Source organism: Caballeronia hypogeia (genome assembly GCF_001544875.2).
Classification (GTDB): Bacteria; Pseudomonadota; Gammaproteobacteria; order Burkholderiales; family Burkholderiaceae; genus Caballeronia; species Caballeronia hypogeia.
In genome coordinates, this window is sequence record NZ_FCOA02000003.1 from 511022 (window position 1) to 568692 (window position 57671).

The 57671-nt window shown below is 63.7% G+C and carries 54 protein-coding genes (2 of these 54 running past the window's edge); 34 read left to right on the forward strand and 20 right to left on the reverse strand.

Features of this window, described 5'->3' with window-relative positions:
- The 5 genes from AWB79_RS08425 to AWB79_RS40025 all read left to right on the forward strand — a co-directional run.
- Positions 1-268: the final stretch of a hypothetical protein gene (locus AWB79_RS08425; protein ID WP_061166910.1), read on the forward strand. It extends 1067 nt beyond the left edge of the window; the window shows 268 of its 1335 coding nt (coding positions 1068-1335); the start codon falls outside the window, past its left edge; the stop codon is at positions 266-268.
- Between the two features lie 109 nt (positions 269-377).
- Positions 378-1475, forward strand: coding sequence for a TIGR03118 family protein (locus AWB79_RS08430; RefSeq protein WP_061166911.1), 1098 nt, complete (start codon positions 378-380; stop codon positions 1473-1475).
- Positions 1476-1639: 164 nt separating this feature from the next.
- Positions 1640-2353 carry a pseudouridine synthase gene (locus AWB79_RS08435; protein ID WP_061166912.1) on the forward strand — a complete coding sequence of 238 codons (714 nt, stop codon included), beginning with the start codon at positions 1640-1642 and terminating at the stop codon, positions 2351-2353.
- Between the two features lie 80 nt (positions 2354-2433).
- Positions 2434-3291, forward strand: coding sequence for an alpha/beta hydrolase (locus AWB79_RS08440; protein WP_061166913.1), 858 nt, complete (start codon positions 2434-2436; stop codon positions 3289-3291).
- 123 nt (positions 3292-3414) lie between these two features.
- The gene (locus AWB79_RS40025; protein ID WP_198398990.1) at positions 3415-3591 is read left to right on the forward strand and encodes a hypothetical protein; all 177 of its coding nucleotides are present in this window, start codon (positions 3415-3417) and stop codon (positions 3589-3591) included.
- Here AWB79_RS40025 and AWB79_RS08445 read toward each other — a convergent pair.
- On the reverse strand, positions 3588-4706 hold the full coding sequence (locus AWB79_RS08445; RefSeq protein ID WP_061166914.1) for an NAD-dependent epimerase/dehydratase family protein: 1119 nt from the start codon (positions 4704-4706) through the stop codon (positions 3588-3590). The genes AWB79_RS40025 and AWB79_RS08445 overlap by 4 nt on opposite strands.
- Before the next feature lie 82 nt (positions 4707-4788).
- On the opposite strand from AWB79_RS08445, the gene AWB79_RS08450 reads away from it, so the two are divergent.
- The 3 genes from AWB79_RS08450 (at position 4789) to AWB79_RS08460 (ending at position 7694) form a co-directional block, all read left to right on the forward strand.
- Complete coding sequence (locus AWB79_RS08450; RefSeq protein WP_061166915.1) at positions 4789-5820, forward strand: CDP-6-deoxy-delta-3,4-glucoseen reductase; 1032 nt, start codon at positions 4789-4791, stop codon at positions 5818-5820.
- Positions 5821-6087: 267 nt separating this feature from the next.
- Complete coding sequence (locus tag AWB79_RS08455) at positions 6088-7272, forward strand: acetylornithine transaminase (RefSeq protein ID WP_061166916.1); 1185 nt, start codon at positions 6088-6090, stop codon at positions 7270-7272.
- Positions 7269-7694: a GNAT family acetyltransferase gene (locus AWB79_RS08460; RefSeq protein ID WP_061166917.1), complete on the forward strand. Its 426-nt coding sequence runs from the start codon at positions 7269-7271 to the stop codon at positions 7692-7694. Before AWB79_RS08455 ends, AWB79_RS08460 begins: the two co-directional genes overlap by 4 nt.
- Positions 7695-7749: 55 nt before the next feature.
- Here AWB79_RS08460 and AWB79_RS08465 read toward each other — a convergent pair whose 3' ends face one another.
- The 7 genes from AWB79_RS08465 to AWB79_RS08495 form a co-directional block, all read right to left on the reverse strand.
- A complete protein-coding gene (locus tag AWB79_RS08465) occupies positions 7750-8454 on the reverse strand; it encodes an ABC transporter ATP-binding protein (protein WP_096031145.1) in 705 nt (234 codons plus the stop codon).
- Positions 8455-8472: 18 nt separating this feature from the next.
- Positions 8473-9249, reverse strand: coding sequence for an ABC transporter ATP-binding protein (locus tag AWB79_RS08470; RefSeq protein ID WP_061166919.1), 777 nt, complete (start codon positions 9247-9249; stop codon positions 8473-8475).
- Between the two features lie 17 nt (positions 9250-9266).
- The gene (locus AWB79_RS08475) at positions 9267-10436 is read right to left on the reverse strand and encodes an ABC transporter permease subunit (RefSeq protein ID WP_061166920.1); all 1170 of its coding nucleotides are present in this window, start codon (positions 10434-10436) and stop codon (positions 9267-9269) included.
- A 24-nt stretch (positions 10437-10460) separates the two neighbouring features.
- The gene (locus AWB79_RS08480) at positions 10461-11411 is read right to left on the reverse strand and encodes a branched-chain amino acid ABC transporter permease (protein WP_061166921.1); all 951 of its coding nucleotides are present in this window, start codon (positions 11409-11411) and stop codon (positions 10461-10463) included.
- A gap of 213 nt (positions 11412-11624) precedes the next feature.
- Positions 11625-12848, reverse strand: a complete 1224-nt coding sequence (locus tag AWB79_RS08485; protein WP_061166922.1) for a branched-chain amino acid ABC transporter substrate-binding protein — start codon at positions 12846-12848, stop codon at positions 11625-11627.
- A 430-nt stretch (positions 12849-13278) separates the two neighbouring features.
- A complete protein-coding gene (ispH, locus tag AWB79_RS08490) occupies positions 13279-14241 on the reverse strand; it encodes a 4-hydroxy-3-methylbut-2-enyl diphosphate reductase (RefSeq protein WP_061166923.1) in 963 nt (320 codons plus the stop codon).
- 2 nt (positions 14242-14243) lie between these two features.
- Positions 14244-14699 carry an FKBP-type peptidyl-prolyl cis-trans isomerase gene (locus AWB79_RS08495; RefSeq protein WP_061166924.1) on the reverse strand — a complete coding sequence of 152 codons (456 nt, stop codon included), beginning with the start codon at positions 14697-14699 and terminating at the stop codon, positions 14244-14246.
- A gap of 204 nt (positions 14700-14903) precedes the next feature.
- Between AWB79_RS08495 and radC the strand changes: the two genes are divergently transcribed.
- The 4 genes from radC (at position 14904) to nadB (ending at position 18093) form a co-directional block, all read left to right on the forward strand.
- On the forward strand, positions 14904-15650 hold the full coding sequence (radC, locus tag AWB79_RS08500) for a RadC family protein (protein WP_061166925.1): 747 nt from the start codon (positions 14904-14906) through the stop codon (positions 15648-15650).
- A gap of 245 nt (positions 15651-15895) precedes the next feature.
- Complete coding sequence (rpmB, locus tag AWB79_RS08505) at positions 15896-16129, forward strand: 50S ribosomal protein L28 (protein ID WP_008351171.1); 234 nt, start codon at positions 15896-15898, stop codon at positions 16127-16129.
- A gap of 11 nt (positions 16130-16140) precedes the next feature.
- Positions 16141-16308, forward strand: coding sequence for a 50S ribosomal protein L33 (gene rpmG, locus AWB79_RS08510; protein WP_007180630.1), 168 nt, complete (start codon positions 16141-16143; stop codon positions 16306-16308).
- 186 nt (positions 16309-16494) lie between these two features.
- On the forward strand, positions 16495-18093 hold the full coding sequence (nadB, locus tag AWB79_RS08515) for an L-aspartate oxidase (protein ID WP_061166926.1): 1599 nt from the start codon (positions 16495-16497) through the stop codon (positions 18091-18093).
- Here nadB and nadC read toward each other — a convergent pair.
- The 6 genes from nadC to purN form a co-directional block, all read right to left on the reverse strand.
- Positions 18090-18953 (reverse strand): carboxylating nicotinate-nucleotide diphosphorylase, encoded by an 864-nt coding sequence (nadC, locus tag AWB79_RS08520; protein WP_061166927.1) that lies wholly within the window; start codon positions 18951-18953, stop codon positions 18090-18092. The genes nadB and nadC overlap by 4 nt on opposite strands.
- Positions 18953-20080, reverse strand: a complete 1128-nt coding sequence (gene nadA, locus AWB79_RS08525) for a quinolinate synthase NadA (RefSeq protein WP_061166928.1) — start codon at positions 20078-20080, stop codon at positions 18953-18955. The genes nadC and nadA overlap by 1 nt, the downstream gene beginning before the upstream one ends.
- 127 nt (positions 20081-20207) lie before the next feature.
- Entirely contained in the window at positions 20208-21404 is a 1197-nt protein-coding gene (locus AWB79_RS08530) for a DesA family fatty acid desaturase (RefSeq protein WP_061166929.1), read from the reverse strand.
- 239 nt (positions 21405-21643) lie between these two features.
- The gene (locus AWB79_RS08535) at positions 21644-23008 is read right to left on the reverse strand and encodes a mechanosensitive ion channel family protein (protein WP_061166930.1); all 1365 of its coding nucleotides are present in this window, start codon (positions 23006-23008) and stop codon (positions 21644-21646) included.
- A 12-nt stretch (positions 23009-23020) separates the two neighbouring features.
- A complete protein-coding gene (locus AWB79_RS08540) occupies positions 23021-24334 on the reverse strand; it encodes an RsmB/NOP family class I SAM-dependent RNA methyltransferase (RefSeq protein ID WP_061166931.1) in 1314 nt (437 codons plus the stop codon).
- Complete coding sequence (purN, locus tag AWB79_RS08545) at positions 24331-24981, reverse strand: phosphoribosylglycinamide formyltransferase (RefSeq protein WP_061166932.1); 651 nt, start codon at positions 24979-24981, stop codon at positions 24331-24333. Before purN ends, AWB79_RS08540 begins: the two co-directional genes overlap by 4 nt.
- 149 nt (positions 24982-25130) lie before the next feature.
- Between purN and AWB79_RS08550 the strand changes: the two genes are divergently transcribed.
- The 6 genes from AWB79_RS08550 to dut all read left to right on the forward strand — a co-directional run bounded on the left by AWB79_RS08550 (position 25131) and on the right by dut (position 32311).
- A complete protein-coding gene (locus AWB79_RS08550; protein ID WP_061166933.1) occupies positions 25131-26126 on the forward strand; it encodes a bifunctional riboflavin kinase/FAD synthetase in 996 nt (331 codons plus the stop codon).
- Between the two features lie 105 nt (positions 26127-26231).
- Positions 26232-29063, forward strand: a complete 2832-nt coding sequence (gene ileS / locus AWB79_RS08555) for an isoleucine--tRNA ligase (protein WP_061166934.1) — start codon at positions 26232-26234, stop codon at positions 29061-29063.
- The gene (lspA, locus tag AWB79_RS08560; protein ID WP_061166935.1) at positions 29063-29581 is read left to right on the forward strand and encodes a signal peptidase II; all 519 of its coding nucleotides are present in this window, start codon (positions 29063-29065) and stop codon (positions 29579-29581) included. Before ileS ends, lspA begins: the two co-directional genes overlap by 1 nt.
- Positions 29578-30846 carry a bifunctional phosphopantothenoylcysteine decarboxylase/phosphopantothenate--cysteine ligase CoaBC gene (gene coaBC, locus AWB79_RS08565; RefSeq protein WP_061166936.1) on the forward strand — a complete coding sequence of 423 codons (1269 nt, stop codon included), beginning with the start codon at positions 29578-29580 and terminating at the stop codon, positions 30844-30846. The genes lspA and coaBC overlap by 4 nt, the downstream gene beginning before the upstream one ends.
- Positions 30843-31868, forward strand: coding sequence for an LLM class flavin-dependent oxidoreductase (locus AWB79_RS08570; RefSeq protein ID WP_061166937.1), 1026 nt, complete (start codon positions 30843-30845; stop codon positions 31866-31868). The genes coaBC and AWB79_RS08570 overlap by 4 nt, the downstream gene beginning before the upstream one ends.
- Positions 31865-32311, forward strand: a complete 447-nt coding sequence (gene dut, locus AWB79_RS08575) for a dUTP diphosphatase (RefSeq protein ID WP_061166938.1) — start codon at positions 31865-31867, stop codon at positions 32309-32311. Before AWB79_RS08570 ends, dut begins: the two co-directional genes overlap by 4 nt.
- 79 nt (positions 32312-32390) lie before the next feature.
- On the opposite strand, the gene clpA is transcribed toward dut, so the two are convergent.
- Both clpA and clpS read right to left on the reverse strand, forming a co-directional pair.
- Positions 32391-34694: an ATP-dependent Clp protease ATP-binding subunit ClpA gene (gene clpA / locus AWB79_RS08580; RefSeq protein ID WP_061166939.1), complete on the reverse strand. Its 2304-nt coding sequence runs from the start codon at positions 34692-34694 to the stop codon at positions 32391-32393.
- A complete protein-coding gene (gene clpS, locus AWB79_RS08585; RefSeq protein ID WP_014190611.1) occupies positions 34691-35005 on the reverse strand; it encodes an ATP-dependent Clp protease adapter ClpS in 315 nt (104 codons plus the stop codon). The genes clpA and clpS overlap by 4 nt, the downstream gene beginning before the upstream one ends.
- Before the next feature lie 524 nt (positions 35006-35529).
- Here clpS and AWB79_RS08590 point away from each other — a divergent pair.
- Positions 35530-35736, forward strand: coding sequence for a cold-shock protein (locus AWB79_RS08590; protein WP_041730164.1), 207 nt, complete (start codon positions 35530-35532; stop codon positions 35734-35736).
- A 169-nt stretch (positions 35737-35905) separates the two neighbouring features.
- Here the strand turns inward: AWB79_RS08590 and icd are convergent, their stop codons facing one another.
- On the reverse strand, positions 35906-37162 hold the full coding sequence (gene icd, locus AWB79_RS08595; RefSeq protein WP_061166940.1) for an NADP-dependent isocitrate dehydrogenase: 1257 nt from the start codon (positions 37160-37162) through the stop codon (positions 35906-35908).
- A 181-nt stretch (positions 37163-37343) separates the two neighbouring features.
- On the opposite strand from icd, the gene AWB79_RS08600 reads away from it, so the two are divergent.
- The 10 genes from AWB79_RS08600 (at position 37344) to AWB79_RS08640 (ending at position 48378) form a co-directional block, all read left to right on the forward strand.
- Positions 37344-37919, forward strand: a complete 576-nt coding sequence (locus tag AWB79_RS08600) for a pseudouridine synthase (protein ID WP_061166941.1) — start codon at positions 37344-37346, stop codon at positions 37917-37919.
- Positions 37920-38317: 398 nt separating this feature from the next.
- A complete protein-coding gene (locus AWB79_RS38095) occupies positions 38318-38524 on the forward strand; it encodes a hypothetical protein (RefSeq protein WP_074169340.1) in 207 nt (68 codons plus the stop codon).
- Between the two features lie 224 nt (positions 38525-38748).
- The gene (locus AWB79_RS08605; protein ID WP_074169342.1) at positions 38749-39243 is read left to right on the forward strand and encodes a DUF192 domain-containing protein; all 495 of its coding nucleotides are present in this window, start codon (positions 38749-38751) and stop codon (positions 39241-39243) included.
- 203 nt (positions 39244-39446) lie between these two features.
- Positions 39447-41552 (forward strand): elongation factor G, encoded by a 2106-nt coding sequence (gene fusA, locus AWB79_RS08610; protein ID WP_061166943.1) that lies wholly within the window; start codon positions 39447-39449, stop codon positions 41550-41552.
- An 87-nt stretch (positions 41553-41639) separates the two neighbouring features.
- A complete protein-coding gene (locus AWB79_RS08615; protein ID WP_061123812.1) occupies positions 41640-42122 on the forward strand; it encodes a cupin domain-containing protein in 483 nt (160 codons plus the stop codon).
- Between the two features lie 142 nt (positions 42123-42264).
- Positions 42265-43926, forward strand: coding sequence for an ABC transporter substrate-binding protein (locus AWB79_RS08620; protein WP_061166944.1), 1662 nt, complete (start codon positions 42265-42267; stop codon positions 43924-43926).
- A gap of 12 nt (positions 43927-43938) precedes the next feature.
- Positions 43939-44946, forward strand: a complete 1008-nt coding sequence (locus AWB79_RS08625) for an ABC transporter permease (protein ID WP_061166945.1) — start codon at positions 43939-43941, stop codon at positions 44944-44946.
- Complete coding sequence (locus AWB79_RS08630) at positions 44943-45800, forward strand: ABC transporter permease (RefSeq protein WP_061166946.1); 858 nt, start codon at positions 44943-44945, stop codon at positions 45798-45800. Before AWB79_RS08625 ends, AWB79_RS08630 begins: the two co-directional genes overlap by 4 nt.
- Positions 45797-47866 carry an ABC transporter ATP-binding protein gene (locus tag AWB79_RS08635; RefSeq protein ID WP_061166947.1) on the forward strand — a complete coding sequence of 690 codons (2070 nt, stop codon included), beginning with the start codon at positions 45797-45799 and terminating at the stop codon, positions 47864-47866. The genes AWB79_RS08630 and AWB79_RS08635 overlap by 4 nt, the downstream gene beginning before the upstream one ends.
- Before the next feature lie 92 nt (positions 47867-47958).
- Positions 47959-48378, forward strand: coding sequence for a hypothetical protein (locus tag AWB79_RS08640; RefSeq protein ID WP_061166948.1), 420 nt, complete (start codon positions 47959-47961; stop codon positions 48376-48378).
- A 13-nt stretch (positions 48379-48391) separates the two neighbouring features.
- Here AWB79_RS08640 and AWB79_RS08645 read toward each other — a convergent pair whose 3' ends face one another.
- On the reverse strand, positions 48392-49240 hold the full coding sequence (locus tag AWB79_RS08645; protein WP_061166949.1) for an aldo/keto reductase: 849 nt from the start codon (positions 49238-49240) through the stop codon (positions 48392-48394).
- Between the two features lie 223 nt (positions 49241-49463).
- Positions 49464-49715, reverse strand: coding sequence for a hypothetical protein (locus AWB79_RS39385; RefSeq protein ID WP_157695714.1), 252 nt, complete (start codon positions 49713-49715; stop codon positions 49464-49466).
- Between the two features lie 609 nt (positions 49716-50324).
- On the opposite strand from AWB79_RS39385, the gene AWB79_RS08650 reads away from it, so the two are divergent.
- Entirely contained in the window at positions 50325-51320 is a 996-nt protein-coding gene (locus AWB79_RS08650) for a LysR family transcriptional regulator (protein ID WP_061166950.1), read from the forward strand.
- An 81-nt stretch (positions 51321-51401) separates the two neighbouring features.
- On the opposite strand, the gene AWB79_RS08655 is transcribed toward AWB79_RS08650, so the two are convergent.
- Entirely contained in the window at positions 51402-51908 is a 507-nt protein-coding gene (locus AWB79_RS08655; protein ID WP_061166951.1) for a plasmid fertility inhibition factor family protein, read from the reverse strand.
- 221 nt (positions 51909-52129) lie between these two features.
- Here AWB79_RS08655 and AWB79_RS08660 point away from each other — a divergent pair, with 221 nt between their 5' ends.
- The 4 genes in view from AWB79_RS08660 to pdeM are tightly spaced (each overlapping or abutting the next) and all read left to right on the forward strand, a layout consistent with a single transcriptional unit that may run on beyond the window.
- A complete protein-coding gene (locus tag AWB79_RS08660) occupies positions 52130-53179 on the forward strand; it encodes a ligase-associated DNA damage response exonuclease (protein ID WP_061166952.1) in 1050 nt (349 codons plus the stop codon).
- Complete coding sequence (locus tag AWB79_RS08665) at positions 53176-54831, forward strand: ATP-dependent DNA ligase (RefSeq protein ID WP_061166953.1); 1656 nt, start codon at positions 53176-53178, stop codon at positions 54829-54831. The genes AWB79_RS08660 and AWB79_RS08665 overlap by 4 nt, the downstream gene beginning before the upstream one ends.
- Positions 54828-57431 carry a ligase-associated DNA damage response DEXH box helicase gene (locus tag AWB79_RS08670; RefSeq protein WP_061166954.1) on the forward strand — a complete coding sequence of 868 codons (2604 nt, stop codon included), beginning with the start codon at positions 54828-54830 and terminating at the stop codon, positions 57429-57431. Before AWB79_RS08665 ends, AWB79_RS08670 begins: the two co-directional genes overlap by 4 nt.
- A protein-coding gene (pdeM, locus tag AWB79_RS08675) for a ligase-associated DNA damage response endonuclease PdeM (protein ID WP_061166955.1) crosses the window boundary here: on the forward strand, positions 57432-57671 show its beginning. It continues 444 nt past the right edge of the window; the window shows 240 of its 684 coding nt (coding positions 1-240); its start codon is at positions 57432-57434; the stop codon falls past the right edge of the window.

Here is a 57671-nt window from a genome sequence, read left to right on the forward strand (position 1 = left end):
CCGCGCGGTTGCGCTCGACCCGAAGAATGCGCAGGCACAGGCCAGCCTGCGACACGCCCTCGCCGTCCAGGCGCAGAGCAATGCCGAATACTTCCGGCAAGCCGGCGCGATCCCGAAGCCCGTCGTCCCGGCTATGACCTTCGACGGCCGCTGGAGCGCGGCCCCGAAGCACGCCGGGTCATCGAGCGCACAGAACGACGCGGCGCGCGGTACGTTCTTCGGCTGGGGCGTGCCCACGACATCGAAGGGACGAGGCGACGCGCACTGACGGCCTGCGCAACGAACGCGCCGCGGAAGAACGGAATAAGGCTCCACGCGCATTCGTTTAAAGGTGACGAACGAACTGACGGCACGCCGCTGCCGAAGGAGTCACCATCATGCAAACCAGATTGTGGAGCCGCGTCCTCGCGTGCGCCGCCGTGGTCGCGACCTTGACGGGCATCGCCTCGTGCGGCGGTTCGAGCGACAACAACATGCCTTCGGCGACGCGCTTCAAGATGACGGTCGTCGTCTCCGATGGCGCCGTCGCCGCGCCGCACACCGACGCCAATCTCAAGAACGGCTGGGGCGTCGCGTTCAATCCGAACGGCTTCGCCTGGGTCGCCGACAACGGCACGCAGAAGGCCACGCTCTACGATGGCAACGGCGTCGTTCAGTCGCTCGTCGTGGCGATTCCGCCGACCGCGAACGGCACGGCGGATCCGACCGGGATCGTCTTCAATAAAGGACCGGATCTCGTGGTCGCCCGCAACGGAAAGTCGGGCGTCGCGGCGTTCGTCTTCGCGGGCGAAGGCGGCTCGATCACCGCGTGGGCGCCGGCCGTCGACACGAACAATGCATTCACCGTCGTCGATTCGAGCGCGTCGGGCGCCGTCTACAAGGGACTCGCGATCGCGGCGACCGCGTCGGGCGCGCATCGCCTGTACGCGACCGACTTCCACAACAACAAGGTCGATGTCTTCGACGGCAGCTTCACGAAAATCGCCGTGCCCGGCGGCTTCAGGGACACGCAGATTCCCGTGGGCTTCGCGCCTTTCGGCATTCAGGCGATCGGCTCGAAAATCTTCGTCACTTATGCGAAGCAGGACAGCGACGCCCACGACGACGTGGCCGGCGCGGGCCTGGGTTTCATCGACGTGTTCGACATCGACGGCAACCTGATGCAGCGTTTCGCCGCGAACGGCGCGCTCAACGCGCCGTGGGGCATGGCGCAGGCGCCAGCGAACTTCGGCACCTTCAGCAACGACATCCTCGTCGGCAATTTCGGCGACGGCACCATCAACGCGTTCGATCCGAACAGCGGCGCGCTCGTCGGCCAGTTGGCTAACACGAACGGCATGCCTCTCGTGCAGCAGGGGCTGTGGGGCATCGCGTTCGGCAACGACCTGGACGCGCAGCCCTCGAACACGCTGTTCTTCGCCGCCGGGCCGAACGACGAGGCCAATGGCGTATACGGGCGCATCGACATGCAATGAAACGCGCGCGCTTTTTCCCTGGGCGATGACGCCGGCACACGGACGCGCATCGCCATTCCGGGCGTCGTCCGCATCGCGGGCGGCGCTTTTTTGCCGTCGGCGACGGATGGATGCGGGCCGAAAGCGCGCCTTGCTAGAATGCGCGCTTCAACTCAGCTCATCCGATGGACCTCGAAACCCTCCTCTTCTCCCAAGGCTTCGGGTCGCGCCGCCAGTGCCGCGGCATCGTGGCCGAGGGCCGCGTGCGTATCGGTGGCGCCGTGCATGACGATCCGCGCGCCAGTCTCCCCGTCGCGGCCGGTCTCGAATTCGAAGTCGACGATCACGCCTGGACATATCGCGAAAAGGCCTATATTGCCCTCAACAAGCCCGCGGGCTACGAGTGCTCGCGCGATCCGCAGCATCATCTGAGCATCTTCCATCTGTTGCCGCCGCAACTGGCCGAGCGCGGCGTGCAGGCCGTCGGCCGGCTCGATCAGGACACGACCGGCCTCTTGCTGCTCTCCGACGACGGCGCGTTCGTGCACGCGTTCACGTCGCCGAAGCGCAAGGTGCCGAAGGTGTATCTCGCGACCGTGCGTCACGCGCTCGACGACGAGCAGCTCACGAAGCTGCGCGAAGGCGTGCTCCTGCACGGAGAGACCAGACCGAGCGCCGCGCTCGCGGCCGTGCGGCGCGACGAGCGGCTGCTCGAGCTCACCGTGCTCGAAGGCAAATATCATCAGGTGAAGCGGATGGTCGCGGCGGCGGGAAACCGCGTGGAGAAACTGCATCGCGAGCGGGTCGGCGGTTATGCTTTGCCGGATACGCTCGCGGAAGGCGCGTGGAGCTGGCTCGAAGAAGCCGATCTCGCCGCGCTGCGCGCGAAGCCGGGCTAGACGCCGCCAGTTGGCAGATTCACCGTTGCACCGGGCGTGCAGCCGTTGTCGATCGATCTACTTCGAAGGTTGAGGACATCATGCACATCCCGGCGCGACGGCGGTTCATTTCTCTGGCGCTCGTCATGGGCGCGGGGGCGGCGGGATTCATCACCTCGCGCGCGGATACGCCGGACGGCAATCCCGGCGACAAGCGCGCCGACGGCCTCGCCTACGGCGACACGCCCCGTCAAAGGCTCGACGTCTATGCGCCCGATGGATCGTCCGCCGCCGCGCGGCCCGTCGTGGTCTATCTGTACGGCGGAAGCTGGCAAGGCGGCCAGCGCAGGGATTCGCGCGGCGTCGGGCAGGCGCTTGCCAGCCGCGGCATCGTGACGATCGCGCCGGACTATCGCCTGTATCCCGAAACCGTCTTTCCCGGCTTCGTCGACGATACCGCGGCCGCCGTGCGCTGGACGCGCGACCACGCGCGCGCGTTTGGCGGCGACCCGCAGCGCATCAGCGTGATGGGGCATTCGGCCGGCGCGCATATCGCGGCGCTGGTGGCGTCCGATCCGCGCTATCTGGCGGCGCACGGCATGTCGAAACACGACCTGCGCGGGATGATCGGCCTGGCCGGCCCGTATGTCGCGCTTCCGCCCGACGAGCCGCACATCGGGGATATCTTCCCGGCGGCGCTGCGCAGGCAGGCGTTGCCCATCGACGTGATTTCGGGCAACGAACCGCCGATGCTGCTCGCCACCGGCACCGCGGACACCGTCGTCGATCCGGAGAACAGCGTGCGTTTCGCCACCGCGTTGCGCGAGCACGACGACACGGTCGAACTGAAGCAATACGCCGGCTGCACCCACGACAAGATCGTCGACGCGATAGCCGCACCACAGGGCGCGGCATGGCCTGTCCTCGACGACGTCATCGCTTTCATCGAAGCGCATTAAACATGCAAATCGGTACATGCCCCTAAGCGCGGGCGCTGCGACGCAGCATGCCTTCCCGGTTCCGCACTCATATACTGATCTGACGGATACCAAAAATGACGATCAAAAAAGCAGGAGGGCATCATGGTCTCCCACTCGGTTGCCGCGCTGATCACGTCTGTAGCGCTCGGCGCTGTCCTCATCGGGGCGTTGGCTGTTGTCATGCACGTACGCCACAAATATTCGCCGAACCTCATCGGCGCGTTGATCGGCGCGCTGATGTGCTTCGTCCTGCTGGAAACGATTCCGGCGCTGATCTAGCGCTGCGCGTTCTCGCGCAGGAAATCGTCGACGCTCGGATAACGCAGCGCGTAGCGCAGCTCGCGCTTGAGCCGCGCGTTGGAAAGCCGTCGCGATTCGCCCATGAACGAGAGCGTGATGGGTTCCAGCCGCGCCTGCGCTTCCTGCCGCGAGATGCGCGGCACGCGCGGCATGCCGTACGCGTCCGCCACGCGGTCGAAGTAATCCGCCATGCGCAAATCCGTGTCGTCCGATGCGTTCGTTACGCGCTGCGGCCGGCCGCGCGCGAGCGTGCAAATGAGAATCGCGGCGAGATCGTCGGCGTGGATGTGATTGGTGTAGACATCGTCAGCGTCGACGAGCGCCGGCATTGCCCGCTCGATGCGCGCGAGCGGCAGACGGTTGCCCGCATAAATGCCCGGAATCCGCACGACCGACACGCGCCAGCCGCTTTCCGCGCCCGCCCTGCGCAACTGCCGCTCCGCCGAGACGCGCCGCCGCGCGCGCTCGTTTTCCGGACGCGCGGGCCGCGTCTCGTCGATCCAGGCGCCGCCGCAATCGCCGTAGACGCCCGTCGTACTCGCGTAGACGAAGCGCAGGCCGGGGCGAAAGCTCTCCGGGCGAAGGCTGGTCGAAAAAGGGCCGTCGGGTACAATAAAAGACGTTTTCGCGAACGAACTCGAACGCGATCCCGGTCGGCGCAAAGGCACGCTGGACGCGTTTCGAAACTCGTGACGCACGCGCAGATCGGCGGCCCGCATGTAACCGCGCGCGAAGCGCTGCGCCATGACAGGCGTTTGCGCCGGACGCGCCGCCGAACGATACCGCGCACGCAACGTGCTGATGAGCGCACGTGTACGCGTATCGGCGGCGCCGTCGCGGGGCGGCGGCGCGAGATGCAGCACGGTCCGCGCGATGCCCGCCAGGCGCTTCAGGCTTCGGCGTGCGTCGAGATCGCCGGGAATCGGCATCGCGCCCGCCGCGCGCAATTCACCGGCGCGCGCAGGATGATGCGTGAGCGCGATCACGCGGGGCGCCGCGGCGCGCGCTTGAAGAAGCGGCAGCGCGCGCATGCCGACATCGCCGCATCCGACGATAAGCACGCGCGCGCGGCGAAGTTTTCGAGTGGCGATCATCCGGGCATTTTATCCGCCGCATCGCAAACCTCGCTGAAGAACACCGAGACACACAACTCACCCCATTGCACGACATCGATCTATGGCTTTTAACGTAATGCTCCGGCAAAGCGGCCGGCAGTTTCAAGTGGAACCCGACGAACCCGTGCTGAGCGCGGCGCTGCGTCAGGGCATCGGTCTGCCGTACGGCTGCAAGAACGGCGCGTGCGGTTCCTGCAAGGGGACCGTCGTCAGCGGCGAAATCGAGCAGGCGCCGCATTCGTCGTCGGCCTTGTCGAACGATGAGAAAACCCGCGGCCTCGCCCTCTTTTGCTGCGCGACCGCGCAGACCGATCTCGAAATCGACGTGCGCGAAGTCGCGGGCGCAGGCGACGTGCAGGTGAAGAAGCTGCCGTGTCGCGTGAACGCGCTCGAACGCCGCGCCGACGACGTCATCGAGCTCAGACTGCAACTGCCCGCCAACGAGCGCCTGCAATATTACGCGGGGCAGTACATCGAATTCATCCTGAAGGACGGCAAGCGCCGCAGCTATTCGATGGCAAGCCCGCCGCATCACGAAGGCCCGCTCGAACTGCATATCCGCCACATGCCGGGCGGCACGTTCACGGATCACGTGTTCGGTGCGATGAAGGAGCGCGACATCCTGCGCTTCGAAGGTCCGCTCGGCACGTTCTTTCTGCGCGATGAATCGGACAAGCCGATTGTCTTGCTCGCATCGGGCACGGGTTTCGCGCCGATCAAGGCGATCATCGAACATGCGGTGTTCAAGAATCTGAATCGCCCGATGACGCTCTACTGGGGCGGCCGCCGCAAGAAGGATCTCTACATGATGGAACTCGCCGAGCAATGGGCGCGCGAGATCCCGAACTTCAAGTTCGTGCCGGTGCTCTCCGAGCCCGACGCTGACGACGCCTGGACCGGACGCACGGGCTTCGTTCATCGTGCTGTCATCGAAGATCTGCCAGACTTGAGCGAATATCAGGTGTATGCGTGCGGCGCCCCGGTCATGGTGGAGTCCGCGCAGCGCGATTTCACGCAGCATCATCGCCTGCCGGACGACGAGTTCTACGCGGATTCGTTCACCAGCGCGGCGGATCTCGCGCATCCCGTCTGACGTTGCGCACAACCTGCACGCGGACAAAAAATCCGCGTGCACGGTTTACAGGCAGGAACGTCATAACGTATCCTTCGCGAATGATCAGAATCCTGAACGCACTTCGACGTCGCCGCTCGCCGCTTCCCTAGGGATGCCGCTGGCTCGTCACGCATTTGCGCTTACGGTTCGGTTGTTTCGAAGCGTACGAAATGAAGCCACGGAACTCCGTGGCTTTTTGTTTTTTCCGCACCACTTTCCTCTTTTGCCTTCGTGGAGCCCGCTGTCATGAATTTCAATGAGTACCCCGTTGATTCGCTGATGTACATCACGAACCGTCCCGAGATCGTGTTTACGCATGGCAAGGGTTCCTGGCTCTACGACAACACGGGCAAGCGCTATCTCGACTTCATCCAGGGCTGGGCCGTCAATTCGCTCGGCCACTGCAACGAAGGCATGATCGAGGCGATGGAAAAGCAGGCGCGCACGCTGATCAACCCGTCGCCCGCGTTCTACAACGCGCCGATGGCGCAGCTCGCGGGCCTGCTCACCGCGAACAGCTGCTTCGACAAGGTGTTCTTCGCCAACAGCGGCGCGGAAGCGAACGAAGGCGCGATCAAGCTCGCGCGCAAGTGGGGCAAGAAGTTCAGGAACGGCGCGTACGAGATCATCACCTTCGATCACAGCTTTCATGGCCGCACCATCGCGACGATGTCCGCGAGCGGCAAGGCCGGCTGGGACACGATCTACGCGCCGCAAGTGCCGGGCTTTCCGAAGGCCGATCTGAACGACATCGCTTCGGTCGAGAAACTCATCAACGAGAAGACCGTCGGCGTGATGCTCGAGCCGATTCAGGGCGAAGGCGGCGTGATTCCGGCGACGCGCGAGTTCATGCAGCAACTGCGCGAGCTGACGAAGAAGCACAACCTGCTTCTGATCGTCGATGAAGTGCAGAGTGGTTGCGGCCGCGCGGGAACGCTCTTCGCGTACGAGCTCTCGGGCGTGGAGCCGGACATCATGACGCTCGGCAAGGGCATCGGCGGCGGCGTGCCGCTGGCGGCGCTGCTTTCGAAGGCGGATGTCGCGTGCTTCGAGGCGGGCGATCAGGGCGGCACCTACAACGGCAATCCCCTGATGACGGCGGCAGGCCACTCGGTGATTTCGCAACTCGTCGCGCCCGGCTTCCTCGAAAGCGTGCGCGAGAAAGGCGAGTATCTGAAGCAGGAATTGCTCAAGCTTTCCACCGAGCGCGGCTTCAAGGGCGAGCGCGGCGAAGGCCTGCTGCGCGCACTGCTGCTCGACAGCGACAAGGGTCCGCAGATCGTCGAAAAGGCGCGTCTGATGCAACCGGACGGCCTGCTGCTCAACGCGGCGCGCCCGAACCTGCTGCGTTTCATGCCCGCGCTCAACGTCACGAAGGACGAGATCGACCAGATGATGGCGATGCTGCGCTCGGTGCTCGATTCGCTGTGATCATCCGCACCTTCGACGCAGGCGATCGCGATGCCGTGATCGCCCTGTGGCGCGATGTGTTTCCGGAGTACGCGGACGTGTCGCGTCCGCAGCGCGACCCGGCGTTGTCGATCGCCAACAAGATGAAGATGCAGCCGGAGCTGTTCTTCGTCGGCTCGCTCGACGGTGAAGTGATCGGCACAGTCATGGCGGGCTACGACGGCCATCGCGGCTGGGTCTATTCGCTGGCCGTCACGCCGACGCTGCGCGGACGCGGCTTCGGAAGCGCGCTGATGCGGCATGCGGAAGCCGCGTTGGCGAAGCTCGGGTGCCCGAAGGTAAACTTGCAGATCATGTCGTTCAAGACCGATTTGCGGGGGTTCTACGAGAAGCTGGGTTATCGAATGGATGAAGTCGTGAGCCTCGGCAAGCGGCTTCAATAAAAAAAACCGGCTGTCGCATGACAGCCGGCTTTTGCTTTCAAGCAACGAGCGAAGCTTATTCGCCCAGATACGCCGCCCTCACCTTCGGATCATCCAGCATGGTTTTCGCGTCGCCGGTCATCGTGACCGTGCCCGAATCCATCACGTAACCGCGATTCGCCGCCTGCAACGCCAGACGCGCGTTCTGCTCGACCAGCAGCACGGTCAGACCTTCCTTCGAAATCTCGCGCACCACTTCGAAGATCTTCTCGACCATGATCGGCGAGAGACCCATCGACGGCTCATCGAGCAACAGGAGCTTCGGACGCGAGAGCAGCGCGCGCGCCATCGCGAGCATCTGCTGCTCACCACCCGAGAGCGTGCCCGCGTATTGCGACGCACGTTCCTTCAGACGCGGGAAGAAGCCGAACATGCGCTCGGTGTCCTTCTGAATCTCTGCAGTGTCATTGCGCAGATACGCGCCCATCTGCATGTTCTCGAGAATCGACATGCGCGCGAAGATGCCGCGACCTTCCGGCACCATCGCGAGGCCGCGCTTGAGCAACTCGTGCGTCGGCACGCCCTTGATCGACTGGCCCATGTACTCGATATCGCCTCCCGAGTACGGCTTGAGGCCCGTGATGGCCTTCATCGTCGTGGTCTTGCCCGCGCCGTTCGCGCCGATCAGCGTAACCAGTTCGCCCTGACCCACTTCCAGATCGACACCCTTCACCGCCTGGATGCCGCCGTAGTTCACCTGCAGACCCTTGACCTTCAACATCGCGCTTGTGGTCGCCATTTAGTGCACCCCCGCACCCAGATATGCCTCGATCACCTTCGGGTCCTTCTGCACGTCCTGTGGCAGACCTTCGGCGATCACCTTGCCGTAATCGAGCACCGTCATGCGGTTGCACAATCCCATCACGAGTTTCACGTCGTGTTCGATCAGAAGAATCGTCTTGCCGTCCGAGCGGATCTTGTCGAGCAGACGCGTCAGTTCGACCTTCTCCGTCGCGTTCATGCCGGCGGCCGGTTCGTCGAGCGCGAGCAGCTTCGGATCGGTCGCCAATGCGCGCGCGATTTCCAGACGGCGCTGGTGGCCGTACGACAGGTTGCGTGACGTGTAGTCCGCGTACTGCAGAACGCCGACGTATTCGAGCAGCTCGAGCGCGCGCTCCTTGATTTCCTTCTCTTCACGACGTTCCGCCGGCGTCTGGAACACCGCACCGATCAGACCGTGCTTGGTCCGCACGTGACGCCCGACCATCACGTTCTCCAGCGCAGTCATGCCGCCGAACAGACGGATGTTCTGGAAGGTGCGCGCGATGCCCGCCTTCGCCACCTGATACACGGCGGTCGGCGTGTACGCCTGACCATCGAGCTTGAACTCGCCCGAGTCCGGCGTGTAGAGACCGGTGATCACGTTGAAGAACGTCGTCTTGCCGGCGCCGTTCGGGCCAATCAGACCGTAGATCGTGCCTTCCTGGATTTCGAGACCCACATCCGACAGAGCCTGAAGACCGCCGAAGCGCTTGTTGACGCCCTTGACGGAAAGTCGCGTTTGTTTATCGCTCATGTTCTATTCCCCCGCTCTCAAGCGCGCACCGGCTTCTTGCCGCTGCGCTTCGCGATCTTCGCGATCTTGTCTTCGTGTTTCGCGGCCGGCCACAGACCTTCCGAGCGATACAGCATGATCAGGACCATCGCCAGACCGTACAGCAACTGACGGATGACTTCGGTATCGACGATCTGATGGCCGAAGATGGCGTTCTGCAGCGGACCCATCGTCGAACGCAGGAATTCGGGGAACACGGCGAGCAGCACCGCGCCGAGAATCACGCCGGGGATGTGGCCCATGCCGCCCAGCACCACGCACGCCAGCACGACGATCGATTCCCAGAAGGTGAACGATTCCGGCGACACGAAGCCCTGGAACGCACCGAACATCGCGCCCGACAGACCGCCGAACGACGCGCCCATCGCGAACGCCAGCAGCTTCACGTTACGGGTGTTGATGCCCATCGCCTTCGCGGCGATTTCGTCTTCGCGGATCGCGGCCCACGCGCGGCCGATGCGCGAGTGCTGCAGACGCGTACAGACCCAGATCACGAACAGCGCGCACAGCACGAACAGGTAGTAGTACAGGTACACCGACGGAAACTTGAAGCCGAGAAACTCGTGCGTCTGCGCGAGGCTGAAGTCGCCGACATGCACCGGAGAGATGCCCGTGATGCCCTTCGGACCGTTCGTGATGTTGATCGGACGATCGAGGTTGTTCATGAAGATCCGGACGATTTCCCCGAAGCCCAACGTCACGATCGCAAGATAGTCGCCGCGCAGACGCAGCGTCGGTGCGCCGAGCAGCACGCCGAAGGTCGCCGCGAGCGCCATCGCGATCGGCACGATGATGAAGAACGGGAAGTGAAGTCCGTTCGGCGCGAGCGCCGCGATCCATTCGAACTGGGTCGAAAGCTGCGGCGACGACAGCAGCGCCGCCGTGTACGCGCCCACCGCGTAGAACGCGATGTAGCCCAGGTCGAGCAGGCCGGCGAAGCCGACCACGACATTGAGGCCGAGCGCGAGCATCACATACAGCATCGCGAAGTCGAGCACGCGGACCCAGTAGTTGCCGCCCGCGGCGCCGATCACCATCGGTGCGGCAATGACGAACACGGCGGTGAGAATGCCCACGACGAGCGTTTTCGTCATGTTCTTCTCGGGGATGAGCGTCGTGGACGGCTCAATCGGTTGAATCGAAGTCATTTTTATGAGCTCCTCACACGAGGTTTAAGCGCGGTCCGCGACACGTTCGCCGAGCAGACCCGACGGACGGAACACGAGCACGATGATCAGCACGATGAAGGCGAACACGTCCTGGTAGTTGGACCCGAAGACGCCGCCCGTCAGGTTGCCGATGTAACCGGCGCCCAACTGTTCGATGAGACCGAGCAGCACACCGCCGACCATCGCGCCGCCCAGGTTGCCGATACCGCCCAGCACCGCCGCCGTGAACGCCTTCAGGCCGGGAATGAAGCCCATGTAGAAGTGCGCGTTGCCGTATTCGGAGGCGATCATCACGCCCGCCAGTGCCGCCAGCGCCGAGCCGATCATGAAGGTCGCGGAAATCACGAAGTTCGGATTCACGCCCATCAGCGAGGCGTTGGCCGGGTTCTCGGCGATGGCGCGCATCGCGCGGCCGAGCTTGGTCTTGTGCACGAGGAGCAGCAGGCCCGCCATCACGATGAACGCAACGACGATGATCACGATTTCGGTCATCGAAATCACGGCGCCCGGACGGGTTTCGTCGGCGGCGATCACGTTGATCGGATCGGTCGGCAGAAGCTGCGGGAACGCGAGCGGATTGCGGCCCCAGATCATCATCGCGATGGTCTGCAGGAGAATTGACACGCCGATCGCGGTGATCAGCGGGGCCAGACGCGGCGCCTTTCGCAGCGGCCGGTACGCGACTTTTTCGATCGTGTAACCGACGATCGCGCAGACGATCGCGGCGACGATCAGCGCAATCGTCAGCATGATCGGTCCGGGCAGGCCGGGCGCATGGTTCTGCATGACGCCGATGGCCGAGAGCGCAACCATGGCGCCCACCATCAGCACGTCGCCGTGCGCGAAGTTGATGATGCCGAGAATGCCGTACACCATCGTATAGCCCAGTGCGATGATGGCGTAGACGCTGCCAAGCACCAGACCGTTGATGATCTGCTGGATGAAAATATCCATTTAAAGCTCCTTAGCCCCGTGCGATTCGATAACGCTTTTATCACCGGCCGATAAACCGGTGTGAAGCGAAATCTGAAGCGGCACTGCGCGTACTTTTTAAAAAACCGGTAAAGGTTGAGCGCCGATCGTCCGCCCGCGGCCGGATGAGGCTGCGGGCGTCTCACGGACGGATACGAAAACGGCGCCGCCGGATAGCTGGCGCCGCCAGACTGCCTACTGCTTGACGACGTCGAGCACGTCCTTCTTCTTGTCCTTGAAGTCGTACAGCGTAATCGTCCCTGCCTTCAGGTCGCCATGGTCGTCGAATGCGATATGCCCCGTCAGACCGTTGTAGTCGGTCGTGGCGATCGCAGCCAGTACCTTGGACGCCTCAATGGAGTTCGCACGCTTCATCGCATCGACGATCACGTACATTGCGTCATACGCGAACGGCGCATAGATCTGCACCGGCGCATGAAAGCGCGCTTCGTACTTCTTCTCGAAGTCCGCGCCCTTGTCCATCTTCGACAGCGCGAGTCCCGCCTCCGAGCAGACGATGTTCTGAACCGCGTCGCCGGCTAGTTCGGCCAACTCGTCGGTGCAGACGCCGTCGCCCGCCAGGATCTTCGCCTTGATGCCGAGCGCCGCCGCTTCCTTCGCGAACGGCCCGCCCGTCACGTCCATGCCGCCGTACATGACGACGTCCGGCTGGACACGCCTGATCTTCGTGAGGATCGCCTTGAAATTGCGAGCCTTCTCGGTGGTCTGTTCCCGGGCGATGAGCTTCACACCGCCGGCCTGCATCGTTTTCGTGAATTCGTCGGCCAGGCCCCGCCCATAGGCGGTCGAGTCGTCCACCACCACCACTTTCTTCGCGTGCAGCGTCTTGATCGCGTAGCCGGCCAGCACCGGGCCTTGCAGCGCGTCTGTCGCCACGACGCGGAAGGTCGTCTTGTAACCTTGCTGCGTGTAGGCCGGATTCGTCGTCGACGGCGAAATTTCGGCGATGCCCGCATCGCTGTAAATCTTCGACGCCGGAATCGAGACGCCCGAGTTCATGTGGCCGATCACCGCGACCACGTGGTCATCGACGAGCTTCTGAGCCACTTCCTCGCCGGTGCGCGGGTCGGCTGCATCGTCCTGGCTGTCGAGTTCGAGACGGATGGAACGTCCGTCGATCGTCAAGCCCTGCGCGCTGATTTCTTCGAGCGCGAGACGCGCGCCGTTTTCGTTGTCGCGGCCGAGATGCGCCTGCAAGCCCGTCAAAGGCGCGGCATGTCCGATTTTCACGACCGTTGCTTCACTCGCCGCCGGCGCAGGCGCAGAGGCAGCCGGCGCAGCAGCGGAACTCGCCGCCGATGCCGCCGTGCTCGCCCCGCCCTCGTCCTTCTTGCCGCATGCGGTTGCCATTGCAACCGCTGCCGCGATGGATACGGCGTGAGCAAACTTGAATCGCATCAAATAGGTCTCCTGCGCCTATAAAAACTGTCGTCGTGAATGCTTCTGGCCTCAAGACGGGCGCATTGTAACGCTAAATATGAGACGGGCAATATTCTTGCGTGACGGGGTTTTCCAGCATTGCAACCGCGATTTTCAAGCCATTTTCCGGCACAGGCGCAACCAGGTTGCGATCCGATTTTGTGCAGCAGTTGCACCATAACCGCGACAGGTTCAATTGGTCGAATTAGAACGCTTACGTTTGCTTATTGGAATTACGGGGAAACCCTGAAGCTTTTAGAAGAAAAAGCCTACGGTAATGCGCGCCCCAGAACGGTGCTCAAGCGTTGGTTTCTTATCTCGCGCGAGGGTTCCGCAACGCGTCGCGGATATGGATTGCGAGACGAAAAAAAGCGCCCGCAGGCGCTTTTTTTCGAGAGATGCATCTAACTTACTGCGGCAACGACAAACCGCGCGGCAGCGGAAACGAGATCGTCTCCTCGATGCCTTCGAGCGAACGCACATTGCTCACGCCGAGTTCACGCAGCCGCGCGATCACGGCCTGCGCCAGCACTTCCGGGGCCGATGCGCCCGCCGTCACGCCGATGCGTTTCTTGCCTTCGACCCATTTCGGATCGATCTGCGTCGGCGAGTCGACCATATAGGCGGGAATGCCGCGCTTCTCGGCCACTTCGCGCAGACGGCTGGAGTTCGAGCTGTTCGGGCTGCCCACCACGATCACGACATCGCACTGCGGCGCGAGAAACTTGACCGCGTCCTGGCGGTTTTGCGTCGCATAGCAGATGTCCTGCTTCTTCGGCTCCTTGATCTCGGGATACTTCGCCTTGAGCGCATCGATGATGGCCGAAGCGTCATCGACGGACAGCGTGGTCTGCGTGACGTAGGCAATGCGCCGCGGATCGGGCAGATCGAGCTTCAGCACGTCATCGATATCTTCGACGAGATGCATGCCCTCGCCCGACTGACCCATCGTGCCTTCGACCTCGGGATGCCCCTTGTGGCCGATCATCACGATGTCGAAGCCGTCCTGACGCATCTTCGCCACTTCGATGTGCACCTTGGTCACGAGCGGACAAGTCGCGTCGAACACGCGCAGACCGCGCGCTTCGGCCTCGCCGCGCACCGCTTTCGAGACGCCGTGCGCGCTGAAAATGAGCGTGGCGCCTTCGGGCACGTCGGAGAGCTCTTCGATGAAGATCGCGCCCTTCTTGCGCAGGTCCGCGACGACATAAGCGTTATGGACGATCTCGTGGCGCACGTAGATGGGCGCACCGAACAGCTTGATCGCGCGCTCGACGATCTCGATCGCGCGATCGACGCCAGCGCAGAACCCGCGCGGCTGCGCGAGGAGGATTTCGACGTCGGTCTGAACTTCGTTGAGGCTTTCAATCATGGTTACAGAATTCCGATGATTTTCACTTCGAAGACGAGCGCCTGGCCCGCGAGCGGGTGATTGAAGTCGAACAACGCCGCGGTTTCGCCGACTTCCTTCAGCACGCCGGCGTAGCGTCCGCCGTTCGGCGCGTTGAATTCGACGAGATCGCCGGGCGAGAAATCCTCGCCGATCATGCTGTTTTCGCGCAGCGTCGCCAGCGACACCCACTGGACCAGCTCCGGATTGCGCGGACCGAATGCCTGATCCGGCGTTAGCTGAAAGGTCGAATGGTGGCCGACCTTCAGCCCCAGCAAAATCTCTTCCAGCGGTTCCGCGAGCTGGCCTGCGCCGAGCAGGAGCGTCGCGGGCTTGTCGGTGAATGTGTTGACGACGTCAGCACCATCGGCCAGTGCGAGCCGGTAATGAAGCGTGACGTGCGAACCGGGTTTCACTTCGGAGATATCGATGATGCTCATGAGTATTGGATGTGGCCGTTCAGTCGGAAGCGGGGCGCGAACCCCGCGTGGGGCGGCTCTTCGGCGCAAGGCAGCGAACCGCGCGGCGGCGGTGCGAGACGCGCGCCAAAACCGCTATTGTAAGACAGAGTTGTGTCCGGACGTGTCACGCGGCGTTGTCCGGCTTGCGCTCGACCGCGCGACAAGACGTCCCGGGAGGCCGCGATGAACGCCGATCTGCGGCTGGTGGCGCCGCCCGCCCCGCATGACACGGACTTCCCCGGGAGCGGGCCCGTCCTGCCCATCCGGAACTGGGCGCGCGCCGAGCGGCCGCGCGAGCGGCTGCTGGACACCGGGCCCGCGTCGCTGTCGGACGCGGAACTGTTCGCGTTGTTCCTGCGCACCGGAGTTTCCGGCGCCACCGCCGTCGATGTCGCGCGCCAGCTCTTGCGGCGTTTCGGCTCGCTGCGCGGCGTGCTGGATGCATCGGCCGGGGAGTTGCGCGAACTGCGCGGGATCGGGCCGGCTCGGGCGGCCACGCTCCTGGCTGTCTCGGAACTATGCCGGCGCGCGCTCGCCGAGAAGGCCCGCGACCGCGAACTGCTGAACGCGCCGGGTGCGGTGGAAGACTATCTGCGGCTTTTGATCGGCACGCGGCCCTACGAAGCATTCATCTGCCTGTACCTCGACGCCCGCCATCAACTGCTGCATACCGAGGAGTCCGCGCGCGGCTCGCTCACGCGTGTGGCGGTTTATCCGCGGGAGATCGTGCGGCGCGCGCTCTCGCTCAACGCGGCGGGGCTGATCGTCGCGCACAACCATCCATCGGGCGGAGTCGAACCGAGCGCCAGCGACCGCCGGCTGACCAAGACGCTGCAGGACGCCCTGGCGCTCATCGATGTGCAACTGCTCGATCACATCGTCGTGGCCGCCAATGATGTCTTCTCGTTCGCCCGCCACGGCTGGCTGTGACGTATCATTCGCCTCGAAAAGGTTTGATATTGCAGCGTTTTTCCTGCTACAATCCGCGTTTGCTTTTCTCACCCCGCTCTGAGTAGGTTCGTCGGAAGCGACGCAACTGGGCGCAGTCCTCATTGGCATAACCGTGCTGCCAAATCCCCGATCGGCAAATTGGGCGAAAAGAGGCATCGAACGAAGGTATCCGCTTTCAATCGAGCGTTCGACTCGGACTTAATCCGTGTATTAGGAGTGTCCTCATGGCACGCGTATGCCAAGTAACTGGGAAGGGCCCGATGTCGGGCAACAACGTTTCCCACGCAAACAACAAGACCAAGCGTCGTTTCCTGCCGAACCTGCAGAACCGCCGTTTCTTCGTTGAAAGTGAAAATCGCTGGGTGCGTCTGCGCGTCTCGAACGCCGGCCTGCGCCTGATCGACAAGAACGGTATTGACGCCGTGCTCGCAGACCTGCGCGCACGCGGTGAAATCTAAGGAGCACGCACATGGCCAAGGGCGCACGCGACAAGATCAAGCTGGAGTCGACCGCAGGCACGGGTCACTTCTACACGACCACCAAGAACAAGCGCAACATGCCGGAAAAGATGCTGATCAAGAAATTTGATCCGGTCGTCCGCAAGCACGTTGAGTACAAGGAAACCAAGATCAAGTAAATCTTGAGATTGAGTAGCCTGCACGAAGACAGCAAAAAGCCCCGCGAATCGCGGGGCTTTTTGTTTTTCGGCGCCAGTTTTCACACGCTTTGCACACGATCGTGCGGGGGTTTTCACTGTCACTGAATGTTCATGCGCGTTATGCTTGCCGGCTATCGACGAGAACACGGACGGAGAACCGGCAGCATGAATTTCGATGTGGCAATCGTGGGAAGCGGCCTCGCGGGTCTGAGCGTCGCGCTGAATCTCGCGCAGACGCGGCGCGTCGCGATCCTCGCCAAGCGCGCGGCGAGCGTCGGCGCGAGCGACTGGGCGCAGGGCGGCATCGCGGCAGTGCTGGATTCGTCCGATAGCGTCGACAATCACGTCGGCGACACGCTCGTCGCGGGCGGCGGCCTGTGCGACGAAGCCGCGACGCGCTTCATCGTCGAGAACGGGCGCGCGGCGATCGAATGGCTCATCGAGGAAGGCGTTCCGTTCACGCGCGACGTGAAGGCGGAACTGGGCTTCCACCTGACGCGCGAAGGCGGCCACAGTCATCGCCGCATCATCCACGCGGCCGACGCCACCGGCCATGCTGTGGTTACGACGCTCGCCGAGCGCGTGCGCAACCATCCGAACATCACCGTCCTCGAAGATCATTACGCGATCGACCTGATCACGTCGGGCCGTCTCGGGCTGCCGGGGCATCGCTGCCACGGCCTTTACGCGCTCGATATCAACTCGGGCCGCACCGTGACCATCCAGGCGCCGCACACGGTGCTCGCCACCGGCGGCGCGGGCAAGGTCTATCTCTACACGACCAATCCCGACACCGCGACCGGCGACGGCATTGCGATGGCGTGGCGCGCGGGCTGCCGCGTCGCGAACATGGAGTTCATCCAGTTCCACCCGACCTGCCTGTTCCATCCGTACGCGAAGTCGTTCCTCATTTCCGAGGCGGTACGCGGCGAAGGCGGCATCCTGCGCCTGCCCGACGGCACACGCTTCATGCCCGCTCACGACGAGCGCGCCGAGCTCGCGCCACGCGATATCGTCGCGCGGGCGATCGACTTCGAAATCAAGAAGCGCGGCATCGACTGCGTGTATCTCGACATCAGCCATCAGCCACGCGCATTTCTCGAAGAGCACTTTCCGACGATCCTCGCGCGCTGCCAGGAATTCGGCATCGATATCGCGAAGCAGCCGATACCCGTCGTGCCGGCCGCGCATTACACGTGCGGCGGCGTCGTCACCGATCTCGCGGGGCGCACCGATCGCCCGGGGCTCTATGCGGTCGGCGAGACCTCCTACACCGGCCTTCACGGAGCGAACCGGCTCGCGAGCAACTCGCTGCTGGAATGTCTGGTGGTCGGGCGCGCCGCGGCGCAGGCGATCGAAGCGGATGGCTTTTCGAACGGCTGTCACGCCGAATTGCCCGACTGGGACGAAAGCCGCGTGTCCGACCCGGACGAGGAAGTGGTCGTCGCGCACAACTGGGACGAGTTGCGCCGGCTGATGTGGAATTACGTCGGCATCGTGCGCACGGACAAGCGCCTCGCGCGCGCGCAGCATCGGCTCGCGTTGCTGCGCGACGAGATCCACGAGTACTACGCAAACTTCAAGGTAAGCCGCGATCTGCTGGAACTGCGCAATCTCGTGGACGTAGCCTCGCTGATCGTGGAAAGCGCGTGCTCGCGGCGCGAAAGCCGCGGTCTGCACTACAGTCGCGACTGGCCCGAGACTTTGCCGAAGGCGCTGCCGACCGTGCTGATGCCGCCGGCTGCGCGCCGCACGAGCCTTTAAACCAGACGCATGGAGAAATCGGTCGCGCGCACGTCCTTCGTGAGCGCGCCGATGGAAATGCGGTCCACGCCGGTTTGCGCGATCGCGCGAACCGTATCGAAATTGACGCCGCCGGACACTTCCAGCAACGCACGCCCGGCTGTCACGCGCACGGCGTCGCGCATCGTGTCGAGCGCGAAGTTGTCGAGCAGGATGGATTCCGCCCGATGCGCGAGCGCTGTCTCTAGCTGGTCGAGCGTTTCCACTTCGATCTGGATCGGCACGCCGGAATTCAGCGCCAGCGCCGCGTTCATCGCCGCACCCACGCCGCCCGCCGCCGCGATGTGGTTTTCCTTGATCAGGATGCCGTCATAGAGCGCGAGACGCTGGTTCGCCCCGCCACCCACGCGCACCGCGTATTTCTGCGCGAGCCGCAGTCCGGGCAAGGTCTTGCGCGTATCGAGAATGCGCGCGCGCGTACCTTCGATCGCATCGACATAGCGTCGCGTCGCGCTCGCCACGCCCGAGAGCAACTGCAGGAAATTAAGGCCATTGCGCTCGGCCGTGAGCAGCGCGCGCGCGGGGCCGTGCAACAGCACGACGAGCGAATCCGCCGTCATGCGCTCGCCTTCGCGATACTTCCATTCGACTTCGATCGACGGCTCGACGCGGCGCATGACCTCATCGAACCACGGCGCGCCGCACAGCACCGCTTCCTCGCGCACGATAATGCGCGCGGTGCGTCGTACGTCGGCGGGTACGAGACGACCGGTGACGTCGCCAGCGCCGACGTCTTCATCGAGCGCATCGACGACGTTGCGCGCAAGCGCCGCCTCGAACGCTTCGCCGTATTGCGCGCGGATTTCCTCGAAGATTCCCATTACGCCGCTCCCACGTTCTTGAACAGCGAAGTGTCGCGGGCGAGATCGCCGCTCGCCTGCACGCGCTTCTTGTGACGGGCAGCGAAGTCGAGCATGCGGTCGATCGGCACACGCGCACGCGCGCCGATAGCCGGATCGACATGAATCTCGTTGTGGCCGCGCTCCAGCACATCGGCGAGGTTCGCGAGGCCGTTCATCGCCATCCACGGGCAGTGCGCGCAGCTCTTGCAGGTGGCGCTGTTGCCGGCGGTCGGCGCTTCGATGAACGTCTTGCCAGGCGCGGCGAGCCGCATCTTGTGCAAGATGCCGAGATCGGTCGCGACGATGAAGCGTTGCGCGTCCATGCGCACGGCGGCGTCGATGAGCTGCGTGGTCGAGCCGACCACATCCGCGAGCGCGACGACACCTTCCGGGGACTCCGGATGCACGAGAATCTTCGCGTCGGGATATTCGCGGCGGAGCAGATCGAGTTCGATGCCCTTGAATTCGTCGTGGACCAGACACGAGCCTTGCCAGAGCAGCATGTCGGCACCGGTCTTCTTCTGGATATAGCCGCCGAGGTGCCGGTCCGGCGCCCACAGGATCTTTTCGCCGCGCGCGTGGAGGTCGGCGACGATTTCGAGCCCGATCGACGACGTCACCATCCAGTCCGCCCGCGCCTTCACGGCCGCGCTCGTATTCGCGTACACGACGACCGTGCGGTCCGGATGCGCGTCGCAGAAAGCGGAGAATTCGTCGGCGGGACAGCCGAGATCGAGCGAACAGGTCGCATCGAGATCGGGCATCAGCACGCGTTTGTCCGGGCTCAGGATCTTGGCGGTTTCGCCCATGAAGCGCACGCCCGCGACCACGAGCGTCTTCGCAGCGTGATCGCGCCCGAAGCGCGCCATTTCAAGCGAGTCGGCGACGCAACCGCCGGTTTCATCGGCGAGTTCCTGGAGTTCTGCGTCGACATAATAGTGAGCTACCAGAACCGCCTGTTCGCGCCTCAAGAGCGCCCGAATGCGTTCCTTCAGCTCGCGCCGCTGCTCGAGCGAAGGCGCATCCGGCACGCGCGCCCAGGCCTCGCCTACTCCACAAGTCAGGCCATGCGGCCGGTCGTACTCGACGCTTCTGATCGCTTCCATGTCTCCCCTTCCCCTGCTTGCTGCTCAAGCAATACGAATTGCGAAATGCGAAAATCGGCCGCCAAAAACAAAGACCCCGCCAGAGCGGGGTCTTGTGACGTCATTAAATTTTAACGGATATCGCGCGTTACGCGTAGCGGCGCAAACGCAACGCAAAATCCTGCAGAGCCTTGATGCCGCTCTCTTCCGCACGGTGGCACCAGTCCTGCAATTGCGTGACCAGTTGCTCGCGCGAAGCGTTGGAACGATCCCACATTGACGACAGATCCTTGCGCAGCTCGATGAAGGTGCGCAGCTTCTGGTTGTCCGATGTCAGTTCCGGAATTTGCTTGAGCTGTGGCTCGTTCAGGCCGTCTTCTTCCTTGTGGAACCACTTGCGCGCGCCGCGCATAAGCTGGTACTTCTCGCGCGCGCCGGCTTCCTTCAGCTTCGCCAGTTCCTGCGCGTAGGCGTGCTTGAGCGCCTTGCCGTAACGCGCCATCACTTCGTAACGATTCGCGAGCACGGCCTGCAGCGTGTCCTGATCCACGACCGCCTTGCTCGCGGCGAGCTTCGGCGTGGGCGCGACCTTCTTCACCTTCGCCAAGCCGACCATCGACATCATGCGGATGTATACCCAGCCGATGTCGAACTCGTACCACTTGCTCGACAGCTTCGCGGAGGTCGCGAACGTGTGGTGATTGTTATGCAGTTCCTCGCCACCGATCAGGATGCCGAGCGGGAAGATGTTCGTCGACGCATCCGACGAATTGAAGTTGCGGTAACCCCACCAGTGCGCGAGACCGTTCACCACGCCAGCTGCCCAGAACGGAATCCAGATCATCTGCACGGCCCACACCGACAGACCGACGATGCCGAACAGCGCGACGTCGATCACCATCATCACGCTGATACCGAGGATGGGATAGCGCGTGTACACCTTGCGCTCCATCCAGTCGTTCGGCGTGCCGTGACTGAACTTGCGCAGCGTTTCTTCGTTCTTCGCTTCGGTGCGATAGAGTTCGGCGCCTTCGAGCAGCACCTTCCAGATACCACGCGTTTGCGGGCTGTGCGGATCTTCTTCGGTTTCGCACTTGGCGTGGTGCTTGCGATGGATCGCCGCCCACTGGCCGGTCAGCATGCCTGTGGTCATCCACAGCCAGAAACGGAAGAAATGGCTCGCGACGGGATGCAGGTCCAGCGCGCGGTGCGCCTGGCAACGGTGCAGATAGATCGTGACGCCGGCGATGGTGACGTGCGTCATCGCGAGCGTGAACAGAACGATCTGCCACCAGGAAAAGTTCAGCAACCCGTTGGCGAGAAATTCGAGGGAAGAATTCAGCAAGGCGGTTTACCTGTGTAGCTGTGAAATTCGGGAAAAATGGCCGGTCAAACTGGCTTCGGACGACTCGTTATGCGCGTGAAAGGAACGTGCGCAGGTTCGATCGCATTCTACTGCATGCGTTCCAAGTCTTTGTACCAAAGGTGAAATTTTTTAAATCCTAGCAAAACGAGGGAAATCTCACGCCCGGAATTGGGGTTGTCTTCCCTGCCAAATCGTAAGATTGGCGTGCTTTGCTGCCTTTAGGCCGCCGGCGAGGCGCCTTCAGGACCATCTTCGGCATTTAATACCGATTCGACGTCCGGGCGGGCGATGCCATCGATAATCCTTATCTCGCGCTGAGCGTAGGGAATTTCAATGCCATTCTCTGAGAATAACCGCCAAACGGCACGATTTACGTGCGACTTTACGCCGCCCGTGCCCTTGGCGGCCTCCTCAATCCAAAAACTCAGCTCAAGATTAATGCCGTCCGCGCCGAAGCTCGCCAGCAGCGCGGCGGGCGCCGGGTCCTGCAGCACGCGCTCGACGCCCTGCGTCGCCTCGACGAGCAGTTGCATCGCGCGTTCCACGTCCGAGCGGTAGCTCACCTGCACTGCAATCTTCGCATTGCCGCGCGTAAGGTACGACGAATGGTTTTGCACCACATCGGTGATGAGCTTTTCGTTCGGAATCAGCGTTTCGATGCCGTCCAGTCCGCGCACGACCGTGTAGCGCGTGCGAATCTGCGTGACCGTGCCCTGATTGCCGCTCACGCTGATCATGTCGCCGAGCCTGAGCGAGCGGTCCAGCAGGATGATGAACCCGGACACGTAATTGCTCGCGATCTTCTGCAAGCCGAAGCCGAGTCCGACGCCGAGAGCGCCGCCGAACACGCCGAGCACGGTAATGTCGATGCCGACGATCGACAGACTCACCAGAATTGCCGCGAGAATCATCAGCGCCCGGCCGACGCGCGCGAGCACCACCTTGAGATTCGCGTCGAGCGAGCGGGCGCGCATCAGGCGGTCGTCGAGCAAGGCGCCCGCCCACATCGCGACGATCAGCGTCACGCACACCCACAGCACGCCCGAGGCGAGCGACAGCAGCGTCATGTGCGCGTTGGCGAAATTGAAGCGCACGCTCGCCATCCAGTGCACGACGTCGTCCTGGATGCCCATGACGGTGAGCAGCATGGCGACCCAGACGATCACCATCACGAGCTTCTCGAACAGATAGAGCAGCGCGTTGGCCTCGTGCTCGGCCGCGCCCCGGCTGAACACCCGCCGGGCCACGTAGAGCATCGTGTAGATGACCGTGATGCCGCACAGCGGCACCAGCGCGAGACGCAGGAACGACGTGTGGATGAACGGCGCGAGCACGAGCTGCGCGATCGATACGAAGACCGTGCCGAGCAGCGGGAACAGCGCCTTGTTGAGACTTTCCGCGCCGAAACGCACGGCTTCGAAACGCGACTGGCGGCGCGCATCGAGCTTCGCGCGCAACACGCGCGCGCACCACCATGCCACCGCGAGCAGGCCCAGCAGCGCCGCGACCTGCCAGATCACTTCCGGCTCGCCGAAATCGCGGAAAAGACGCGCGGAGAGTTCGGACAAGAAGCGATTCTGCATGGTCGCGCGGACTTACTCGGCGTCTGCTTCCGTCGCGTCGGCGGCCTTGGCGGCCTTTTTCGCGACGTCAGGCACTCGTTCCAGCACCGCCGCGAAGAAGCCATCGGTTCCGTGCTTGTGCGGCCACAGCGACAGATACTCGCCCGTGTCGAGATCGATGCGCTGCTCCGCGAGCACGTCGCGCGCCGGCACGACGCGGAAGTTCGGATGCGCCTCCAGGAATTGCGCGACCACGCCTTCGTTCTCCGCTTGCAGCATCGAGCAGGTCGCGTAGACGAGGCGCCCGCCGGTCTTCACCAGACGCGCGGCGCTCGTCAGGATGGAAAGCTGCTTGGGCGTCAGCTCAGCGACCGACGCGGGCGACTGGCGCCATTTCAGGTCCGGATTGCGGCGCAAGGTGCCGAGGCCGGAACACGGCGCATCGACCAGCACGCGATCGATCTTGCCCGCGAGACGCTTGATCTTGGCGTCGTGCTCGCTGTCGATCAGCACCGGATTCACGTTCGACAGACCGCTGCGCGCAAGGCGCGGCTTCAGTTTGGCGAGACGGCGGTCGGAAACATCGAACGCGTAGAGGCGGCCGGTGGAGCGCATCATTGCGCCGAGTGCGAGCGTCTTGCCGCCCGCGCCCGCGCAAAAATCGACGATCATCTCGCCGCGCTTGGGCGCCATCAGCGAGCACAGCAACTGGCTGCCCTCGTCCTGCACTTCGATCCAGCCCTCCTGGAACGGCGCGAGACGCGTCAGCGCCGGCTTGCCTTCCACGCGGATGCCGAACGGCGCGAACGGCATTTCGCCCGCGTCGATTCCTGCTTCCGCGAGCGACTTCAACACGACCTTGCGGTCGGCTTTGATCGGGTTCGCGCGCAGATCGAGCGGCGCCGGGTAGTTCAGCGCGGCCGCGAGTTGCGCGAGCTCTTCGGGCGCGAAGCGCTTGCCCATCGCCTCATAGATCCATTGCGGCAGGTTCGTCCGCACGCGCACCGGCAGGCTCGCCGGATCGATCTTCGAGACCTGCGCGAGCCATTGATATTCATCGGCGGAAACGAACGGCTTGAGCGCGGAAAGGCCGGCCGTCTGCATCAGTCCGAGCAGCGCCAGACGCCGCGCCTGATTGCCGCTGCCGCTCTCGGCGAGATGCGAAAACTCCATCTTTCGGCGCAGCACGGCGAACACCGCCTCCGCGATCACGCCGCGTTCGCCATGGCCGAGCTTCGGATGCGCGCGGAAAAAGCGGCTCGTCGCGGCGTCGGCGGGGCCGGAGAAGCGCAGCACGTCCGCGAGCAGCGTTTCGGTTTGTCCAATCAGAAATCCATGCAGCCTCATGCGCCCTCCCCGGCAACGTCGGCAAAGAGCCATTGCGGCTCAGACGGCGTGAGGGCGACACGCTCGCCCTCGACAGATAAACGCCCTTCGATGAACCAGCGCACCGCGCGCGGGTAAATGATGTGTTCCACCTTGAGCACGCGTGCGGCGAGCGCGGCTGCATCGTCGCCTGCGATGACCGGCACCGCGCCCTGCGCCACGATCGGCCCGTGATCCAGCGTCGGCGTGACGAAATGCACGCTCGCGCCGTGCACGCGCACGCCCGCGTCGAGCGCCTGCTGATGCGTGCGCAGGCCCGGAAAGCACGGCAGGAGCGACGGATGGATGTTGATCATGCGCCCGGCGTATTTCTCGACGAAGGCGTCGGTCAGCACGCGCATGAAGCCCGCCAGCACGACGAGATCCGGCTCGAAGCGATCGATCTCGCTCGCGAGCGCGGCGTCGAACGATTCGCGGCTTTCGAACTTCCGATGATCCACCACCGCGGTTTCGATGCCGTTCGCCTGCGCAAAGCCAAGGCCGGCGGCGTCGGGCCGGTTGGAAATGACCGCACGGATGCGGGCCGGCCAGCCTTCGCGAGCGCATGCGCGCACGACGGCCTCCATGTTGCTCCCGCGTCCGGAGATCAGAATAACGATTTTTTTCATCCGCGGATTTTATCATTCGATGGGTGCGAAAATCGTGCCAATGAAAGGTGGCGGGTCGCCGCCCTGGCCGCTCGCGCCCGCCCGCCGGCGCGAGCGTTTATAATCTAACGCTTTGCAGCATCAGTCCCTCCCACCGACCAACGCCTATCGTGAGAGTCTTTCGCGGCCTCCCCAATGCCGAAAGCCGGGCGCCCTGCGCACTGACCATCGGCAACTTCGACGGTGTCCATCGCGGTCACCAGGCGCTGCTCGCGCACGTCCGGGCCGCCGCCGACGCGCGCGGCCTGCCAGTGTGCGTAATGACTTTCGAGCCGCATCCGCGCGAGTTCTTCAATCCGACGGGCGCGCCGCCGCGCATCGCGATGCTGCGCGACAAGCTGGAGGCGCTGCGCACCAACGGCGTCGACCGCGTGGTGGTCGAGCATTTCAACAAGACCTTCGCAAGCCAGTCGCCGGATACGTTCGTGAAGAACGTCATCGTCGACGGTTTGCACGCGCAATGGGTCATGGTCGGCGACGACTTCTGCTACGGCGCCAAGCGCGCGGGCGATTTCGCTTCGCTCAAACGCGCGGGCGAGCAATACGGCTTCGAAGTCGAGCAGATGGCGACGGTCGCGCATCCGAACGGCGCGCGCATTTCGTCGTCATCGGTGCGGGCGTCGCTCGTCGCGGGCGAGCTGGACGCCGCGCAAATCGCGCTCGGGCGCCCGTACATCATCAGCGGTCACGTGGTGCATGGCGCGAAGCTCGGCCGCGATCTCGGCTTTCCCACGCTGAATCTGCCCATCGCGCATAAGCGCCCGGCGCTCGCGGGCATTTTCGTCGTGCGCGTTCACGGTCTCGCCGATGAACCGCTGCCCGCCGTGGCAAGTCTCGGCCTGCGTCCGACCGTCGACGATTCCGGCCGCGTGCTGCTCGAAGTGTTCGTGCTCGACTGGCACGGCGACGCCTACGGCAAGCTCGTGCGCGTCGAATTCCTGAAAAAGCTGCGCGACGAGGAGAAGTACGTGGACCTCGAAACGCTCGGCCGCGCGATCGCCAAAGATGTCGACAACGCGCGCGCGTACTTCGGCTTGCCGCCCGCCAGTAACGCCGGCAGCCGCGCCACGGGCTTCGCCATTTCGGCGACTGACCGAATTAGGTGAGCGTGCGGCGCCCGGGCCCGGACCCGCGCGCGCCGCCCGCTGCCCCGCTTCCGATTCATCGCGCGCCAGCACGAGCGCCGCCTCACCGAATTCACTGAGTCACCCATGAGCGACAAGAAAGAGAAAGCCTCCTCGAAGTACCCCGTCAACCTGCTGGACACGCCCTTCCCGATGCGCGGCGATCTGCCGAAGCGCGAACCCGCGTGGGTCAAGGAGTGGCAGGACAACAAGATCTACGAGAAGATTCGCGCCGCGAGCAAAGGCCGCAAGAAGTTCATCCTGCACGACGGCCCGCCGTATGCGAACGGCGACATCCACCTCGGCCACGCGGTGAACAAGATCCTGAAGGACATGATCGTCAAGGCGCGCAATCTCGCGGGCTTCGACGCGGTCTACGTGCCGGGCTGGGACTGCCATGGCATGCCGATCGAAATCCAGATCGAAAAGCAGTTCGGCAAGACGCTGCCCGCCATCGAAGTGATGCAGAAGGCGCGCGCCTACGCCGGCGAGCAGATCGAGAAGCAGAAGGTCGGCTTCCGCCGTCTGGGCGTGCTCGGCGACTGGGACGATCCGTACAAGACCATGAACTTCACGAACGAAGCGGGCGAAATCCGCGCGCTCGGCAAGATCATGGAAAAGGGCTTCGTGTTCCGCGGCCTCAAGCCGGTGAACTGGTGTTTCGACTGCGGATCGGCGCTCGCCGAAGCGGAAGTCGAGTACAAGGACAAGACCGATCCGACCATCGACGTGATGTTCGCGTTCGCTGAAGCCGAAAAGACCGCGCAGGCGTTCGGCCTGAACGCGCTGCCGAAGGCGGATGGCGGCGTCGTCATCTGGACGACGACTCCCTGGACCATTCCCGCCAACCAGGCGCTCAACGTGCATCCGGAGATCGTCTACGCGCTCGTCGATACGCCGCGCGGCCTGCTGATCCTCGCACAGGAGCGCGTCGAGGAATGCCTGAAGAACTACGGCCTCACGGGCGGCGTCATCGCGACGACGACCGGCGAGAAGCTCGCCAATCTGCGCTTCCATCATCCGCTGGCGGCGGCGCATCCGGGCTACAAGCGCACCGCGCCGGTCTATCTCGGCGATTACGTGACGACCGAAAGCGGCACGGGCATCGTGCACTCGTCGCCGGCGTATGGCGTGGAAGACTTCGTGTCGTGCAAGGCGCACGGCATGTCGGACTCGGACATCATCAATCCGGTGATGGGCGACGGCCGTTACATCGAATCGCTGCCGCTGTTCGGCGGGCTGTCGATCTGGAAAGCGAATCCGCAAATCGTCGAGGCGCTCGAAGGCGCGGGTTCGCTCCTCAAGAGCGAAAAGTACACGCACAGCTACATGCACTGCTGGCGCCACAAGACGCCGATCATCTATCGCGCGACGTCCCAATGGTTCGCCGGCATGGACGTGAAGCCCAAGGACGGCGGCCGCACGCTGCGCGAGATCGCGCTCGAGGGCGTGGAGAACACGGCGTTCTATCCGTCGTGGGGCAAGCAGCGTCTCTACAGCATGATCGCGAACCGCCCGGACTGGACGCTCTCGCGTCAGCGTCAATGGGGCGTGCCGATGGCCTTCTTCGTGCACAAGGAAACCGGCGAGCTGCATCCGCGCACGCTGGAGCTGCTGGAGGAAGTGGCGAAGCGCGTCGAGGAAGGCGGCATCGAGACGTGGCAAGCGCTCGATCCGCGCGAGCTGATCGGCGACGACGCCAACATGTACGAAAAGAACCGCGACACGCTCGACGTGTGGTTCGATTCCGGCACGACGCACTGGCACGTGCTGCGCGGCTCGCACAAGGATTCGCTGCAATTCCCGGCCGATCTGTATCTGGAAGGTTCGGACCAGCATCGCGGCTGGTTCCATTCCTCACTGCTCACGGCTTCGATGCTCGATGGCCGTCCGCCCTACGACGCGCTGCTCACGCATGGCTTCACCGTCGATGGCGAAGGTCGCAAGATGTCGAAGTCGCTCGGCAACGGTATCGATCCTCATGAGGTGTCGAACCGTCTGGGCGCGGAAATCATCCGCTTGTGGATCGCATCGACGGATTACTCGGGCGAGCTCGCGATCTCGGAAGAAATCCTCAAGCGCGTGACGGAGACGTATCGACGTATCCGCAACACGCTGCGCTTCCTGCTCGCGAACCTGTCGGACTTCGAGTTCGACAAGGACGCGCTGCCGGTCTCCGACTGGCTCGAAATCGATCGTTACGCGGTCGCGCTCACGCGCAACCTGCAGGACGACGCGCTCTCGCACTACGAGAAGTATGAGTTCCATCCGGTCGTCGCCAAGATCGCGACGTTCTGCTCGGAAGACTTGGGCGGCTTCTATCTCGACGTGCTGAAGGATCGTCTCTACACGACGAAGCCCGGTTCGCGCGAGCGCCGCAGCGCGCAGACCGCGCTGTTCCATATCGCGCATGGTCTGCTGCGTCTGGTCGCGCCGTATCTGTCGTTCACGGCGGAAGAAGCGTACAAGGTGCTCAAGCCGGGTCAGGACACAATCTTCACGGAAGTCTTCGCGACTTATCCGGACATAGCGAACGGCGGCGATCTGCTCGACAAGTGGACGCTCATCCGCAACGCGCGCGGCGATGTGACCAAGGCGCTGGAAGAAGCGCGCACGGCGAACCAGATCGGTTCGTCGCTGCAGGCCGAAGTCGTGGTGCGCGCGAGCGGCGCACGTTACGACGCGCTCGCGAGTCTCGGCGATGCATTGCGCTTCGTGCTGATCACTTCGTCGGCTCAGGTCGAGAAGGTCGGAAGCGAAGCGGAAGAAGGCGTCGATGTCAAGGCATCGAGCTACATGAAGTGCGAGCGTTGCTGGCACTATTGCGCGGACGTCGGCTCGCACGCGGATCATCCGGGTCTGTGCGGTCGCTGCTTCTCCAACCTGTTCGGCGCCGGCGAAACGCGGGGCGCAGCATAATGGCTCGACCGATGGCGAAACAAACTACCAGTAAAACGGCGGGCAGCGGATCGCTCGCGCCGTGGCTCGGGGTCGCGCTGATCGTGATCCTGTTCGACCAGCTGACGAAGATCGCGGTGCAGCGCATGTTCGCCTACGGCGACCCGCACGCGCTCACGCCCTTCTTCAATCTGCTGCTCGTCTACAACCGCGGCGCGGCGTTCAGCTTTCTCGCCATGGCGGGCGGCTGGCAGCGCTGGGCGTTCACCGCGCTCGGCGTCGTCGCGGCGATCGTGATCTGCTATTTGCTCAAGCGGCATTCGGGACAGCGGCTCTTCTGCACGGCGCTCTCGCTCATCATGGGCGGCGCGATCGGCAACGTGATCGACCGGCTCGCGTACGGTCACGTGATCGACTTCCTCGATTTCCACGTGAACACGTGGCACTGGCCGGCGTTCAATCTCGCCGACAGCGCGATCACCATCGGCGCAGTCCTGTTGATCTTCGACGAATTGCGGCGCGTACGCGGTTCGAAATGACGTTCAAAACGCGGCTCCTTCCCGGAGCCGTGTTCTTTTGCGATGGAGGCATTTTGGAACTCGCGGGCAAACATCTCGTTTTGGGACTCACGGGCGGCATCGCCTGCTACAAGATCGCCGAACTCACGCGTCTGCTCATCAAGGCCGGCGCGACCGTGCAGATCGTGATGACCGAAGCCGCCACGCAGTTCATCACGCCCGTCACGATGCAGGCGCTCTCGGGCCGTCCCGTGTACACGTCGCAGTGGGACGCGCGCATGCCGAACAACATGCCGCATATCGACCTCTCGCGCGAGGCGGATGTCATTGTCATCGCGCCCGCCTCCACCGATTTCATCGCGAAGATCGCGCACGGCAGATGCGACGACCTGCTCTCGACGCTCGTCATCGCGCGCGATTGCCCGCTGCTCGTCGTGCCCGCGATGAACCGCCAGATGTGGCAGAACCCGGCAACGCAACGCAACGTCGCGCAGATTCGTGCGGATGGCGTCGAGGTGCTCGGGCCGGACTCCGGGTCGCAGGCCTGCGGCGAAGTCGGCGACGGGCGCATGATCGAACCGGAAGCCGCCTTCGAAGCCATCTGCGCGTTCTTCCAGCCGAAGATCATGCGCGGCCAGCGCGTGCTGATCACCGCCGGCCCAACCTTCGAGCCGCTCGATCCGGTGCGCGGCATCACCAATCGCTCGTCCGGCAAGATGGGCTTCGCGCTCGCGCGCGCAGCAGCGCAGGCGGGCGCGGACGTGCATCTCGTCGCCGGTCCGGTATCCCTGCCCACACCGTGGGGCGTATATCGCGAGGACGTGCAGACCGCGCAGCAGATGCACGACGCCGTGATGGCCGCCACGCCCGACGCCGATGTCTTCATCGCGGTGGCGGCGGTCGCGGACTGGCGCGTCGATCACGTCAGCGAGCACAAGATCAAGAAGGCCGCGGGACAGCCTTTGCCGGCGTTCAATTTCGTCGAAAATCCGGACATTCTCGCGACGGTCGCGAAGCTGTCGAACCCGCCGTATTGCGTCGGCTTCGCGGCGGAAAGCGGCGATCTGCAGCTCAACGGCATGGAAAAGCGCAAGCGCAAGGGCGTGCCGCTACTGATCGGCAATATCGGCCAGCTCACGTTCGGGCGCGACGACAACGAAGTCGTGCTGTTCGACGAAAGCGGTACGACGCCGCTGCCGCGCGCCGACAAGCAGGAACTCGCGCGCACGCTGATCGCGGAAATCGCGAAACGCGCGCCGCGCACGGGCGGGCCGCTGCTGTCATGACGCGGCTCTCCGTTCTCGACCAGACGCCCGTCATCCACGGCCACACGACCGCGGACGCGATCGCTGCGACGCTCGATCTCGCGCAGCTCGCTGACGATCTCGGCTACACGCGTTACTGGTGCGCGGAGCATCACGGCCTGCATGGCGTGTCGAACCCGTGTCCCGAAGTGATGCTGGCGCGCATCGGCAGTCTGACGAAGCGCATCCGCATCGGGTCGGGCGGCGTGATGCTGCCGTATTACTCGCCGTTCAAGGTGGCCGAGCAATTCCTGATGCTCGAAGCGCTGTTTCCGAATCGCGTCGATTTGGGCGTAGGACGCGCACCCGGCGGGGACATGCGCACCGCCCAGGCGGTCGCGGCGGGTTCGTACAATCGCGGCGATATCTTTCCGCAGCAGGTCGCGGAACTGATCGCCCTCTTTGACGGCAAGCTGCCCGACGACTCTCTCGCGCGCGGCGTGCTGCTTCAGCCGCAAATCGATACGCGCCCCGAACTCTGGATGCTCGGCTCGTCCGACTTCGGCGGCCTTCTCGCCGCGCAACTCGGCATCCGCTTCGCGTTCGCGCATTTCATCAACGCGCAGTACGGGCATCGCGTGGCGGAGGCGTATCGCGAGCGGTTCACGGCGGGACACGAAGCACAGCCGTATCTCGCAGCGGCAATTTTCGTGATCTGCGCCGATACCGACGAAGAAGCCGAAGCGCTCGAAAAAGCCGTCGATCTGCGTCGCGTGCAGATGGCGTACGGTCTGAACCAGCCGATTCCGTCAATCGCGCAAGGCGCCGCGCAGCATTACGGCGAGCGCGAACTCGCGGTGATCGCGCATGAGAAGGCGCGCAGCATCATCGGCACGCCGGAGCGCGTGACCGAACAGATTCACGTCCTGCAGGAACGCTTCAACGCCGACGAGCTGATCGTGCTGACGGTCGCCGGCAGCTACGCCGCACGCACGCGGTCCTATCAACTTCTGGCCGACGCCTTCGAGGTCGGCCGCCCGAACCCCGCACACCCGAACACATGAAACTCGACGTCAAGATTCTCGACGCGCGCATGCGCGACTACCTGCCCGCCTACGCCACGCCCGGTAGCGCGGGGCTCGATCTGCGCGCCTGTCTCGATGCGCCGCTCGTCATCGAGCCGCATCAGACCGTGCTCGTGCCGACCGGCCTCGCCATTCACCTCGCCGACCCCGGCTACGCGGCGCTGATCCTGCCGCGCTCGGGAATGGGCCACAAGCACGGCATCGTGCTGGGCAATCTGGTCGGTCTGATCGACTCGGATTATCAAGGTCAACTGATGGTCTCTACTTGGAATCGCGGCGACACTGCGTTCACGCTCAACCCAATGGAACGGCTCGCGCAGATGGTCATCGTGCCGGTGGTGCAGGCGCAGTTCAATATCGTCGAAGACTTCGAAGCAAGCGAACGCGGCGCGGGCGGCTTCGGCAGCACGGGCAAGCACTGAGCCTTTCGCGTTTCCTCAAGGCGAAAAAAAACGGCGCGGTGTTGAAACCGCGCCGTTTTCACATCAAAGACCCCTGCGTTTAATCCACTTCAATCGCTTCCGGATTCGGATTGCGCGGCGGCGCCGAGTTCTCGTCGAACGTCAGCTGAACCTTGTCGTCCGCATCGACATCGACTGTCACGCGACCGCCCGTGACAAGCTTGCCGAACAGCAGTTCGTCGGCCAGCGCACGCCGGATCGTGTCCTGGATCAGACGCTGCATCGGACGCGCACCCATGAGCGGATCGAAACCGTGCTTCGCGAGATGCTTGCGCAGCGCGTCGGTAAAGACCGCATCGACCTTCTTCTCGTGCAACTGATCTTCCAGCTGCATGAGGAACTTGTCGACCACGCGCAGGATGATTTCCTCGTCCAGCGAACGGAAGCTGATGATCGCATCCAGACGGTTGCGGAACTCAGGCGTGAACATGCGCTTGATGTCGGCCATTTCGTCGCCCGACTCGCGGCGCGACGTGAAACCGATCACCGCCTTGCCCATTGCCTCCGCGCCCGCGTTCGTCGTCATGATGATGATGACGTTGCGGAAATCCGCCTTGCGTCCGTTGTTGTCCGTCAGCGTGCCGTGGTCCATCACCTGCAAGAGCACGTTATAGATGTCCGGATGCGCCTTCTCGATTTCGTCGAGCAGCAGCACGCAATGCGGCTTCTTCGTGACGGCTTCGGTCAGCAGACCGCCCTGATCGAAACCGACGTAGCCCGGCGGCGCGCCGATCAGACGGCTCACCGCATGACGCTCCATGTACTCCGACATGTCGAAGCGCAGCAGTTCAATGCCGAGCGTGAACGCCAGTTGCTTCGCGACCTCGGTCTTGCCGACACCGGTAGGCCCGGAGAACAGGAACGCGCCGATTGGCTTGTCGAGCTTGCCGAGACCCGCGCGCGCCATCTTGATCGAAGCCGACAGCGCGTCGATGGCCGGGTCCTGCCCGAACACGACAGCCTTCAGATCGCGATCGAGAGTCTGGAGCTTGCTGCGGTCGTCCTGCGACACGCTTTGCGCCGGCACGCGCGCGATCTTCGAGATGATCTCTTCGATCTCGCTCTTGCCGATGGTCTTCTTCTGCTTCGACTTCGGCAGGATGCGTTGCGCCGCGCCCGCTTCGTCGATCACGTCGATCGCCTTGTCCGGCAGATGGCGATCCGTGATGAAGCGTGCCGACAGTTCCGCCGCCGCCGACAGCGCACCCGACGAGTACTTCACGCCGTGATGCTCTTCGAAGCGCGTCTTGAGGCCGCGCAGAATCGCGATCGTCTGCTCGACCGAAGGCTCGGTGACATCGACCTTCTGGAAGCGACGGGACAGCGCCGCGTCTTTCTCGAAGATGCCGCGATATTCCGTGAACGTGGTAGCTCCGATGCACTTCAACTGACCCGACGACAACGCCGGCTTCAGCAGGTTCGATGCATCGAGCGTGCCGCCCGAAGCCGCGCCCGCGCCGATCAGCGTATGAATTTCGTCGATGAACAGAATGGCGTGCGGACGCTCCTTCAATTCCTTCAGCACCGTCTTGAGACGCTGTTCGAAATCGCCGCGATACTTCGTGCCCGCGAGCAGCGCGCCCATGTCGAGCGAGTAGACCTGCGCGTCCGCGAGAATGTCCGGCACTTCGCCGCGCGTGATACGCCACGCGAGGCCTTCGGCGATCGCGGTCTTGCCCACGCCGGCTTCACCGACGAGCAGCGGGTTGTTCTTGCGACGGCGGCACAGGACCTGCACGACGCGCTCGACTTCCAGTTCGCGGCCGATCAGCGGATCGATCTTGCCATCCTTGGCGAGCTGGTTGAGGTTCTGCGTGAACTGCGCGAGCGGCGTTTCCTTCTGCGCGGCAGCGTCTTCCGATTCGGGATTCGCTTCGCTGTTCGTCTTGGCGGCGTCGCCATTGTTCGTCTTGGCGATACCGTGCGAAATGAAATTCACGACATCCAGACGCGTCACGCCCTGTTGCTGCAGGTAGTAGACCGCGTGCGAGTCCTTCTCGCCGAAGATCGCGACCAGCACGTTGGCGCCGGTCACTTCCTTCTTGCCGTTCGAGGTCGATTGCACGTGCATGATCGCGCGCTGGATCACGCGCTGGAAACCAAGCGTCGGCTGAGTATCGACGTCGTCCGTGCCCGGCACGGTCGGCGTGTTGTCATGAATGAAATTGCGCAGGTTCTGACGCAAATCTTCAATGTTGGCTGCGCAGGCGCGCAACACTTCAGCGGCGGTCGGATTGTCCAACAGGGCGAGCAGCAGATGCTCGACCGTTATGAACTCGTGCCGCGCCTGACGTGCTTCCATAAACGCCATGTGCAGACTGACTTCCAGTTCCTGGGCAATCATGCTTCCTCCATCACGCACTGCAACGGGTGCCCCGCTTGCCGTGCATGGCTAACGACTTGCTCAACTTTGGTCGACGCAATATCCCGCGTGTAGACCCCACAAACTCCCCTGCCTTCGCGATGAACCTTGAGCATGATCTGCGTCGCAGTCTCACGATCCTTATTGAAGTATTCCTGCACGACCATCACAACGAATTCCATCGGCGTGAAGTCGTCATTCAGCAGCACCACTTTGTACATGGCCGGCTTCTTGAGCTTTTGCTCCTGCCGCTCCAGTACCGTGCCATCCTGCTTGTTGGGATTGATCGCCATACACCCATTCTAAACAACACGGACGCCCTCGCAATCACCGCTCCAGCACCGACCGCCCGGTCGGAATGAAACGCTGAAACAGCTGTTACGCAACTGACGTCCATCGAATCCTGCCGCCGCCCAAAGGTTTCGGCGCGGCCCGCTTGCATCTCGTCGAAACCAGTATCGCACAGCTTCAAAAAAAACTGACCGGGCGCTGGGTACGGCGAGCCGGCGGTATCACACAAGTGAGTCGATTATGCGACTTTTCAAGATGGCGTGCTTGGACGGCAGCGCACACGCAAAGCAGGAATTACCCTACGAATGTGCTCTTTGCAACGAGCTTAACGGCCATCTCAAAATTTCCTTGACACTCGATTTAAGAGATTTAACAATCAAACTGGCACTTTTTTCCGGGGGCCAACCTTCGACGAAAAAAAAGGCCGAGGTGAGCTTGTGAGGAGGTGGCGGTTCACAATGTGGGGTGGCCGTCGAGCTTTTCCGAGCGTGCTCAGGTTGCGACGAGAGTTAGAGGGGAAGTACGAATGTCTACTGGTACGGTCAAGTGGTTCAACGACGCGAAAGGCTACGGATTCATCACGCCCGATGAGGGCGGCGAAGATCTGTTTGCACATTTCTCGGCGATTCAAATGAACGGTTTCAAGACGCTCAAAGAAGGCCAGAAGGTCAGCTTCGAGATCGTCCAGGGACCGAAGGGCAAGCAAGCTTCGAACATCCAGGACGCCGTCTGACCGTTCGATCGCACTTTGCCTCGTGAAACCCGGCCCTCGTGCCGGGTTTTTTTGCGCCCGCCGCTATCTCATCGCTGCCTCATATATGAGGCGGACACGCCAGATAAAAACCCCGGAAAGCGTAGGCCTTCCGGGGTTTTTATCTGTCACTTCGAATAGCGGTGAGTCCTCACATATTTTCGATCATCACCTCTCCGAAGCCCGAGCACGACACCTGCGTCGCGCCTTCCATCAGGCGCGCGAAGTCGTAGGTGACGCGCTTCGAAAGAATCGACTGCTCCATCGACGCAATGATGCGATCCGCGGCCTCGAACCAGCCCAGATGACGCAGCATCATTTCAGCCGAGAGGATCTCGGAGCCGGGATTCACGTAATCCTTGCCCGCATACTTCGGCGCCGTGCCGTGCGTGGCTTCGAACATCGCCACGGAGTCCGACATGTTCGCGCCGGGCGCGATGCCGATGCCGCCTACCTGCGCCGCGAGCGCGTCCGAGATGTAGTCGCCGTTCAGGTTGAGTGTGGCGATCACGTCGTATTCGGCCGGGCGCAGCAGGATTTGCTGGAGGAACGCATCGGCGATCACGTCCTTCACGACGATATCGCCGCCCGTCTTCGGATTCTTGACCTTCATCCACGGACCGCCGTCGATCAGCTCCGCGCCGAATTCCTTCTGCGCGAGCGCGTAGCCGTAGTCGCGGAACGCGCCTTCGGTGAACTTCATGATGTTGCCCTTGTGCACCAGCGTGACCGAGCGGCGCTCGTTGTCGATCGCATATTGGATCGCCTTGCGCACGAGCCGCTCCGTGCCCTCGCGCGACACCGGCTTGATGCCGAGTCCCGATGAATCCGGAAAGCGGATCTTCGTCACGCCCATCTCTTCGCGCAGGAACTTGATGACCTTCTTCGCCTCGGGCGAATCCGCCGGCCATTCGACACCCGCGTAGATGTCCTCCGAGTTCTCGCGGAAGATCACCATGTCGATTTTCTCGGGCTCGCGCACCGGCGACGGCACGCCCTTGAAGTAACGCACCGGACGCAAGCACACGTACAGATCGAGTTGTTGACGAAGCGCAACGTTTAACGATCGAATGCCGCCGCCGACGGGCGTCGTCAGCGGGCCCTTGATCGACACGACGTAATCCTTCACTGCGTCGAGCGTTTCGTCGGGCAGCCAGACGTCCGGGCCGTAGACGCGCGTCGCCTTTTCGCCGGCGAAGATTTCCATCCATTGAATCTTGCGCTTGCCGCCGTAGGCCTTCTCCACAGCCGCATCGACGACCTTGAGCATCACCGGCGTGATGTCGACGCCCGTGCCGTCGCCCTCGATGTACGGGATGATCGGCTGATCCGAAACGTTGAGCGAGAAATCCGCGTTGACGGTGATCTTGTCACCGTCCGTCGGAACCTGGATGTGCTGATACGGCATGGTCGACTCCAAAGAAGGCCGGCTTGAATGGAAGCAAACTGCTAACTGTATGAACAGGGCTGCGCCGCGCGATGCGGTGAGAACATCATTCTAACCATGCCAGCCCGCCACAGCGCGCCCGGACAGGCCCGGCGCATGCATTAAGATGCCGCATCCGGTCAAGCACCACGCGGTTCTCTGAATGTCACTCATCGCCCTCAACAAGCCCTTCGGCACCATCTGCCAGTTCTCCGCGCATGAATCGCGCGCGTCGCTCGGGGATTGGGTGAAGACGCCGGGCGTCTATCCCGCCGGCCGGCTGGACGCCGACAGCGAAGGCCTGCTCCTGCTCACCGATGACGGCGCATTGCAGGCGCGCATCGCGGAGCCGCGTCACAAGCTCGTCAAGCGCTATTGGGCGCAAGTGGAAGGCGCACCCGATGACGCGACGCTCGCGCACCTTGCTAAAGGCGTCGATCTCGGCGACTACGTGACGCGCCCCTGCCGCACGGCGTTCGTCGATGAACACGACATCGGAGCGCTCTGGCCGCGCAATCCGCCGATCCGCTATCGCGCCGCCATTCCGACGACCTGGATCGAGCTCGCCATCACCGAAGGCAAGAACCGTCAGGTGCGGCGCATGACAGCGGCCGTCGGTTACCCGACCTTGCGGCTCGTGCGTGTCGCGATCGGCGCGCTCGACATCTTCGCCCTCGAACTCGCGCCGGGCGAGTGCACGGAGGTCGCGCCGCGCGCGCCGTGGCAGCGCGTTGGGTGAATTGCATTCAACTATCTTGAAAATGAGCAACGCAGCTTCGTTTAGTTCGATGCGCTTAAACGTCGTGTCATGAAGATCGGCTAGTGCATAAACGGTCACGAATCGGCCGCGAATAACTTTTTTGGTCTGCTGCGCAATTCTTCTTGAATCGGCGTCAACCGACTCCTCGCACGATGCGTTAAGGACCTCAGATGCCGCATAAAGCTATCCGGCATGAGCGAATTGCCGATTACAACAACCTGTGTGCTCCAGGGAGTTTGAAAGGTTCAAGCGTTCACAGTCGTATCGAAAACAAATTAATCGATACGACTGTCAACCGAAAGGTAGGTGGCTCGTTTACCGACATGACTCATTGACCGGGTCGTTTGGTTAATCAACTCAAGCTAAAGGGTTCACAAATGAACAAACTGATCGCTGCTCTCGTCGCTGGCCTGTTCGCAACGGCTGCTTTCGCACAAGAAGCTTCGGCACCGGCCGCTGCTGCTCCGGCAGCTGCTGCTTCGTCGGCTCACAAGTCGTCGGCTCACAAGAAGTCGCACAAGAAGTCGCACAAGTCGTCGAAGAAGGCTGCTTCGGCACCGGAAGCCGCTTCGGCAGCTCAGTAAGTTCGTTGTAAGAGGCGGTATAGCGAAGTCAAGAACGAGCGTTACCGCCGTCTTAACGGCGTTGAAGGGCAGATGGCCGCGAGGCGTCTGCCCTTTTGTTTTGCCTCGGCGCTTCGAGTAACATGCCGGGGCTTTGCCGGAGTTTCTCCGGCGGACTCATTCGCTTGAATCAATCGGTTGGATCGCTTAGAGAAGGGAGCATCGTCGTGAATCTTGTATCTCGTATCCGGAATCAGCGGCAGAGTCTCGGCCGTGCATTGCGCGCATGCGTGCTCGCGCTCGCACTGCCGTTCGCCGCGTTCCCGCTCGCGCAAGCGCAGACGATGCCGCCGGGCGCGAAGCAGCCATCCGACTTTCCCCGCGCGAAGCTCACCGCCGGCATGTACGTGATCGACGCCGCCGTCGCCGCGAACGACGCCGATCGCGAGCAAGGGCTCATGTATCGCACCAAGCTCGGCGCGAACGAAGGCATGCTGTTCGTCTTCAACGAAAATGCCGTGCACTGCTTCTGGATGAAGAACACGCTGATCCCGCTCTCGATCGCGTTCATTCGCGCGGACGGCACCGTGACCGACATCGACGAGATGCAGGCCGAGACCGAAAACAATCATTGCCCGCGCAACAACGGCGTCTACGCGCTCGAAATGTCCAAGGGCTGGTTCACCGCGAAGGGCATCAAGCCGGGCATGCAGATCAAGGGCTTGCCGCAGCCGCAGTGAGCCTCCGGACGCATTCGCATCGACTGAGAAAACCGGCGTGTGGCGCCGGTTTTTTTTCGCCTGCGCGCGCCGCGGCGCGACCTCTCGCGGGCTGGCAGGATTCCTGCAAAGAGCTTGCCGACGCGCTATCCTAAAAAGATTCAGCGCGACGCTCTCGCGTTGCTTCAAACACGCCGCGCTGACTTTATCCACAGGAGGTTCACGTGCCCCGCAAGACTCCCATCGAGCGCTATCGGAACATTGGAATTAGCGCTCACATCGATGCCGGCAAAACCACGACTACCGAGCGCATCCTTTTCTACACCGGCGTGACGCACAAGATCGGCGAAGTGCACGACGGCGCGGCTACGATGGACTGGATGGAGCAGGAGCAAGAGCGCGGCATCACGATCACCTCCGCCGCTACGACGGCCTTCTGGAAGGGCATGGCCGGCAACTATCCCGAGCATCGCATCAACATCATCGATACGCCGGGACACGTGGACTTCACCATCGAAGTCGAGCGCTCCATGCGCGTGCTCGACGGCGCGTGCATGGTCTACGACTCGGTCGGCGGCGTGCAGCCGCAATCGGAAACCGTGTGGCGTCAGGCGAACAAGTACAAGGTGCCGCGCATTGCGTTCGTCAACAAGATGGACCGCGTCGGCGCGGACTTTTTCCGCGTGCAGCGGCAGATCGGCGAGCGTCTGAAGGGCGTCGCCGTGCCGATCCAGATTCCCATCGGCGCGGAAGACCACTTTCAGGGCGTGGTCGATCTCGTGAAGATGAAGGCGATCGTCTGGGACGACGAGAGCCAGGGCATCAAGTTCAGCTACGAGGAGATTCCCGACAACCTCAAGGAGCTCGCGCATGAATGGCGCGAAAAGATGGTCGAGGCCGCGGCGGAATCGAGCGAAGAGCTGCTCGAGAAGTATCTGGAAGACCACGAGAGCCTGACGGAAGACGAGATCAAGGCGGCGATCCGCAAGCGCACCATCGCCAACGAGATCGTGCCGATGCTCTGCGGCAGCGCGTTCAAGAACAAGGGCGTGCAGGCCATGCTCGACGCCGTGATCGACTACCTGCCCTCGCCCGTCGACGTGCCCGCGATTCTCGGCCACACGGAAGACGACAAGGAAGCGGAACGTCATCCGAGCGACGACGAGCCGTTCTCCGCGCTCGCCTTCAAGATCATGACCGACCCGTTCGTCGGCCAGCTGATCTTCTTCCGGGTGTATTCGGGCGTGGTCGAATCGGGCGACACGGTCTTCAATCCGGTGAAGGACAAGAAGGAGCGGCTAGGGCGCATTCTGCAAATGCACGCGAACGAGCGCAAGGAAATCAAGGAGGTGCGCGCGGGCGACATCGCCGCCGCCGTCGGTCTCAAGGAAGCGACGACCGGCGACACGCTCTGCGATCCGGCGCACGTCATCATCCTCGAACGGATGATCTTCCCGGAGCCCGTGATCTCGCAGGCGGTCGAGCCGAAGACCAAGGCCGACCAGGAGAAGATGGGCATCGCGCTGAATCGTCTCGCGCAGGAAGACCCGTCGTTCCGCGTCGCGACCGATGAGGAATCCGGCCAGACCATCATCTCCGGCATGGGCGAGCTGCACCTCGAAATTCTCGTCGACCGGATGAAGCGCGAGTTCAACGTCGAGGCGACGGTGGGCAAGCCGCAGGTCGCGTATCGCGAGACGGTGCGCAACAAGGTCGAGGACGTCGAAGGCAAGTTCGTCAAGCAATCGGGCGGACGCGGCCAATATGGTCACGCGGTGATCGCGCTGGAGCCGGACCCGGGCAAGGGCTACGAGTTCGTCGACCAGATCAAGGGCGGCGTGATTCCGCGCGAATTCATTCCGGCGGTCGACAAGGGTATTCAGGAAACGCTGAAGGCCGGTGTGCTCGCGGGTTATCCGGTCGTGGACGTGAAAGTGCGGCTGACTTTCGGTTCGTATCACGATGTCGACTCGAACGAAAACGCGTTTCGCATGGCCGGCTCGATCGCCTTCAAGGAAGCGATGCGGCGCGCCAAGCCGGTCCTGCTCGAACCGATGATGGCGGTCGAAGTCGAGACGCCCGAGGAATTCATGGGCAACGTGATGGGCGATCTGTCGGGCCGGCGCGGCATGGTGCAGGGAATGGAGGACATCGCGGGCGGTGGCGGCAAGCTGGTGCGCGCGGAAGTGCCGCTCGCGGAGATGTTCGGCTACTCCACGTCGCTGCGCTCGCTCACGCAGGGCCGCGCCACCTACACGATGGAGTTCAAGCATTACGCCGAGACTCCGTCGAATGTGTCGGAGGCGATCATCAACTCGAAAGCGAAATGATCCACGCCTGAAGCGTGTACTATCGGAAGTCCGTTGCGCGTCGGTTGGTGGCGGCAACGGACTTTTCATATCCGCAGACGAAACGACATGAGCGACGCACATCAGCACATCGATTGGCGCGAACACGGCGTCAAGGTCATCAAGGGCGATCAGCTCGACACCAACACCCCGCAGACGCCGGGCATGAACCGCGCGGCCGCGATCAACGCGGCGCGCGTCGGCGCGCAAAAGATCTGGGCCGGCACGGTCACGATCCATCCGAATGCCAAGACGGGCGCGCATCATCATGGCGCGCTCGAGAGCGTCATCTATGTGGTGCGCGGGCAGGCGCGCATGCGCTGGGGCGAACACCTCGAATTCGTGGCCGAGGCCGGTCCCGGCGACTTCATCTTCGTGCCGCCCTACGTGCCGCATCAGGAAATCAACGCCAGCACCGACGATCCGCTCGAATGCGTGCTCGTGCGCAGCGACAACGAAGCGGTCGTGGTGAACCTGAACATCGACGCGGTGGAGAAGCCCGAGGAAGTCTATTGGGTCGATCCGATTCACAAGCATCCTCACGATCATTGACGCGGGCGCGCGCCACGATGACGCGGCGCGTTCCTTGCTACCTACGCCTCGATGCGCCGCGTGATCAATGCAACGACGCAAGCGGCGCGGTCGAGCCGTTCGCGCGTGGCGACGGCAAGCACAACTACAACGGAAAGCACCGATGAAGAAACCTTCGACCGACGCGCATCGACTCGAACTGTCCCGCCAGAACGCGGGCGAACTCGGCAATCACGCGATCGACGAATTCGTGGCCGGACGCCTGACGCGCCGCGAGCTGCTGCGCCACGCGAGCGTGCTCGGCTTTGCGCTGACCGCAGGCGGCATCTTCGGCATGCCGGCCGCGCGCGCGCAAGGCGCGGGCAAGCCCGGCGGCACGATTCGCGTCGCGCACCTGATGCCCGCGGGCGCGGTCGATCCGCTCACCGTGACCGACGCGTCCGGTCTCGCGCTCATCAATCAGACCGGCGAATTCCTGATCGACGACGACAGCGAGCATCTCGCGTTGCGCCCCGCGCTCGCGCTGTCATGGAAGTCGAACGACAAGGGCGACGTGTGGACCTTCAAGCTGCGCCCGAACGTCAAGTTCCAGGACGGCCAGCCGATGACCGCGAAGGATGTCGTCGCGACCTTCAACCGCCTGTCCGACCCGAACGCGGGGTCGGCGGCGCTTTCCGTGCTGAAGGGCGTGCTGTCGAAGGATTCGGCCAAGGCCGTCGACGATCACACCGTCGAATTCCATCTCGACGCGCCCAATGGCAATTTCCCGTATTACGTCTCCTCGAACACGTATAACGCGGTGATTCTGCCGGCGAACTTCAGCGGGCCGTATGAGAAGAGCTTCATGGGCACGGGCGCGCTGAAGCTCGAGAAATACACGCCGAAAGTGGGGGCGTCGTTCGTGCGCAATCCCGACTACTGGGGCGAGAAGTCCCTGCCCGATCGGGTGCAGTTCTCCTTCTACGCGGATCAACAGGCCCAACTGCTCGCGATGCAGGGGCGCCAGGCCGACGTCATGGGCGACTTCACCGTGCAGGGCGGCGTAGCGATGCTGAGCAATCCGCAGTTCAAGGTGCTCGGCACGAAGTCGAGCTCGCACCGTCAGATGCACATGCGCTGCGACACGGGCGCGTTCAAGGACAAGCGCGTGCGTCAGGCGCTGGCGCTTTCGATCGACCGCGAGGTCATCGTGAAGGGCCTGTTCCGTGGGCGCGCGCAAGTCGGCAACGACAGCCCGTTCGCACCGGTGTTTCCGTCGAGCGATCTCACCGTGCCGCAACGCAAGATCGACATCGCGCAGGCGAAGAAGCTGATGAGCGATGCGGGGGTCGCGAATGGTTTCGACGTCACGCTGACGACCGAAAAGTACATGGAGATTCCCGATCTCGCGGTCGTCGTGCAGAACGCGGCGAAGGCGATCGGCATTCGCATCCAGTTGAAGGTGGAAAGTCAGGACCTGTATTACGGTTCCGGCACCTTCGGCAAGTCGGACTGGCTGGACTCGCCGCTCGGCATCACGGATTACGGGCATCGCGGCGTGCCGAACGTGTTCCTCAACGCGCCGCTCACGAGCGGCGGCACCTGGAATGCCGCGCACTTCAAGAATCCCGACTACGACAAGCTCGTCGCGCAATTCGTGGCGGCGCTCGATGTCGCGTCGCAGAAGAAGCTGTCCGCGCAAATCCAGCATCTGCTGCTCGATGAAACGCCGGTCGTGATCCCCTACTTCTACGACCAGCTGATCGTCACGCGCGCCAATGTCTCGGGCGTGCGCTTCAACGCGATTTCGCAGATGTGGTTCGACCGCGCGACGGTATCGGCGTAAATGAGGGCCTAGATGAGCACGATCACGCCGACGGCCCACGCAGCCGACTTCGCCAAAATGAAACGCATCGTGCGCTTCATCGGCGTGCGGCTCCTGCTCGCGCTCGTCACCTTGTGGCTGCTGTCGATGATCGTCTTCGCGGGCGGACAGTTGCTGCCGGGCGACGTCGGGCGCGCGATCCTCGGACCGCTGGCGGACGCGCGCGCGGTCGCGGCGCTCAATCATCAGCTCGGCGTGGACCGGCCGCTCGTCACGCAATACACGAGCTGGATCGGCCACTTCCTCCGCGGCGACATGGGCGAATCCTATGCGTTCCGCGCGCCGGTCGCGCAGTTCATCGGCGATGCGCTGTGGAATTCGGCCAAGCTCGGCGCGCTCGCGTTCGTCGTCGTGGTGCCGCTCGGCATCGCGGGCGGCGTGTATGCGGCGCTGCATTCGGGTCGCTGGATCGATCGCCTGATCAGCATCGGCGGACTGACGGCGACGGTCGTGCCGGAATTCGTGTCGTCGATCGTGCTGATCCTGATCTTCGGCGTATGGCTGCAATGGCTACCGATCGAAGCCACGGCGCCCGCCGGCGCGGGCTTCTTCACGCAGCTCGAACATCTGATTTTGCCGGTGCTGCCGCTCGTGTTCGTGTTCTTCGGCTATATCGCGCGGATGGCGCGCGCCGGCACCGTCGAAGCGCTCGACGCCGACTACACGCGCACCGCTATCCTCAAAGGCCTGCCGCAGCGCGTCGTTATCCTTCGGCACGTGCTGCGCAATGCGCTCCTGCCGACCGTGACGGTCGCTGCGACGCAGCTCGGCTACATGATCGGCGGGCTGGTCGTCGTGGAGACGCTGTTTCACTACCAGGGTATCGGCTCGCTGATCTACAACGCCGCGCGCGCCAAGGACTTTCCGATGCTCGAAGCGGGCGTGCTGACCGTCGGCGTCATTTACACGGCGGCGAACCTGATCGCCGATGCGCTTTACGTCGTGCTCAATCCACGTCTGCGCACGGGTGACGCGAAATGAGCACCGCCACCGTCGTTCCGCCCAAACCGCGCCGCTTCGAAGCGCTCAACGCGCTGACGCGTTCCGCGACCTTCGATCTCGGCGTGCTGATCCTGCTGTTCTGGGTGCTGTGCGCGCTTTTCGGACACTGGCTCGTGCCGCACGATCCGTACGCGTCCGATCCGCTCAATTCGCTCACGCCGCCATCGGCCGATCACTGGTTCGGCACCGATCAGCTCGGCCGCGACGTGTTCGCGCGCGTGATCGTCGGCTCCCGCGACATCCTCACCATCGCGCCGCTCGCGACCTTGCTCGGCACGGCGGCGGGCACGGCGATCGGCCTCGTCGTCGGTTATTTCGACGGCTGGGTCGACGCCGTCATTGGCCGCGTCATCGATGCGCTGCTCGCGCTGCCGCTCGTGATCGTCGCGCTGCTCGCGCTGGCCGCCGTCGGCGCGAGCAACACGACCGTGATTCTCGTCATCGGCCTCACCTTCACGCCGATCACCGCGCGCACCGTGCGCGCCGCCGTACTCGGCGAGCGCCATCTCGACTACGTTCTCGCGGCGCAACTGCGCGGCGAGAACGCGCTCTACATCATGTTCGCGGAGATCCTCCCTAACGTGCTGCCGCCGATCATCGTCGAGGCGACCGTGCGGCTCGGCTACGCGATCTTCGCCGTCGCGACGCTGTCGTTTCTGGGCTTCGGCATCCAGCCGCCGTCCGCCGACTGGGGTCTCGCGCTCTCGGAAAGCTACACGCTCATGGCGGGCGGCGCATGGTGGACCGTCGTGTTCGACGCCGCCGCGATCGCCTCGCTGGTCGTCGCCGTGAACCTGGTCGCGGACGCGGTGCAAGGAGTGATCGACCGATGAACGGACCTCCGCCATCGGCTTTTCCCACCTTCGGCGCCGCGAAAGGCGATCAGGCCGACGCGCTGACGGTCGTCGGCCTCACGGTCGCGTATCGATCGCGCGGACGTGAGCGCGACGTGCTGCAGGACGTCACGCTGCGCGTGAGGCGCGGCGAGGCGTACGGGCTCGTCGGCGAATCGGGCTGCGGCAAGTCGACCGCCGCACTCGCGATGCTGCGTTATCTGCCGCGCAACGGGCGCGTGAAGGCGGGCAAGATTTCGATTGGCGGACGCGACGTCGCCGCGCTCGACGCTCATGCGCTGCGCGAGATGCGCGCCAACGCGGTGTCAATGGTCTATCAGGACCCGGGGCGCGCGCTGAATCCGTCGCTGACGATCGCGCGGCAAGTGTCCGAAGCCTTCGAAGCATCCGGCGCCTCCGCCGACGAAGCGCTGGCCCGCACCGCCGATATCCTCGGGCGCGTGCGCATCGCGTCGCCCGAGCGCGTGATGGAAAGCTATCCGCATCAGCTTTCGGGCGGCATGCAGCAGCGCGTCGTCATCGCGATGGCGCTCGCGTGCAATCCCGAGCTGCTGATTCTCGACGAACCGACCACCGGGCTGGATGCGACCGTCGAAGCCGAAGTGCTCGATCTCATCGCGCAGTTGCGCGCGGAGCTCGGCACGGCGGTGCTGTTCATCAGCCACAATCTCGCGGTAATCGGGCGCATGTGCGATCGCGTCGGCGTGCTGTACGCGGGCAAGCTCGTCGAGGAAGGCACGACGGCGGATGTCTTCGCGAAACCGCGTCATCCGTACACGGTCGGTTTGCTGCGCTGTCTGCCCCGCGCAGGGCGCGCCAAGGAAACCGGCCGTCTCGACACGATTCCAGGCTCGCTGCCGCTGCCCGGATCGGTGACGCAAGGCTGCATCTTCGCGCCGCGCTGCAAGCTCGCCGATGAACGCTGTCTGAAGGACGCGCCGCCGCCCTATCGCGTCGCGGCCGCGCACGGCGACCAGATGGCGCGCTGCCACTATCACGAGCGCGCACAGACGCTGCCGCGCTCGACCGACGAAGCGCCCGTGCCCGTTGCCGATGGCCCAGAGCAGCCCTTCGCGTTGTCGGCCCGCAATCTCTCGAAGACCTTCCGCGTTGGCGACGAGGAAGTGCGCGCCGTCCACGATGTCTCGCTCGATCTCGTGCAAGGCGAGACGCTCGGGCTCGTCGGCGAATCGGGCAGCGGCAAGACGACGCTCGCGAAGCTGCTGCTCGGCCTCGTCTCGCCGGACAAGGGCGCGACGCTCGAACTCGACGGCAACCGCCTGCCCGAGCGCGTGACCAAGCGCAGCGAAGCGCAGGTGAAGTCGCTGCAGATCGTGTTTCAGAATCCGGACTCCGCGTTGAATCGCGCGCATTCGGTGCGGCGGCTGATCGCGCGCTCCCTGTCGAAGCTCGCGGCGCTCCACGGCGAGGCGAAGGAAGCACGCCTGCACACGCTGACCGAAGCCGTGCGTTTGCCCGAGCGCTATCTCGGCTCGCGCACGCGGCAACTGTCGGGCGGACTCAAGCAGCGCGTCGCGATTGCTCGGGCGTTCGCGGGCGATCCGCGCGTCGTCGTCTGCGACGAGCCGACCTCCGCGCTCGATGTCTCCGTGCAGGCCGCGATCCTCAACCTGCTTGCCGACCTGCAGCGCGAGCGGCGCGTGAGCTATGTGTTTATCTCGCACGATCTGCACGTGGTGCGCTATCTGTCGGATCGCATCGCGGTGCTGTATCTCGGGCGCATCATGGAAATCGGCCGGGCGGCGGCGGTCTTCGATGGCCCGCAGCATCCGTACACCGAGGCCTTGCTGTCGTCGGTACCGGCGATCGACGGCACGCACGCGAAGCGCATCCGCCTGTCGGGCGAGTTGCCGAGCGCGGCGAATCCGCCTTCGGGCTGCGTGTTCCATACGCGCTGCCCGCGCAAGATCGGCGCAATCTGCGAAACCGAAGCGCCGCCGTGCCGCGACGCCGGCGACGGCCACGCGATCCATTGCCACATTCCCGTCGACGAACTGCGCGCATTGCAGCGTCAGGAAGGCTGATCGGGCGCAGAGCCGGACGGGCATTCCTCGGAACCAAAGCGGCTTTGCGCGCCTCTCATCGGTTCACCGTCGAAACAACGAGGATTCCACCGATGAAACCCGCCCTTTCCGTCGCGCTCGCCACATTCACCTTGAGTTTCGCGATGGCCGCACACGCTCAGAACGCGCCGCAAGCCCCGACGCCGGGCGCCTCCGACCCGACCTTCTCCGCGTATTCGCTCGCGCAGCAATGCGCCGCCAGGTCCGATAACGCCGCGCTCGGGCAATGCGTCGGCGCGGTACGCGGCATCGTGCGCGGCTATCAGTACGGCGTGCTGTTCCTGTCGCAGCGCGTTTCGCTGCCGGACAACGAGACCAGGCGCGTGTCGCTGTGCCTCACGGACACGAAGGTGTCGTCGATCATCGACGACTTCCTCGCCGATGCAAAACAGGTCAACGAAGCCGATCTCAAGCGCACGCCGGCGGAAGTCGCGGTGCTCGGCTCGGTGCACGCGCACCACGCATGCACCTGAGCACGCGGCACGCTCAGAGCATTTCCAGCGAGCGCTTCGACTTCGGCGGCCTGAACTGCTGGTCGATGTCAGCGAGTTCATCGCCGGATAGCTGAAGATCGAGCGCCGCGCGATTCTCGCGCACATGCGCGACGTCAGCCGCCTTCGGAATCGCGAACACCTCGGGCTGGCTCAGCACCCACGCGAGCGCCACCTGAAACGCCGAAACGCCGCGAGACGCCGCGATCTTCTCCAGCGCGCCGCCGCGCGGCAGGCGCGCGTGGTCGACGGGGCTGTAGGCCATCGCCGGCATGCGGCGCTCGCGCAGCCACGGCAGCAGGTCGAACTCCGCGCCGCGCCGCGCGACGTTGTAGAGAATCTGGTCCGTCGCGCAGGCGTCGCCGCCATCGAGCGAAAACAGCTCTTCCATGTCGTCGGTGTCAAAGTTGCTCACGCCCCAGTGGCGAATCTTGCCGTCGTCCTTCAGCTTCTCGAAACCGGCGACCACGCCTTCCAGATCCTCGCCACCGCGCCAGTGCAGCAGATACAGGTCGATGCGATCGGTCTTCAGGCGCTTCAGGCTGCGTTCGCAGGCGGCCCGCACGCCGCGCTCGCTGCCGTTGTGCGGATACACCTTGCTGACGATGAAAAGCGCGTCGCGTCTGTCGCCCAGCGCCTCCGCGATCAGCTTTTCGCTTTCGCCGTCGCCGTACATCTCGGCGGTATCGATAAGCGTCATGCCGAGCTCGACGCCCGCGCGCAGCGCCGCGATTTCGCTCTTGCGCGCGTCAGGACGCTCGCCCATTTCCCAGGTGCCCTGACCGAGCTTCGGGATGGCTTCGCCGTACGGCAGCTTGACGGTCGACGGATTGGAACGGGTCATGAAATAGCCTCCTTGTGGATCCGCCGATTATGGCGCAAGGAGCACACCCGTCACGCCGACGAGTGCGCGGAGCGGCAGCGGCGCGAACTGGCCCGCGAAAAGAACGATCGTCAGAAGCCCGAACAAATTGCTCCCGCTATACGCCCCGACGATGTCCACTGCAGCAACGCAGTCTCTGCAGGGGACAAAACTGGCTGCTTGATTGCCTCCGACGCCGTGCCAATCATGGCGGAATCGGCGCCGCCGCAGGCGAGGAGAACGGCCGCGACTCCGCATCGAGCACGAGGAGCGCGACCACTACGAAGGCGTCGACGATCGAGAGCGCGGCATATCGCCAACCGCGTCCGATATCGGCGAAGAATGTGTCCCACTGGTGAATCCCGGTTAAAAAATAAATGCCGCAACAGCGATGTTCTTTAAATCGAGACTGACAAAACACGCTGCTTGGACAAAAATTCAACAGTACAAATAGCAATCCGCATGCCACCGTTGAGTTGAGCAGGAGCGGATTTTTAGCGCACTACCGAGATCACCAAATGGGAAACTCGCCAACAGATAACGGCCTCAAGTGGAGACGCACGCGCTACCGAAAAAATGGCGGGATTGTCACTTATCGATTCAATCACCATAGTGGCACTCGATCGCTTGCACCTCGCAATTATTCCAGGAAAGACATTCAAAGCAAAAATTTTTATCAAATGTAAGGTTGCGATTAATAAAATCTTTTTAGGCCAGCCTTGATATTTTCGGTCTGACATTCACGCATCAGACGCAATACATGCGTCCTTTTAAGTGCTCACTCAATGCAAAAATGAACAGAAGTTTAAGGTTCATTGCATTTTCCAATTGCAAATCCTGCGAATTCAAGACTTTCGAACAACGCCTGCAGATCAGGAAGTCCGGGAGTCGGCCAATATCCATAACGATTATATGGAAGACACTGCTTCGGATTTCTAAAATTTTATATTGCAATATCCTGACCTGATCAATATTATTGGCTTCACACGATAGTCAATAACTGGACACACGCGTGTCGTATAGCGTCGGTCCGGATCAACGTGGCACAAACCGAGAGGGCACAGCGATGAACCAGATACATGCAATGCGCGTGTTCGTGCGTGTGGCGGACACGGAAAGCTTTCGTCGCGCCGCACAACAATTAGACGTCTCGAATGCGCTGGTCACACGGGCGATCGCCATGCTGGAAGCGCATCTCCGCACCCGTCTCATCAACCGTACTACTCGCAATTTGTCGCTCACCGAAGCCGGCACGCGTTATCTCGAGGGCTGCCGCGCACTACTGGAGGAACTGGATCATCTGGAGTCGACCGTCACGCATACCGAGGGCGAGCCGAGCGGCACCTTGCGTGTCGTCGCCGCGAGTGCGTTGTCGCTGCTCACGTTGACGCCGCTCGTGGACGGATTCCGCAAGCTCTATCCCAAGGTGAACGTGCGTCTGACGCTCGCCGAACGCCATGTCGACCTTGTCGAGGACGGCTATGACGTGGGCATCGTCACGGCGTTCATGGTGTCGAGCACGGCGCTCGTCGAACGTCCGGTGGGAACCAACGCGCTCGTGCCGGTCGCCACGCCCGCGTTCGTCGCCGAGCACGGCTTGCCCGCAGCGCCGGCCGACTTGCAAACGTTGTCGTCCGTCGGGCTGCCGAACGAAATGCGCAGCCAGACCTGGCATTTCCGGCATCGGCTGGGCTCGGCCGATCAGGTCACGCTCGCGCCGGTGTACACGGTCAACAACGGGCTGATGGTGCGCATGGCCACGCTCAAAAGCATGGGGTTTTCGATCCTGCCCGAGGGCATCGTGCGCGGCGACCTGAAAGATGGCACGCTCGTTCGTCTGCTGGAGGACTACACGATCGACGACCCGGACATGAAAGTATCGATCGTCTATCCGGGACGGCAGTATCTGCCCGCCAAGACGCGTTTTTTCATCGACTATGCGCTGGACTATCTGAGTGGGGAGTTCGCGGCCAACAATGTCCGCCCCGACGAAGCGATCCGTTCGCCCATGGCCCCGCCGTTCATAGCCAGGCCGATAATGAGCAGCGCGACCGCGAACTGAAGCGGCGCAGACACGATTGCGCCAGGCGGCAGCCAGACGGTGACATCATCGTCTGGCTTTTTTATGCGGCTCGAACGCCGCTTAGTCTTCCCCGTACTCCGCACTCGATGCATCCGGCGCGGCGCACATCTCGCGCAGCAACGCCGCCTCGCGCTCGTGCACCTCGACCGGCATGCACAGTGCGCCGGCATAAGCCATATAGCGCGCGCGATGCTGTCCGTTGCGAAACGCGACGACGCCCTCGCGATGCACGCCGAGCAAGCCGAGCAGACCCGGCGACCGACGCACGCTGATGGTCACGTACGGCATTTCCGGTACGCGGGGATTGTCCGGATCGAGGAACTCGCGAATGCCACGCACCTTGCCGGCATGCCAGTCATCGACGGCCTTGAGCACGTAATCGGTGTCGTCGCGATCGGCGCACGCGAGCAGCTTGCTCACATCGACGAGCACGACCTGATGGCGCGAGCCATGGCCGTGAAATACCCGCTTCAGGCGCACGAAGTCATACTGCGAATGGCTTTGGAGCCTGACGATCCAGACCGCTTCTGCGGCGGTCGGCGCAACCATCGTGTCCATTTTCGGCATAGTTAAATGACTGCGGCGCGCGCGCCCCGTGCACGCGTGTTTCGCAAACAGACGACCCGGCGCAAGCGCCCGGGCCAAATCAACTTTTACACCCTAGCCGCAATTCATGAAAGCGCCATGACGGGCACGTGGCGTGCTTTTGTTGCCAGAATCGAACAGCTTCGGCCGGCATGTCACCCGGGCGTGTCGCGCCGCCGTCATCTACGCACTCTTCACGACAAGTGGACGCCTCTTCCGATCTCATCGTCGCGCGGCCAGAGGGACTTTTCTGTGTGCCGGGCAACTTCCATATCGACCCGTGGCGGCCCGTCGAACGCGCGGTCATCACGCATGCGCACGCCGATCATGCACGCTTCGGCCATGCGCATTACCTAGCGGCCGAACCCGGCGTCGGCGTGCTGCTTTCGCGCCTGCCGGGCATCGATGTGCAAGGGCTCGCCTATGGAGAAGCAATCGTCGTGAACGGTGTGCGCGTGTCGCTGCATCCGGCCGGACACGTGCTCGGCTCCGCGCAGGTGCGCGTCGAACACAAGGGACGCGTCTGGGTCGCCTCGGGCGATTACAAGGTGGAGCCCGATCCGACCTGCGCGCCCTTCGAGCCCGTGCGCTGCAACACCTTTATCACCGAGTCGACCTTCGGCCTGCCGATCTATCGATGGGAAGATTCGCGCGCGATCTTCGCGGGCGTCGATGCGTGGTGGCGGCATAACGCAGCGCAAGGCCGCGCATCCGTGCTGTTCTGCTATTCGTTCGGCAAGGCGCAGCGCGTGCTCGCGGGCGTCGATGCCGCCATCGGACCGATCTTCTGCCATGGCGCGGTCGAGCCGCTCAATCGCGCGTACGCGCAAGCGGGTGTCGCCTTGCCGCCAACCCGCCTCGTCAGCGAGATCGCCGCGCAGGACAAGGCCGCGTTCAAGGGCGCGCTGATCGTCGCGCCGCCGTCTGCGCAGGGCAGCACGTGGATGCGCCGCTTCGGCGATTACAGCGACGCTTTCGCCTCGGGCTGGATGCGCCTGCGCGGCACGCGGCGGCGCCGCGGCGTCGATCGCGGCTTCGTGCTTTCGGACCATGCCGACTGGCCCGGACTGCAACTCGCGATCGGCGCGAGCGGCGCCGAGCGCGTGATCGTCACGCACGGACAGATCGAGCCGATGGTCCGCTGGCTCGGCGAGCAAGGCCTCGAAGCAGGCGCATTCACGACCGAATACGGCGACGACGCCGTCGAAGCCGACGCGGCGCCCGACGCGCCGAAGGAAAGCACCGCGCCATGAAACGCTTCGCGACGCTCTACACCGCACTCGACGCGACCACCTCGACCAACGAGAAGCTCGAAGCGCTGATCGCATATTTTTCGGGCGCCGAACCCGAGGACGCCGCGTGGGCGTCGTACTTTCTCGCGGGCGGCAAACCGCGCCAGTCGGTGCCCACGCGTCTGCTCACCGAATTCGCCCGCGAGCGCGCCGGCTTGCCGGAATGGCTCTTCGAGGAGTCGTATCAGGCGGTCGGCGATCTCGCCGAGACCATCGCGCATATTCTGCCGCCGGCATCGGGAGAATCGTCGCTCGGGCTCGCGCAATGGATCGAGGAACGCGTGCTCACGCTGCGCGGCGCGAATCCGTCCGAGTTGCGCGAACGGCTGCTGTCCTACTGGGACGAACTCGACTGGAGCGAGCGCTTTTTGCTGACCAAGCTGATCGGCGGCGGCTTTCGCGTGGGCGTCGCGCGTCAGCTCATCGTGCGTGCGCTGGCGCAGGTGGCGGGCGTCGATCACAAGCGCGTCGCGCAGCGCATGGTCGGCTGGACCGATTCGCGGCAAGCGCCGAGCGCCGCGCGCTACCTGCGGCTCATCGCGCCGGCAGCGGAAGGCGACGATGTCGACACGCCTCACGAAAGCGACATCGGCCTGCCCTATCCGTTCTTTCTCGCGCATCCGTTGCAGGCCGAACCTTCGACGCTCGGCGCGACCGCCGACTGGATCGCCGAATGGAAGTGGGACGGCATTCGCGCGCAGCTCGTCAGGCGCGCGGGCCGCGTGTGGATCTGGTCGCGCGGCGAGGACCTCGTGACGGACCGCTTTCCCGAACTCGCAGCGCTCGGGGCGGCGCTGCCGGACGGCACAGTGATCGACGGCGAGATCCTCGCATGGGAGCCGGGCGCGAGCGCACCGCTGCCGTTCGCGCGCCTGCAGCCGCGCATCACGCGCAAGACGCTCACCAAAAAAGTGCTCGCCGATTCGCCCGCCGCGCTGCTTGCCTACGATCTGCTCGAAGCCGACGGACGCGATCTGCGCACGGAGCCTTTGCACTCGCGCCGCGCCGGACTGGATGCGCTGGCGGCGTCGCTCGCGGTGGATGTGCTGCGCGTGTCGCCGATGGTCCTCGCATCGGACTGGGGCGCGCTCGCCACGCTGCGCGAAGAAAGCCGCGCGCGCGGCGTCGAAGGACTGATGCTGAAGGAGCGCGACTCGATGTACGGCGTCGGGCGCACGAAGTCGTCGGGCACGTGGTGGAAGTGGAAGATCGATCCGTATTCCATCGACGCCGTGCTGCTTTACGCGCAGCGTGGCCACGGCCGGCGTGCGAGTCTCTACACGGATTTCACCTTCGCCGTCTGGGACGAAGCCGACGGCGTGCGCACGCTGGTGCCCTTCGCGAAGGCCTATTCCGGCCTGACCGACGAAGAGATGCGCCAGGTCGATGCGATCGTGCGCAAGACGACCATCGAAAAGTTCGGGCCGGTGCGCAGCGTCACGCCGACGCTCGTCTTCGAGATAGGCTTCGAGGGCATTCAGGCGAGTCCGCGACACAAGTCGGGCATCGCCGTGCGTTTTCCACGCATGCTGCGCTGGCGCACCGACAAGACCATCGATGGCGCCGACACGCTCGACATGCTCAAGGGCTTTCTCAACGAGGCCACGGCATGAACGACGCGCCCGACTCGGCCGACAAGGAACGCCGCCGCGCGCCGCGTCCACGCCGCGTGCCGCGCACGCGAGAGCGCCAAGCAGAGCTCGACGCCGCCGCCGAGCTCTTCACGCCCGCGCCTTTCGCCTTTGACGAGATAGAAGCCGCAAAACCGCTCGACGAACGCATCTCGCGCTGGTTCGACGAGCGCGGCTGGCAGCCGTTCGCGTTTCAGCGCGAGGCGTGGCGCGAGATCGAACGCGGCGCGAGCGGCCTGCTGCACGCGACGACCGGCGCGGGCAAGACCTGGGCCGTGTGGCTCGGCGCACTCGCCGCCTTCGCGAATAAAGCGCCGAAACAGAACGCGCTGCCCGCGCCGCTGACCGTGCTATGGATCACGCCGATGCGCGCGCTCGCCGCCGACACCGCCCGCGCGCTGCAATCCGCCGTTACGGCGCTCTCCGTGCCGTGGACGGTCGGCCTGCGCACCGGCGACACTTCATCGACGGAACGCTCGCGGCAGAATCGCCGCATGCCGTCCGCGCTCGTGACGACGCCCGAAAGCCTCACGCTGATGCTCACGCGCGCCAACGCGAGCGAGGAACTGAAGCACCTGCGCATGATCGTCGTCGATGAATGGCATGAGTTGCTCGGCAACAAACGGGGCACGCAGACGCAACTCGCGATCGCAAGACTCGCGCGCTGGCGTCCCGAACTGCAAATCTGGGGCTTGTCCGCGACGCTCGGCAATCTCGCGCTCGCGCACGACGCACTGCTCCATCCCGTGAAAACGCCGCGCGTGGTCGTGCGCGGCGCGCAACCGAAGACCCTCGTCGTCGATACGCTGATTCCCGAGACCATCGAGCGCTTTCCGTGGGGCGGACATCTCGGCGTGCGCCAGGTCGGACCCGTAGCCGATGAAATCGAGCACGCGCAAAGCTCGCTCGTGTTCACCAACACGCGTTCGCAATCGGAAATCTGGTATCGCGCGTTGCTGGAGCTGAAGCCCGAATGGGCGGGCCTGCTTGCGCTGCATCACGGCTCGCTGGACAAGGAAGTGCGCGACTGGGTCGAACTCGGGCTCAAGAACGGGCGGCTGAAGGCGGTCGTGTGCACATCGAGCCTCGATCTGGGCGTCGACTTCCTGCCGGTGGATCGCGTGTTCCAGATCGGCTCGCCCAAAGGCGTCGCGCGCCTGATGCAGCGCGCGGGACGCTCGGGCCACGCGCCGGGTCGCGTGTCGCGCGTGACCATCGTGCCGACGCACGCGCTCGAACTCGTCGAAGCGGCGGCGGCGCGCTGGGCGATCGGCGAACATCGCATCGAAGGACGCGATATGCCGTTGAAGCCGCTCGACGTGCTCGTACAACATCTCGTGACGGTGGCGATCGGCGGCGGCTTCACGCCCGCCGACATGCTCGACGAAGCGCGCACCGCCTATGCCTATCGCGATCTCACGCAGCAGGAATTCGACTGGGCGCTGGCGTTCGTCGAGCGCGGCGGCGCGTCGCTGGCGGCGTATCCGGACTTTCATCGCGTGGTGAAGGACGATGACGGCGTGTATCGCGTGCCGCGCGAGGACCTCGTGCGACGGCATCGCAACAACGTCGGGACGATCGTTGCGAACGCAACCATCAGCGTCGCGTATATGACCGGCGGACGAATCGGCGCGATGGAGGAATCGTTCATCTCGCGTCTAAAACCCGGCGATGTCTTCACCTTCGGCGGACGTGCGCTCGAACTGGTGCGCGTGCGCGACATGACCGCCTACGTGAAGCGCGCGAGCTCCTCTCGCGGCGCGATGCCGCAATGGGCGGGCAGCAAGATGCCGCTGTCCTCCGAGCTCGCGGACGCCGCGCTCGTCATGCTCGCGCGCGCCAGCGACGGCATCTACGACGAGCCCGAGATGCACGCCGTCAAGCCTTTGCTCGACCTCCAGGCGAAGTGGTCCGCGCTGCCGGGTCCGGGCGTGCTCGTCGTGGAACTGGTGCGTTCGCGCGAAGGGCATCATTTCTTCTGCTATCCGTTCGCGGGACGCATGGCGCATATCGGGCTCGGCTCTCTGATCGGCTGGCGGGCGGCGCGCGATCAGCCCGGCACGTTCTCCATTTCGATGAACGATTATGGCTTCGAACTGCTGTCGGCGCGGCCGTTCGACTGGGAGACGCTCATCGCTCAAGGGCTTTTTTCAGCGGAGAATCTGGAACACGACATACTCGCGAGCCTCAATGCGTCCGAGTTATCGGCGCGCCGTTTTCGCGAGATCGCGCGCGTTTCGGGGCTGATCTATCAGGGGCATCCGGGGCAGCAGAAAAGCGCGCGGCAGCTGCAGGCGTCGAGCGGCCTGTTCTATGAAGTCTTTCGCAAGCACGACAGCGGCAACCTGCTGCTCGCGCAAGCCGATCAGGAAGTCATGCTGCAGGAGCTCGAACTCGGGCGCATCCGCGCGGCCTTGCAACGCATGAACGAAAGCCGGCTCGCGCTGGAGCATCCGAAGAAGCCGACTCCGTTCGCCTTCCCGCTGATCGTCGCGCGGCTGCGCGAAAAGGTGAGCACGGAGAAACTGTCGGATCGCGTCGAGCGCATGCTGGCGGATCTGGAAAAGGCGGCGAAAGCGTAAATGGAAGCTCTGACCATCGACCTGAATGGCCACGCGCTCGTGCTTTCGGCGGAGCGCGCGGCCTTCGATCCGCACCTGAAGACCCTGCTCATCGCCGACGCGCATTTCGGCAAGGACGCCGTGTTCCGCGCGCGCGGCATTCCGGTGCCCGTCGGCACGACCGGCGAGAGCCTCGCGCGGCTCGATTCACTCATCGCGATGCATCGCCCGGAGTCGGTCGTGTTTCTGGGCGATCTGCTG

Bases quoted from the DNA above. Each gene is read 5' to 3' on its own strand.
- purN (WP_061166932.1), bottom strand. From the start codon at position 24,981: ATGAAAAAAATCGTTATTCTGATCTCCGGACGCGGGAGCAACATGGAG.
- AWB79_RS08445 (WP_061166914.1), bottom strand. From the start codon at position 4,706: ATGATCGCCACTCGAAAACTTCGCCGCGCGCGCGTGCTTATCGTCGGA.
- AWB79_RS08540 (WP_061166931.1), bottom strand. From the start codon at position 24,334: ATGAGGCTGCATGGATTTCTGATTGGACAAACCGAAACGCTGCTCGCG.
- AWB79_RS38095 (WP_074169340.1), top strand. From the start codon at position 38,318: ATGAACAAACTGATCGCTGCTCTCGTCGCTGGCCTGTTCGCAACGGCT.
- AWB79_RS08465 (WP_096031145.1), bottom strand. From the start codon at position 8,454: ATGTTGAAGGTCAAGGGTCTGCAGGTGAACTACGGCGGCATCCAGGCG.
- rpmB (WP_008351171.1), top strand. From the start codon at position 15,896: ATGGCACGCGTATGCCAAGTAACTGGGAAGGGCCCGATGTCGGGCAAC.
- ileS (WP_061166934.1), top strand. From the start codon at position 26,232: ATGAGCGACAAGAAAGAGAAAGCCTCCTCGAAGTACCCCGTCAACCTG.
- nadB (WP_061166926.1), top strand. From the start codon at position 16,495: ATGAATTTCGATGTGGCAATCGTGGGAAGCGGCCTCGCGGGTCTGAGC.
- nadA (WP_061166928.1), bottom strand. From the start codon at position 20,080: ATGGAAGCGATCAGAAGCGTCGAGTACGACCGGCCGCATGGCCTGACT.
- AWB79_RS08640 (WP_061166948.1), top strand. From the start codon at position 47,959: ATGAAACCCGCCCTTTCCGTCGCGCTCGCCACATTCACCTTGAGTTTC.
- AWB79_RS08535 (WP_061166930.1), bottom strand. From the start codon at position 23,008: ATGCAGAATCGCTTCTTGTCCGAACTCTCCGCGCGTCTTTTCCGCGAT.
- lspA (WP_061166935.1), top strand. From the start codon at position 29,063: ATGGCTCGACCGATGGCGAAACAAACTACCAGTAAAACGGCGGGCAGC.
- AWB79_RS08455 (WP_061166916.1), top strand. From the start codon at position 6,088: ATGAATTTCAATGAGTACCCCGTTGATTCGCTGATGTACATCACGAAC.
- AWB79_RS08615 (WP_061123812.1), top strand. From the start codon at position 41,640: ATGAGCGACGCACATCAGCACATCGATTGGCGCGAACACGGCGTCAAG.
- AWB79_RS08430 (WP_061166911.1), top strand. From the start codon at position 378: ATGCAAACCAGATTGTGGAGCCGCGTCCTCGCGTGCGCCGCCGTGGTC.
- AWB79_RS08600 (WP_061166941.1), top strand. From the start codon at position 37,344: ATGTCACTCATCGCCCTCAACAAGCCCTTCGGCACCATCTGCCAGTTC.
- clpS (WP_014190611.1), bottom strand. From the start codon at position 35,005: ATGGCGATCAATCCCAACAAGCAGGATGGCACGGTACTGGAGCGGCAG.
- AWB79_RS08590 (WP_041730164.1), top strand. From the start codon at position 35,530: ATGTCTACTGGTACGGTCAAGTGGTTCAACGACGCGAAAGGCTACGGA.
- AWB79_RS08480 (WP_061166921.1), bottom strand. From the start codon at position 11,411: ATGGATATTTTCATCCAGCAGATCATCAACGGTCTGGTGCTTGGCAGC.
- AWB79_RS08665 (WP_061166953.1), top strand. From the start codon at position 53,176: ATGAAACGCTTCGCGACGCTCTACACCGCACTCGACGCGACCACCTCG.
- AWB79_RS08620 (WP_061166944.1), top strand. From the start codon at position 42,265: ATGAAGAAACCTTCGACCGACGCGCATCGACTCGAACTGTCCCGCCAG.
- AWB79_RS08450 (WP_061166915.1), top strand. From the start codon at position 4,789: ATGGCTTTTAACGTAATGCTCCGGCAAAGCGGCCGGCAGTTTCAAGTG.
- AWB79_RS08645 (WP_061166949.1), bottom strand. From the start codon at position 49,240: ATGACCCGTTCCAATCCGTCGACCGTCAAGCTGCCGTACGGCGAAGCC.
- AWB79_RS08670 (WP_061166954.1), top strand. From the start codon at position 54,828: ATGAACGACGCGCCCGACTCGGCCGACAAGGAACGCCGCCGCGCGCCG.
- AWB79_RS08485 (WP_061166922.1), bottom strand. From the start codon at position 12,848: ATGCGATTCAAGTTTGCTCACGCCGTATCCATCGCGGCAGCGGTTGCA.
- coaBC (WP_061166936.1), top strand. From the start codon at position 29,578: ATGACGTTCAAAACGCGGCTCCTTCCCGGAGCCGTGTTCTTTTGCGAT.
- dut (WP_061166938.1), top strand. From the start codon at position 31,865: ATGAAACTCGACGTCAAGATTCTCGACGCGCGCATGCGCGACTACCTG.
- ispH (WP_061166923.1), bottom strand. From the start codon at position 14,241: ATGATTGAAAGCCTCAACGAAGTTCAGACCGACGTCGAAATCCTCCTC.
- icd (WP_061166940.1), bottom strand. From the start codon at position 37,162: ATGCCGTATCAGCACATCCAGGTTCCGACGGACGGTGACAAGATCACC.
- AWB79_RS08570 (WP_061166937.1), top strand. From the start codon at position 30,843: ATGACGCGGCTCTCCGTTCTCGACCAGACGCCCGTCATCCACGGCCAC.
- AWB79_RS08625 (WP_061166945.1), top strand. From the start codon at position 43,939: ATGAGCACGATCACGCCGACGGCCCACGCAGCCGACTTCGCCAAAATG.
- clpA (WP_061166939.1), bottom strand. From the start codon at position 34,694: ATGATTGCCCAGGAACTGGAAGTCAGTCTGCACATGGCGTTTATGGAA.
- AWB79_RS08650 (WP_061166950.1), top strand. From the start codon at position 50,325: ATGAACCAGATACATGCAATGCGCGTGTTCGTGCGTGTGGCGGACACG.
- AWB79_RS08475 (WP_061166920.1), bottom strand. From the start codon at position 10,436: ATGACTTCGATTCAACCGATTGAGCCGTCCACGACGCTCATCCCCGAG.
- AWB79_RS08435 (WP_061166912.1), top strand. From the start codon at position 1,640: ATGGACCTCGAAACCCTCCTCTTCTCCCAAGGCTTCGGGTCGCGCCGC.
- AWB79_RS40025 (WP_198398990.1), top strand. From the start codon at position 3,415: ATGGTCTCCCACTCGGTTGCCGCGCTGATCACGTCTGTAGCGCTCGGC.
- rpmG (WP_007180630.1), top strand. From the start codon at position 16,141: ATGGCCAAGGGCGCACGCGACAAGATCAAGCTGGAGTCGACCGCAGGC.
- AWB79_RS08635 (WP_061166947.1), top strand. From the start codon at position 45,797: ATGAACGGACCTCCGCCATCGGCTTTTCCCACCTTCGGCGCCGCGAAA.
- nadC (WP_061166927.1), bottom strand. From the start codon at position 18,953: ATGGGAATCTTCGAGGAAATCCGCGCGCAATACGGCGAAGCGTTCGAG.
- radC (WP_061166925.1), top strand. From the start codon at position 14,904: ATGAACGCCGATCTGCGGCTGGTGGCGCCGCCCGCCCCGCATGACACG.
- AWB79_RS08440 (WP_061166913.1), top strand. From the start codon at position 2,434: ATGCACATCCCGGCGCGACGGCGGTTCATTTCTCTGGCGCTCGTCATG.
- AWB79_RS08655 (WP_061166951.1), bottom strand. From the start codon at position 51,908: ATGCCGAAAATGGACACGATGGTTGCGCCGACCGCCGCAGAAGCGGTC.
- AWB79_RS08630 (WP_061166946.1), top strand. From the start codon at position 44,943: ATGAGCACCGCCACCGTCGTTCCGCCCAAACCGCGCCGCTTCGAAGCG.
- AWB79_RS08495 (WP_061166924.1), bottom strand. From the start codon at position 14,699: ATGAGCATCATCGATATCTCCGAAGTGAAACCCGGTTCGCACGTCACG.
- AWB79_RS08470 (WP_061166919.1), bottom strand. From the start codon at position 9,249: ATGAGCGATAAACAAACGCGACTTTCCGTCAAGGGCGTCAACAAGCGC.